This window comes from Antrihabitans cavernicola (genome assembly GCF_008297975.1).
Classification (GTDB): domain Bacteria; phylum Actinomycetota; class Actinomycetes; order Mycobacteriales; family Mycobacteriaceae; genus Antrihabitans; species Antrihabitans cavernicola.
Genome location: NZ_VLNY01000020.1, coordinates 1 through 57,671 on the forward strand (window position 1 = coordinate 1; position 57,671 = coordinate 57,671).

A 57,671-nucleotide genomic window follows, 5' to 3' on the forward strand; every position below is an offset into this window, starting at 1 on the left:
CAACTCCCGCGGATCACGACGCCCCGACGACGACAAACAATGCACACACGACAAATTGCACGCATACGTCAACTCCCACGTCAAACAAATCGGAGCATCGAGCCCCAACTCGAACTGATCGACCAACCGGCCGGGCATGGCGAGTGTCATTTCGCTCCTTCTGACTGCGCAGTGGCCGGGCCAGCGCGAACGATCGTCGTGGAGTCGGCAAGCGTGCCGAGCGCGCGGGCGTAGGCGGGCATGGCGTCGTCGTCGATGCCGGCGGCGCGGATTGCGGATCGTGCGTCGGCGTGGTCGGGCAGAGCCGCAACGATGTCGACGATCGTCTGGTTCTTCAGGAACGACAGCTTGCGAGTCCCGAAGTGGTAGAGCAAAGCCCCGAACGACTCGGGGCGCAGTGCTACCTGCGGATGTAGCCGCCAGGGTGAATCGAGGTCGATGGCGGGCATCGCGATCAGTACACGCCGCACATGCCGTCGATCGACACCTCTTCCACGAGGGTCTCTTCGACGAGATCCGTGTCGTTGACGACGTCGTTGCGATCAGACATGGTTTCCTCCAGAGATCGAATGTGTGATGAGGCTCACTACTGTAATGGCATTGAGTGCATAAACACAAGGAAGGTGTCGGGGATGGCACAACAAGAGGATTCGACTGTCGGGACCGGGCCACCGCCGCCCGCCCGGATCGGGAGGCGTCCGGCTACGACGAAGGACGACATTGCGGCCACCGCACTGAAGCTCTTCGCCACCAACGGATTCGACGGGACCAGCATCGATCAGATAGCCGACGCAGCCGGAATTGCTCGTCGCACCTTCTTTCGCTACTTCGCGTCGAAGAACGCCGTCCCGTGGGGCGACTTCGATGTGCATCTCGCGGAAATGCGCGAACACCTTGCAGACCTACCGTCCGGTATTACACTCGCCGACGGGCTGACTGCGGCGCTGTTGGAGTTCAACACTTTTCCCGACGAGCAAGCAGCGGTCCATCGCACGCGAATGGAGCTGATCCTGACTGTGCCTGCATTGCAGGGCTATTCGATGGTCATGTACGAGGGGTGGCGCACCGTGATCGCCGAGTACGTAGCGAAGCGCACCGGGTCCAAACCCGACGACCACGGTCCGCGCACTGCGGGGTGGCTGGTACTCGCGGTCGCGATTGCGGCATACGAGCAGTGGCTGCACGACAGTTCGCTCTCGCTCCAGGACCTCCTACGCTCCGGGGCGAGCGCGCTCCAGAACGGCCTGACCGGACAAGATCATGAGTAAGCCACCGAACACTTCCCGCTCGCTCTCCGAGCGCGAGATCGTCGAAGCCGCTCTGCGAGTCGTCCAGAAGGACGGCCTTGCCAACCTGTCGATGCGACGGCTCTCTCGCGAACTCGGCATGTCACCGATGGCTCCGTACTACTACGTCGCGGACAAGAAGGAGCTGCTCGACCTTGTGGTGTCGGCAGCACTCGCCGGCATCCGCCCGCCGACCCGCGATTCGGGAACCTGGCAACATCGCCTGCGGATCGTGATCGATCAGATCGAGGAGCGGCTGCGCAAACACCCCGGATTGGGTGACGTGCTACTCGAACAGATGATGCGCAAACAGCTCAGGCTCATCGCGGACGTGATGGAGATCCTGGTCGATGCGGGCTTCACGGATCGCAATGTGCTCGCCGGATATGCGACCATTCATATCTACCTCTTCGGGCGAAGCAAGGTCGCCAGGGACAACAGCCAGGCGAGCCCGGATCAGGTACTGCCGCCGACCATCGAGCGGGTGCGCCCGCACCTCACCGAGCTGGACAGCGAGTACTTCTACGACTTCGGCATCGAGACACTGATCGCCGGACTCGAGGTGCAGCTTGTTCACCAGCAGCGGCCCCAGTAACATGAACTAGAACCTGTTCTAGTTTTGCGCGAGAGGATTTCTACCCGATGACCACCGTCGACGTGCCGCACAGCTCACGATCCGTTGTGCTCACCGTGTCCGGAGTCATCGAAGAGACCGCGGATTCGCGTTCGATCGTCTTCGATGTGCCCGATGACCTGAAAGAGAAGTTCGCCTACAAGCCCGGCCAGTTCCTCACCCTGCGGATCCCGAGTGATCGAACGGGGTCGGTGGCTCGGTGCTACTCCCTTGCCAGCTCCCCTTTCACCGACGACCTGCCGAAGGTCACCGTCAAGCGCACGTCCGACGGCTACGGGTCCAACTGGGTCTGCGACAACATCAAGGTGGGCGACACCCTCGAGGTTCTGCCGCCGTCGGGCGTCTTCACCCCGAAGGACCTCGACGACGACCTCCTGTTGTTCGGTGCGGGCAGCGGCATCACGCCGGTGATGTCGATCCTCAAGTCGGCGTTGTCGCAGGGCACCGGTTCGGTCGTCCTTGTCTATGCGAACCGCGACGTGGCATCGGTGATCTTCGGGGAGGAGCTGCGTGAGCTCACCGCGAAGTACCCGGATCGCCTAGCGGTGGTGCACTGGGTGGAGACCCTGCAGGGCCTGCCGACGGCCCGCCAGCTGGCGACCCTGGTCGCGCCGTTCGTCGAGCATCATTCCTTCATGTGCGGGCCTGCCCCGTTCATGGACGCGGTGCACGATGCGCTGGCCATCCTGAACGTGCCACGAACCCGCGTCCACGCCGAGGTGTTCAACTCGTTGGCGGGCGACCCGTTCACCGACTCTGCGCCGGTCGAGCTGTCCGAAGAGGACTCGGCCGATGCCGCGACCGTCGAGGTCGAGCTGGACGGCGAGGTCCACAAGATGGACTGGCCGCGCAAGCAAACGCTGGTCGACATCATGCTCGCCAAGGGCATCGATGTGCCCTACTCCTGCCAGGAAGGCGAGTGCGGATCGTGCGCGTGCACGGTGCTCGAGGGCAAGGTCGAGATGGACAACAGCGAGATCCTCGACCCCGAAGACATCGAGAACGGCTATGTCCTCGGCTGCCAGTCACATCCGGTCAGCGATTTCGTGAAGATCGAGTTCTGATGCGCTCACAGTCGGCGTAGCCGAGCCCGCTCGTCGGGGTCCAGGTGTTCGGTGGCGTAACTGAGTGCGGTGCGACCCATGTGGCCCGCATGTTCATCGAGGAACGCCACCAACTGATCGCGATCTACTCGCTTGCCGATCTCGCGGAGCATCCAGCCGATCGCCTTCTGAATCAGATCGGCGCGATCGGGTAACAGGATCTCGCAGAGTTCGAACGTCGTACTGGGATCGCCACGCTTGATGAAATCGAATGTCGACAGCACCGCGACGCGGCGTTCCCATAGATCGTCGCTCACCACCAATTCGAAAAGCAGATCACGCGGACGCTCGAACAACCATGGGCCGATGATGTTTTCGGCCGACGAGTCGACGAGGTCCCAGTTGTTCACCCGACCTCGTCGAACGGCCGCGAGATAATGCTCGAAGATCGTCCGTTGGGTGCCCTCGTCGAGCGCCCGTGGTTTCGAGGCCGCCGCGAACTGCCCGTTGAGAATGATCAACGCCACCAGTCGATGCTCATGGACTTCGCTGTCGAGGAGGACATCGATTTCGCTCAGCGGGAGGGCGGAAAACTGCTTCGCCACTTTGCGCGTCGCGGGCACGCGGACACCGATGAAGACATCGCCTTCGCCGTACTCCCCCGGCCCTGTCTTGAAGAAGCGTTGTAGGTGCTTCGCGTCGGCTGCATCGGAGACAGCATCCAACTCCGCAATCACGTCCGAGGCTCTCACCGCGGAACCAAGTCCCCCGCAACACCGAAAACTGCTGCTGCCGCGGGCAATTCGCCAGGCCTACCACTCAACAACACCTGGATCGAACCATCTCCGGCAGGCCGACCGAGAGCGTCGACCCTTCGAACCGTCTGTGCCGCAACCGCGGGCGCGCTGTCGAACAGCCGAACGCCTGCCGGCAACGCGGCCGCGATCTGATTCTCGACCAGCGGGTAATGCGTGCAGCCGAGTACCACTGCCTCGACGCGATCCGGTGTTCGTTCGGCGGCAGCAGCGATGGCGGCTTTCACCGCGTCCATGTCGCCACGCTCGATCGCGTCGACAAGGCCATGGCATGCGATCCCGACTACGTCGGCTCCGTTGCCGAACTGCTCGATCAGCTGCGCCTGATACTTGCTTGCAGTAGTCATCGCGGTCGCCCAGATCGCCACCGACGAGCACACCGCGGCAGCCGGTTTGATTGCGGGCACGGTACCGATCACCGGGACTTCGGGAAATCGTCTGCGCACGTGGTCCAGCGCCGTCACGCTCGCTGTGTTGCACGGCAGCACGATCACCTCGGCTCCGCGTCGCACCGCATCTTCCGCGGTTGCGACCACCCGATCGATCACCCATTCCTCGGACTTCGGCCCCCACGGGGCACCGTCCGGGTCCAGAAGGAGAAGTAGGTCGAGATCGGGTCGCAGTTTGCGCAGCCACGCCGAGGTGGGCAACATGCCAAGCCCGGAGTCGATCAGCGCAACGATCACGCCCACAACTCTATTCGGTCGGCTCCAGCAATTCCGCGACGGGGGATCCCGCCGCGATCTTGCCGCGCAGCTTCATCACCCTGCCTGCCAGCCCGCCACCGACCACGCCCGTGAGGGCTCCGTCACGGGAGAAGTAGGCAAGAAACTTGCGGCCGTCGTCGAGTGCGATATGCACGTCGTCGCTCGCCGACGGCGTACCCAGAGCCTGGATCTTGATGTCGTACTGGTCGCTCCAGAAGTACGGCACCTGTGCCGCGCCTGCCGGTTCCTTGCCGACGAGGGCGCCTGCGAGCGCCTTCGCCTGATCGCCCGCGTTGGTCCAATGTTCGACGCGTTTCTGGTTACCGGTGTCGTGGCGCCACGCGGCCACATCGCCGACGGCCCAGACACCCGGAGTCTCGGTGCGACCGAATTCGTCCGCCAGCACGCCACCACCGTCGGCCCGCTCGGCAAGGGCAATTCCCGACTCCGCGAGCCAGCCGGTCACCGGCACCGACCCGACACCGATCACCACGAGGTCGACGGCGACTTCGGAACCGTCGCTCAGCACACCCGTCGTCACCCGTCCATCCACGCCGGCCAGCGAGGTCAACCCGATCCCGCACCGCAGATCGACGCCTTCGTCGCGATGCATGCGTGCGACCAGCCCGCCGATCTGCTCACCGAGCACCGACGCCAGCGGGGTCGCCTGGGGCTCGACGAGAACTACGTCCACACCGCGCGCCCGGAAGCTCGCGGCCAGTTCGCACCCGATGAACCCGGCACCGACGATCAGCGCCTTCTTGCCCTCGGCCAGTTCAGCTCTCAGTGCCAGCGAGTCGTCGATCGAGCGCAACACGAAGACGCCGTCCAAGTCGTGCTGACCCGGAATCCTGCGTGGCAGCAGCCCGGTGGCAATGATCAGGTCGTCGTACGCCAAGTCGGAACCGTCGCCCAGCTTCAGCTTCTTCGCCGTGGTGTCCACACCTTCGGCATCGACGCCCAGACGCAATTGGATCTGCTTCTCGTCGAAGAACTCGGCAGGCTTCAGCGTGGTCTCGTGCCGTTCGCCGCGGACCACTTCTTTCGACAGCGGTGGCCGATCGTAGGGCAGGTGAGACTCGTTGCCTACGAGGGTGATCGAGCCTTCGAATCCTGCTCGACGCAGTTCCTCGGCGGTGCGCAAGCCACCGAGCCCCGCACCGACGATGACCACTTCACTCATGAACCGACTCCGCTTTTCTCGACACCGCTCTTCTCGACACCGCTCTTCTCGACACCGGGTACCGGCACCTGAGCACCTGTGATGGCCGAGGATTCCGGCCCGAAAAGAAAGGCAATCACATTGGCGATATCTTGCGGGGACACCCAACCCTTGCGGCTCGAATCAGGTTGTCCCGCACGGTTACCCGGGGTATCGATCACCGACGGCAGGATCGCGTTGACGCGAATTCCAGCATCCTTGTATTCGACGGCGAGCGCGCTGACGAGTGCCCAGACAGCGGCCTTGGACGTGATGTAGCCCGCGGCTCCGGAGAACGGCGCGAACGCCGCCTTGGTCGACATCGCGACGATGGATCCGCCGCCGGCATCGATCAGATGGGGCAGCGCGGCATGGGTGGTCAGGTAGGTGGGGCGCAGGTTGAGGCGCAGCAAATGCTCGAAGTCGTCGATCGGTGTCTGATGCACCGGCGCACCCATCGCGAAGCCACCGACGAGGTTGGCCACCGCGCGCAGCGGCGCGTCCTCACGACCACCGGCAAGTGCCGCGACCTCGGCGACGCTGTCCACCTCGAACAGATCGGCTTTGATCAGCTCCAGATTCGGGTGCGGTTCGAGTCGCTCCAATTCGGCTTCGACGATCCACGGCACCACCACCCGCCAACCGTCGGCGAGCAACCGGGTTGTCACAGCAGTTCCAAGGCCACCGGTGCCGCCGGTGACAAGTGCTGACTTGTCGATGTTCACGCCATCTTGTGTAGCACGTCACAGGCGCTTCTAGAGTCGTGGGTCCACCGGCTCCGATTCCATCGCCAGCACACCGAACACCGCCTGGTGGATGCTGTGCAGCGGCTCGCCCCGGACCGATCGATCCAGCGCTTCGATACCGAGAGCGTATTCGCGCAGCGCCATCGACTCCTTGTGCCGGAGATTGCGCTCGCGCAAGGACTTCAATCGATCGGGCTCGGTGTAGTCCGGACCGTAGATCAGCCGAAGATACTCACGCCCACGAACTTTCATCCCGGGCTGCATCTTGCCGCGCGGGGCATTCTCCGCAGGCTTGACCACCATCCCTTCGCCGCCTGCGGCTGTCAGTTCCTCCCACCAGCGCTCTGCGGCGGTCACCGAGGCCGCATCCGACAGGTCGACCTCGAGTCGCCGCGTGGTCGCGAACAAGGTCGGTGCAGCACCGACAAGCCGGTCGGCCAACTCGAGATGCCAGGAGTGCGGTCGGTCGGCGTACGTTCCGTTGCTGCTCGCCAGCAACTGAAACGGTGCGATCCGCACGCCGACAAGTCCGTCGGTCGGCCACACGTACCGACGGTAGGCATCGGTGAACTCTCCGATATTGCTGCGTCGCCGCATGTTTCGGTCTCGCAGCTCATCGACGGGGAGAGCGCGGGCGGCAGCAAGCGACAGCACCGACTCCTCGGCCGACAGGTTGGCACGCGCAACCGCACCCGCCGTCGCGTACTCCGACTTGATCAGTCCCTCCGCCTTGGCGGACCAGGGCATGAGCTCGCAATCGAGGATGACCCAGTCGGCAGCGAGCTCGTCCCACAGCCCGGCCGACTCGAACGCCGCCGCCATGGACGCCACCAGGACCTCGGTGAGCTCCGCCTCGAACACCGGCCTGCCGGTGCGTGTGTAAGCAGTTCCGGTCGCGTTACCGATCGCACCGAACTTGGTCCGGGCGATCTCCGCATCACGACAGACGACGACAACCACACGCGAGCCCATGTGCTTCTCCTCGCAGATCACCGCAGTCGCACCGAGGCGCCGGTAATCGTCGAACGCCTCCGTCGGATATTCGAGGTAGCCGTCGCGCGTGGCTGTACGGCTCGGTGCCATCGTCGGCGGAAGGTAATGCAACCACTCCGGCGCGAGAGCGAACCTGCTCATCACTTCCAGTGCGCCCGCGGCATTCTCGGGACGAATCGACACACGACCTCGCAGCGAGGTCTCGACTCCGGTCGGGCCGATGACGTCGGTCAGGTCGAGAGACGAAGCCTCGCGAACGAATTCGCCGAGCGGCTTCGTCGGCTGATACCAGACCTGCTGCGCGGGAACGGATACGAGTTCGCCCTCCGGATACCGGAGAGCCGTCAGCTTGCCACCGAAGACGCACCCGGTATCGAGGCACATCGTGCGGTTCTCCCACTTTGCCTCCGGCACCGGCGTGTGACCGTAGAGCACCATCGCCGAGCCCCGGTACTCCTGCGCCCATGGGTATCTGACGGGAAGTCCGAATTCGTCGGTCTCACCCGTGGTGTCACCGTACAGCGCGAAACTACGCACACGCCCGGACGCGCGACCGTGATACTTCTCGATCAAGCCCGCGTGCGCCACGACGAGGTTGCCGCCGTCGAGGACAAGGTGCGCGACCAGCCCGTCGCAGAAATCGAGCACCTCTCGGCGGAATTCCGCACTCTCGGCGTCCAACTGTTCGAGCGTCTCGGCCAGTCCGTGCGATCGGGTGACTTGCCGCCCCCGCGTCTTTCGTCCACCCAGCGCCTTGACGAGCTTGTTCTCGTGGTTGCCCGGCACCGCCAGCGCCTCACCTGCACCGACCATTCCCATCACCAGGCGCAGTACGCCGACGGAGTCCGGTCCGCGGTCCACGTAGTCGCCGAGGAACACGGCCGTACGACCAGCCGGCGGAACCGCACCGACCGCTGCACCGGAGCCGTCACGGCGCAGCGTGTATCCCATTGTCGTCAAGAGGGTTTCGAGCTCGCCGAGGCACCCGTGCACATCACCGATGACATCGAATGGGCCGCGAAGGTCGTGGCGGTCGCTGCGTAGCGGTGTCCGCACGAACGTGGCGGCCTCGACGTCGTCGATGCCGTCGAGTACGTGGACAGTTCGAAACCCTTCCTTCGACAGGCCACGCAGCGACCGCCGCAACTGCTGGTCCTGACGACGCAACACCTCCCGCCCGAACGAGCGATCGGCGCGTTCCGCATTGCGTTGTGCACATACCGATTCCGGGACGTCGAGAACAACGGCTACCGGCAGCACATCGTATTCGCGCGCGAGCGCGATCAGCGACTTGCGCGCGGCCGGTTGAACATTGGTCGCGTCGACCACGGTCAGCCTGCCCGCCTTCAACCGGGTGGCGACGATGAACTCCAACAACGCGAAGGCATCTGCGGTGGCGGACTGCAGGTTCGGATCGTCGCTGACCATGCCGCGGCACATATCGCTCGACACCGTCTCGAACGGACCGAAGTTCTTCGCGGCGAACGACGACTTCCCCGACCCACTGATGCCGACGAGCACCACCAACGACAGGTCGGGAATCTCGAAGGCGGTCATGACGACACCTCGATTCGACTGAACACCGCGAGCTGCGTCGGGGCGCCCAATGCCTCGTCGACCGGTCCGATCGGATGGAACGCGACGGTATAGCCGTGATCCGAGGCAACCACCGCACCCCATCCCTCGAATTGGGTTCTGGTGAACTCGAATCGGTGATCTGGGTGCCGAAATTCGCCGTGCGCCAACGCGGGGTAGAGCGCGTTGTATTCGGCGTTCGGTGTGGTCACCAGAACGGTGCGCGCTCTGGCTTGCGCGAAGACCGACCGGATCAGCGCGGGAAGTCGCGGCGGGTCGACGTGTTCGATCACCTCCATCAGCACCATCGCGTCGAATCCGCTCAGCCGAGCGTCGCGATACGTCGCCGATGTCTGCAGTAGAGCGATCCGATCCCGTTCCCTGTCGGACAGATCGTCGAGGCGAAGTCGCTTGCGCGCCTTCGTCAACGCTCGGTCGCTGACGTCGGCACCGACGATCGTGCCGAACGAGTGGTCGGCGAACAGCGCACGCAGCAACCTGCCTTCACCGCAGCCGAGGTCGACCACCGACTTGGCTCCGAGGGTCCGCAGCTGATCGAGCACCGCACCGATGCGCTGTTCGCCGAGCGACGGGTCGCGCACCACGACAGGCTCGTCCGGTGCATCGGGCACCAGCCTGTCGAGCGCAGAGGCCACGAGTTCGCGCCGATGCGCCAGGTAGCGCGACGCAATCAGATCGGACTCTGGATGTGCACCGAGCCAATCCCCTGCTGCCCGAACAAGTTTGTCTGCTTCCTCGGCGCCAACCCAATAGTGCTTGGCATCATCGAGAACCGGGAGCAGCACGTACAGGTGGCGCAACGCGGCGGACAGAGCGAGCGTTCCGGTCAGTGTCAGACTCACGAATTCGGAGTTGCCCCAGTGCGGCAGTTGCGGATCCAGTGGAATCGGCTCGGCAACCACCTGCCAGCCGAGCGGCCCGAACAGCCGCTTCGACAGATCGGCGCCACCGCGTGATGGCACGGCGGGAAACTCGATCGTCAATTCGGCTGCGGCGTCCACCAGTTCGGGTCGAGTTGTGCACACGCCTGCGATCGTCTGCTTGAACAGCCTCGACAACGCGACAGCCATCGCCGACGCAGGCGCGTCGTCGACAACGACCGCGATGGTCGAACGCTGCTGCGACGACTCGGGATACAACACGGTCGCCGTACCGACGGACAGCTCGAACGTCTGCACGCGGTCGGGATGCTTGTGCAGCAGGAACCCGATTCCGGTGGTGTCGGGGAAATCGGTTGTCGCAGCGGCGGTGACGGTCACAAGCACCGCACCGACGTTACGGGACCGGCCTGGACCCGCCCACCGGTTTACTCAGCTACCGGGGCCGCAGCCGCCCCGCGAACGACAATGGCGCCGGTCCCCCGACGGGAAACCGGCGCCACTGTTGGCTCTGTGCAGCAGGTATTACTTAGATGATCGCCGTAGGCGGAGCCTACTTAATGATCTTCGTAACCCGACCGGCGCCGACGGTGCGGCCACCTTCACGGATTGCGAAACGCAGGCCCTCGTCCATGGCGATGGGCTGGATCAGCACGACGGACATCTCGGTGTTGTCACCGGGCATGACCATCTCGGTGCCCTCGGGCAGCGTCACAACGCCCGTCACGTCAGTCGTACGGAAGTAGAACTGCGGGCGGTAGTTGTTGAAGAACGGCGTGTGGCGGCCGCCCTCTTCCTTGTTCAGGATGTACGCCTGGCCCTCGAACTCGGTGTGCGGCGTGGTGGTGCCGGGCTTCACGACGACCTGGCCGCGCTCGACATCTTCACGCTTGATGCCACGAACCAGCAGACCGACGTTGTCGCCCGCCTGGCCGGAGTCGAGCAGCTTGCGGAACATCTCGATGCCGGTGACGGTGGTCTTGGTCGACTTCTCCTTGATGCCGACGATTTCCACATCCTCGTTCACGTTGATGTGGCCACGCTCGACACGACCGGTGACAACGGTGCCACGACCGGTGATGGTGAAAACGTCCTCGACGGGCATGAGGAACGGCTTCTCCGTCTCGCGGACCGGGTCCGGAACCGAGTCGTCGACAGCCTGCATGAGCTCGAGGATCGACTCGGCCCACTTCTCGTCACCCTCGAGTGCCTTCAGCGCGGAGACCTTGACGACGGGAGCGTTGTCGCCGTCGAACTCCTGCGCGGACAGCAGCTCACGGACCTCCATCTCGACGAGCTCGATGATCTCTTCGTCGTCGACCATGTCGGCCTTGTTCAGCGCAACCAGGATGTACGGCACACCGACCTGACGAGCGAGCAGCACGTGCTCGCGGGTCTGCGGCATCGGACCGTCGGTAGCTGCAACGACCAGGATCGCGCCGTCCATCTGAGCCGCGCCGGTGATCATGTTCTTGATGTAGTCGGCGTGACCGGGAGCATCGACGTGAGCGTAGTGACGCTTCTCCGTCTGGTACTCGACGTGCGAGATGTTGATCGTGATACCACGAGCCTTCTCTTCGGGAGCCTTGTCGATCTGATCGAAGGCAAAGCTCTCGTTGAGAGTCGGGTACTTGTCGTGCAGAACCTTGGTGATAGCCGCGGTCAGCGTCGTTTTGCCGTGGTCAACGTGACCGATGGTCCCGATGTTGACGTGCGGCTTCGTCCGCTCGAACTTCGCCTTCGCCACTGTGTGTCCTCCTGGACTGTCATTTGCCTGCGGGTGTGCAGCATTGCGGTTTCATTAACAGGTGGTGCGGTCGTGCCTGGTCCAGCTCCCGGGAGGTATTACTCCCCGGTGGCCTTCGCGATGATTTCCTTGGACACATTGGCCGGAACCTCTGCGTAGGAATCGAACACCATGGAGTAGTTCGCCCGGCCCTGAGTCTTCGACCGAAGGTCTCCGATGTAGCCGAACATCTCCGAGAGCGGAACCAGCGCCTTCACGACACGGGCACCACTGCGTTCCTCCATGGCCTGAATTTGACCACGGCGGGAGTTGAGGTCGCCGATCACGTCGCCCATGTAGTCCTCGGGCGTGATTACCTCGACAGCCATCAACGGCTCGAGGATAACCGGACCGGCCTTACGGGCCGCTTCCTTGAAGGCTGCGGAGCCCGCGATCTTGAAGGCCATTTCCGACGAGTCGACGTCGTGGTATGCACCGTCGATCAGTGTCACCTTCACGTCCACCAGCGGATAGCCGGCGAGCACGCCGTACTGCATGGCATCCTGCGCACCCGCGTCGACGGATCCGATGTACTCCTTCGGAACACGGCCACCGGTGACCTTGTTCTCGAATTCGTAGTGCGCACCGTCTTCGCCGTGGAACGGGTCGATGTTGATGATGACCTTGGCGAACTGGCCGGAACCACCCGTTTGCTTCTTGTGGGTGTAGGAGTGCTTCTCCACCGACTTGGTGATGGTCTCGCGGTACGCGACCTGCGGCTTGCCGACGTTGGCCTCGACCTTGAACTCGCGACGCATACGGTCGACGAGGATGTCGAGGTGGAGCTCGCCCATGCCGCCGATGACGGTCTGGCCGGTCTCGTCGTCGAGCTTCACCGAGAAGGTGGGATCCTCTTCGGCGAGCTTCTGGATCGCGGTGCCGAGCTTCTCCTGGTCCGACTTGGTCTTCGGCTCGATGGAGACGTTGATGACCGGGTCCGGGAACGTCATCGACTCGAGAACGATCTGCTGCTGCGGATCGCAGAGCGTATCGCCCGTCGTCGTGTCCTTCAGACCGATCACGGCGTAGATGTGACCGGCACTGGCGGTCGCCACCGGGTTCTCCTTGTTGGAGTGCATCTGGAAGAGCTTGCCCAGACGCTCCTTCTTCTCCTTGGTCGAGTTGATGACCTGGGAGCCGGAGTCGACCTTGCCCGAATACACGCGGACATAGGTCAGCTTGCCGAAGAACGGGTGCGTCGCGACCTTGAATGCCAGCGCGGCGAACGGCTCGGTGGCGTCGGGCTTCCGAGTGAGAAGCTCCTCTTCCTTACCGGGCACGTGGCCGGTGGTGGCCTCGACGTCCAGCGGGGACGGGAGGTAGTCGATGACGGCGTCGAGCATGGGCTGAACGCCCTTGTTCTTGAACGCCGAACCACACAGCACCGGGTACAGCTCCGAGCTGACCGTGAGCTTGCGGATGGCGGCCTTGATCTCGTCGATCGTCAGCTCTTCGCCGCCGAAGTGCTTCTCGAGAAGTGCCTCGTCGGACTCGGCAACGGTCTCGAGCAGCTCGGTGCGGTACTCGTCGGCCCGCTCCTTGAGCTCGGCCGGAATCTCGATGGTCTCGTAGGTCTCACCGAGCTTCGTCTCGCCACGCCACACCTTGGCGTTCATCTCGACCAGGTCGACGATGCCTTCGAAGTCGTTCTCGGCACCGATCGGCAGCTGAATGACGAGAGGACGAGCGCCCAACCTGTCTTTGATGGTCTGGACCGTGTAGTAGAAGTCCGCGCCGAGCTTGTCCATCTTGTTGACGAAACAGATGCGCGGGACGTCGTACTTGTCGGCCTGACGCCAGACCTGCTCGGACTGCGGCTCGACGCCTTCCTTGCCGTCGAACACGGCAACGGCACCGTCGAGAACACGCAGCGACCGCTCGACCTCGACCGTGAAGTCGACGTGGCCGGGCGTATCGATGATGTTGATCTGGTTGTCGTTCCAGAAGCAGGTGGTGGCAGCCGACGTGATCGTGATGCCACGTTCCTGTTCCTGCTCCATCCAGTCCATGGTGGCTGCGCCATCGTGGACTTCACCGATCTTGTAGCTGATACCGGTGTAGAAGAGGATGCGTTCGGTAGTGGTGGTTTTGCCGGCATCGATGTGCGCCATGATGCCGATATTGCGGACCTTGTTGAGGTCGGTCAGCACGTCCTGTGCCACAGGATTCTTCCCCGCTTCTAGCTAGTAGGTCTCGTTCTGATTTTCAACGTGCATAACGTCGAGACCGGACGAAAAGTGCCGGTCCCGACGTCGGACGTCACCAGCGGTAGTGGGCGAAAGCCTTGTTCGCGTCGGCCATCTTGTGAGTGTCTTCGCGACGCTTCACCGATGCTCCGAGGCCGTTGCTCGCGTCGAGCAGCTCGTTGGCGAGACGCTCGACCATCGTCTTCTCACGACGTGCGCGGGAGAACGTGACCAACCAGCGCAACGCGAGAGTGTTGGAGCGACCCGGACGAACCTCAACCGGCACCTGGTAGGTGGCGCCACCGACACGACGGCTCTTCACCTCGAGGGCGGGCTTGACGTTGTCGAGTGCACGCTTGAGGGTGACGACCGGGTCGGTGCCCGTCTTCTCGCGTGCCTGCTCGAGCGCGCCGTAGACGATGCGCTCGGCAGTCGACTTCTTGCCGTCGAGCAGGATCTTGTTGACAAGCTGCGTGACCAACGGCGATCCGTAGACAGGATCGTTGATCAGCGGACGCTTGGGTGCTGGGCCCTTGCGTGGCATATCAGCTCTTCTCCTTCTTGGCGCCGTAACGGCTGCGGGCCTGCTTGCGGTTCTTGACACCCTGGGTGTCGAGCGAGCCGCGGATGATCTTGTAGCGAACGCCGGGGAGGTCCTTAACTCGACCGCCACGCACGAGCACCATCGAGTGCTCCTGCAGGTTGTGGCCTTCACCGGGGATGTATGCCGTGACCTCGACCGAGCTGGTGAGGCGAACACGCGCGACCTTACGCAGCGCCGAGTTCGGCTTCTTCGGGGTGGTCGTGTACACGCGAGTGCACACGCCGCGGCGCTGGGGGCTGCCCTTCAGGGCGGCGGTCTTCAGCTTCGCGACCTTGTCGGTGCGACCCTTGCGGACCAGCTGGTTGATGGTTGGCATGTACCGGCTTTCCTCTGTTTCGACGCTTCGTATCTGGGATATTGCGTGTTCGTGCTTGTCAGCTTGTTCGTACTTGTCATGGGCCCTGCCTCGCATCCCGAGGTCGGGCGTGTCGCACGCGGGTAGTGGCCCAATTCAAGGCACAGCTGAATTGTCAGCCGCTCTCGCTGGCCTCTACCTTGCATACAATCCTGCCCGCGTACTCCGGGCACAGCGATCCACAGTACCTGTCTGCGCGCCTTCGGGTCAAAGCGCGCGGCGGATCGCGAAGGCACCCGGCCCCGCGAACGCGATGAGGAAGAAGCTCCAGCAGAACAGTATCGGCAGGTCGCCGCCGTTCTCTATCGGCCACAGGCCGGTCTTCTGATGGACGACCAGGTACGCGTAGGCCATGGCCCCGGAGCACAGCAGCGCCGCGACGCGGGTACCGAAGCCCACCGTCACCAGGATGCCGGCAATCAGCTCGATGACACCCGCCCACCAATGCGGCCAACTGAGGAACGCCGCCGTCTGACCGCCGTACGGCGCGACGGGGATTCCGAAGAGTTCGGAAAGACCGTGGAACACGAAGAGCAGGCCGGTGATGATTCGGAAGAAGCCGAGAACGAACCAGAGCGGGGTGCCCCGCGCAACACCTGAGGCGCGTAATCCGGACACGGTTTCGGCGTTCGAAAAGGGCAAGCGCAGCACTGACATGACGGACCTCTGATCGTCGTAGTGGATGTCGGAGAAATCGGAAGCGCTTCCGACCTATCCACGTACGACGCGGGAGATTCGTTCAGATTTCCACTACCTGCTGAGGTTCAACGTCAGTTCGGCGAGCTTCACGGCGGCCTGGCAGGGGTCCGGATGGGCGGCGCCGGGCCGGTATTGCACCCACCAGCCGATGATTCCGGAGCTCGGCGAGCCTGCCGTGACGCCGCACGAGTCGGGATCGTTGGGCGGCTGCGACTGAAACGCCTTGCGGCCTTGAATAGCGATGTCCTTGATCGCGTACTGCAGCTTCTCGGTGGCCGCGCGTTCCACCTGCAGCGAACCGGACTCGAACCAGTTGAACGTCACCTTGGTGTTGCCTGCCGGACCGGCGACGTCCCAGCGGCAGATCGCGCCGAAGAACCCGCGTTCGATCGAGTCACCGCCGACTGTCTTGGCGATCAGGTCGTCGGCAACGGCGTCGCATTCCTGCAGGACGTCCTTGTATTTGCCGTAGTCCTTGATGGCCGTCGACGAACCCTCGGGTAACGCCGTGCCTTGAATCGTGGAACCGCAACCCGCCGCCATCGTCGCAACGGCAACAGCGGCCAAGGCGAGTGGCAGCCTGCGCAGTCGTGTTGTCATTTCGCCCTCGACACTGTCAGCTCGGCCAGATCGTTGGCGACCTTGCAAGGATCGGCCGTCGCCGGCACATCGGCGTAGGTGACCGACCAGTGGATGAAGTCGTCGCCGAATTGCACGCCGATCTCGCATAGTTGGTTTCCTGCCGAACCCTTGAATCCTGGGTGGCCCTTCACGTCGATGGTCTCGGGCGGCCTGCCGATCAGGCCGGAGCCCGCGGCTTCACGTCCGATCGGGCTGCCGCGGTACCAGGAGAAACTGACGCTCGGCCCCTGCGGTCCGCTGGCCTCCCACACGCAGCCGACCGAGTTGCGCCAGACCACGGGTAAGGCAGGCATCGCGAACGCGGCGAGCACTTCCTGATCGGTGACCGAGCCGCATTCTCCGAAGAACGGGCCGGGCGCAGCGGGCTTCGCGGGAGCGCTCGTTGCCGCCGCGTCCGAGTTGTCGGCCGAGTCGTCGCTGCCGCCGCAACCCGACATCAGCAACGCGAGAGATATCGCCGCGACTGCCGTGAGCTTTGTCCGCACACTCGCAGACTCTACCGACGCCACGGTGGTGGGAGGCGTCAGTCGGTTGCCGAGCGAGTCGAACGAAACGGCGTGATGGGCGGTTTGACCCACATGATCTTTTCGTCGGAGTGGGCGGGGACCGCACCCCGACTTTCCGGGTGCTGTCGCGCCCACGCTGATTTGCGATCGACCAATTCGGCTGCGGTGGTCCAGGTTTCCATCGAACTCGGCGGATGAGCGCCTGCAGCGCGCGCAAGTTTGCGCAGGGTCGCGTCGGGCAGTGCCAGCAGTTCCGCACTGGTGATCGCGCGATCCCACACGAACCTGGCCAACACCGTCGCCTTCTCGCGACGTTTGGTAGCCGCCTGGTCCGTGTGGGCGAAATCGACGTCCGGCGTCGTCTCGTGCGGTTCGCTCATCGGACGGCTAGCACAACCTTGCCCTTGGCGGAACGGTTCTCCAACGACGCGATCGCCTGACCGGCGTCCGCCAACGGATGGATCACCGGGTCGGGTGCCGACAGCTGCCCCGACGCCAGCAGCGGCTCGACGTCCGTCCACTGCTCGGCCAGAAACTCCTTGTGCGTCATCCACCAGGCTCCCCAGCCCACGCCGACTACCTCGACGTTGCCCAGCAGCAACCGGTTCACCTTCACCGTCGGAATCTCGCCGCCCGTGAAACCCAGAACCAGCAGTCGTCCGCCGGGTGCCAAGGAGCGGACGCTGTCGGTGAACCGGTCACCGCCGACCGGATCCACGACGATGTCGACGCCCTTGCCGTCCGTCAGCTCTTTGACCGCCTTCAGCCAGCCGTCGGCGAGGACCACGTCGGTGGCACCGGCAGCACGGGCGACAGCGATCTTGTCTTCGGTGCTCACGACTGCGATCGTCCGGCCCGCTCCGAGCACCGGGGCAAGTCGCAGCGTCGATGTGCCGATACCGCCTGCCGCACCGTGCACCAGCACCGTCTCGCCGTCATGTAGTCGGCCGCGGTCGCGGAGCGCGAAGTGGACGGTCAGGTCGTTGAAAAGCAGACCGGCGCCGGCCTCCAGAGATACGTTGTCGGGCAACGGAAATACGAGATCGGGTTGCAGCGCGGCAACGTCGGCCATTCCCCCACCCAGCATCGTCAGACCGACAACGCGGTCCCCCGCCGACACGCGGGCACCAGCGGGCGCCGATCGCACGATGCCCGCAACCTCGCCGCCGGGAACGAACGGCAGGTCCGGCTTGTACTGGTAGAGCCCGCGACTCATCAGCGCGTCGGGAAACGCGACGCCTGCCGCGTGCACCTCGACGACGACAAGATCGTCGCCACTCGGCTCGTCGATATCGACGAGCTCCACCGCCTCTGGACCGTCGAGTCGGGTGACCTGAATTGCACGCATGGCGTCCTCTCGGTGGCGTACGTCGAATACGAATCCGAACTTAGCCGATCCGATGTGCCGACCTTCGGGGCCGTCAGCGGACGTTGTTGCCTCGCCACGCGACATAGTCGGCAACGGCCGATGCGACGTCGAACTTCGGCGTGAACCCGGTGTCTGCTGTCAGCCGAGATATGTCGAGGTACGGGTCCGCGCCTGCACCGCCGCTGCGACCCGGCGGCTGCTCGATGCGCAGGTCGGGAGCGAACGCGCGCAACGCATCCCCGAAGTCGCGATTGGTGAACGGTTTTCCGCTGGAGACGTTGTAGGTGTCGTGCCGCAATTCGTCCGCGTCGATCAGCAGAGCGATCGCGCGACCCGCATCCGGCGCGTAACAGCAGTCACCGCCGTCGTCGGCGTGCAGCTGCTGCGGCTCCTCACCGCGAAGCACGGCGCTGATGTAGGACGGGATGTGGAAGAACGGCGATTCCGGGTCGACCAGCGGACCCCAGATCGTCCCGATCCGAAGCACAACCGGCGCTACGCCGCTACCTGCAAGGCCGTGCGTGGTCAGCGGTTCGACGGCCTTCTTGAACGCGATGATCAGGTGTGGCAGCGCCGCCGTCGGTAGCGAAAGGTCTTCGTGCCACGGCGTTTCGGCCCGACCGATATACACGCCGAGACTGCTCGCGACCGCGAACCGGCGCACTCCCCAGGCGCGGGCGGCATCGAGTGCGTTGAGCAGGCCGATCGTGTCGGTTCGGAAATAGTCGATCGGATCCGCGCCGGGAAGGCTGCCCGCGAGGTGGACGATATCGCTGATGTCGTGACGATCCCCGAGTGCAAGAAAGGCGTTGCGATCCGTGACGTCGAGAGATTCGACGGTGACACGTCCCTCGAGGAACGACGGGACGTCGGTTCGCCTGTGCGCCGTGACCACAACCTCATGTCCGAGATCGAGAAGCGCGCGGGCGGTGTGCGCGCCGATCATGCCCAGCCCGCCGGTCACCAGAATCATCGGACCACCTCGTAGTGGAGGTGGGTGACACCGGGCGCGGCGACCGCTTCGAGCAAGCGCAGTTCGATATGTGCGGGGAGACTGTCGAAATAGGGGCGCCCCTCGCCGAGCAGGATGGGCACCTGATGCAGGACCACCTCGTCGACCAGGCCTTCCTTCAGCGCTTCGGTCAACAGGACCCCACCCATCAGGGCAACATCCTTGCCATTCGCAGCGGCGCGAGCCGCCGCAACGGCGTCCGCCAGCCCGGTCGTGATCAGCGTTTGGTTACCGCCCATCTGCGGTGCGGGTCGGTGGCTGAGAACGAACAAGGGCACTCCCGGTTGCGGGCTGCCGTCGTCGCCGAACCGGTCGGAGTCGTCGTAGGTGTTGCGGCCTGCGATGCAGGCACCGACGCGGCCTGCCAGTGCATCGAAGACCCGAGCGCTGGCCTCGCTGAGCCTGAAGCTGTCGAAGACCCGGCTGGGAACGTCGCCGTCGAAATACCAGTCGAAGAGCATCCCCGCGTCGCCGAGTCCCCGGCCCGGGCCGGGCTCGCGACCGGTGATGTATCCGTCGACCGAGACCGCCAAAGCGCTGAACACCTTGCTCATTTCTCTCCTTCGCTGCTGTCCGACGACTCACCGTACGAACTTCCGGGCACCGAGTCTTGAACAAATCGAGCACGATCAGCCTCGCAGTAGCGGACCCCTACGAGTGGCGAGAAACGGTGCGTACGAGGCCGAATGGTCGTGCCCGCACTCGCATCGGTCGATGTCACCGCCGAGAAGTTGACGCGGCGTGCACCCGGTGAGGCGGAGGCACTCTCGACTCAGATGCGCCTGATCGGCGTATCCCGCGTCGATCGCAACCCCTGCCATCCCGTCGGCGCCGCGTCGACCGGTGGCTACCGCACCGGCTTGCGCCAGTGCGAGAAATCCCTGAAATCGCAAGGTCCGCTGCAGCACCTTGGGACTTGTCCCGACGGCCTGCAGGCAGCGGCGACGCAACTGGCTCGGAGAGAGCGAGAATGCAGTGGCGACGGTATCGATGCCGACCGGATGCCACGGCATCAACGCGGTCACCGCCTCGCGCATCAGAGCATCGGTGCGGATCGCTCGCCGAAACCGCTCCGCGAGATGCGCTTGCATGATCGCCAGCGCACGCTCGGGCGTCCCCGCCTCGGCCATCGTGTCGACTAGTCGGTGCGCGGCACTCCCCCACAGCTGCGTCAGGTCCACTCGTCGGTCGACCACGTCGTCGAGCATCTCGGGCAGCGGCGGCGCACATCCCGGTTTGAACCGCGCACCCACGATGGTGGTGCGGGCGGGAATGACATCGATCATCGGTCCGGTGAGCGGACCGATCAGTTGCGGTTCGCCGCCGATCGGAAAGTGGATCTCGATACCGCCGGTCGGCAAGTGCCGTTGCACGTAGGACGTGTTGCCGGTCCGCTGAATCCAGACCGTTCGAACCACGCCGGCGAGCTCCGGCAGCGGCGGACGCTCGATGTAGGACGCGGCCATCACATCAGAACCCACCTGGACATCTTCGCACCGACAATCAAGGTAGGGTTGCCTTACCTTGCTGTTTGGACGAAGGACGTCATGACCTCGCACACCGCTGCCTCGCATCGCGAGGGGTTCGTTCCGTTTCGCGACGACATCGCCGCCTCGTACCGCGCAGCCGACCTGTGGCGCGGCACCACGCTCGGCGCGATTCTGAGCGACGCCGCGACGCGGTGGCCGACTCGAACCGCGGTGCTCACCGACGGCGATCCGATCAGCTACGCCGACCTCGACGTTGCAGCCGACCGACTGGCTGCCGGACTGATCGCACTCGGTATCGAACCCGGCGACCGAGTGGTGATGCAACTGCCCAACCGACCCGAGTTCGTGACGACCCTGTTCGGGCTGTTGCGCGCCGGCGCGATTCCGGTGATGTGTCTGCCTGCCCATCGCAGCGCCGAAATCGGGCATCTGGCAGAGCTTTCCGGTGCGGTCGGCTACGTCATCGCCGACACCGCGGCCGGCTTCGACTATCGCGAACTCGCGCGCACCGTGCAGCACAGGGTTCCGTCCATGCGCCATGTTCTGGTTGCAGGCGATCCGGGGCCGTACCTGAGCCTGAGCGACGTTGCGCGAGATCGCGTCGCGCTCCCGGACATCGATCCAACCGACATCGCGTTGCTCCTGGTGTCCGGCGGCACGACGGGCGTGCCCAAGCTCATCCCTCGGACCCACGACGACTACGCCTACAACGCTCGCGCCAGTGCCGAGCTCTGTCGGCTCGACAGCGCCGACGTCTACCTCGCCACACTCCCTGCCGCGCACAACTTTCCGCTTGCCTGCCCGGGCATCCTCGGAACGCTGGGTATGGGCGGCGCTGTCTGCCTGATCGAAGATCCCAGTCCCGAGAGTTCGTTCGCCACCATCGAGCGCAACAAGGTCACGATCACAGCGGTGGTCCCGCCGCTGGCCCAACTGTGGTGCGCGGCAGTCGAATGGGAAGACGCGAACATCGAGTCGCTCCGCCTACTGCAAGTGGGTGGAGCCAAACTCGCCGAATCCAACGCTCGCGCTGTGACACCAGCCTTGAATGCGCAGTTGCAGCAGGTCTTCGGCATGGCCGAGGGGTTGCTCAACTACACGCGTTTGAACGACTCGGACGAGCTGATCTGCACCACTCAGGGCAGGCCGCTCTCCGACGCCGACGAAGTGCGGGTGGTCGACGGCGAGGGCAACGACGTTCCCGACGGCGTCGAAGGCGAGTTGCTCACCCGCGGGCCGTACACGATCCGCGGCTACTACCGCGCCGAAGAACACAACGCACGAGCCATCACAGCAGACGGCTTCTACCGCAGCGGCGACCTGGTTCGACGCCTGGCGTCCGGCCATCTGATGGTGACCGGTCGCATCAAGGACGTGATCAACCGCGGCGGCGAAAACGTGTCGTGCGACGAACTCGAAGAACATCTGCTCGCGCACCCCGCCATCCGACACGCGGCAGCTGTCGGACTACCCGACGACTCGCTCGGCGAAAAAGTTTGCGCCGCAGTCGTTCTGGATGCGCTGGTCGACTCACCCACGCTGGCCGAGATCAAAGCCTTCCTGACCGACCGAGGACTCGCCGCGTTCAAGCTGCCGGACTCCCTGCACCGGGCAACGCAGTTGCCGGTCACCGCGGTCGGAAAGATCGACAAGCGAGCGTTGGCGGAGCAGATCGCGCACTGAGCGCGAATCGGTGCAATTCTGGAGCCATGCCACAACCGGTCGATATCGTCCAGAAACTGTCGCTCGTCACCGAACAGTGGTCACCGAAGGTGGTGGCACGCCTCAACGACTACGAGATCAAGGTCGTCAAGGTCCAAGGCGAATTCGTGTGGCACAGCCACGACGACACGGACGAGTTGTTCCTGGTGGTCGACGGCGTACTCACGATCCAGCTACACGACGGCGATGTGGTACTCCACCCCGGTCAGCTGTACGTGGTGCCGAAGGGCGTCGAACATTGCCCGATCGCCGACGGCGAGGTACACGCCGTGCTGATCGAGCCGTCCGGTGTCGCCAACACCGGTAGTGCCGGCGGCGACCGCACAGCGGCCTACGACGACTCGCTCAGTTCCAGTGCTCGGTGATGACGAGTGATACGTCCTGGTTTGCCGGATTGTTCGGATCTGTGAGGTATGCGTTGATGTATCCGCCTGGGTGCGAGGCTGTTTCGCGAAACAGATCCTCCAGGCTGGTGTCGATACGGCCGTTGCTGTCGCTGTAGCTCGAACCGGGAGCGAGCCGAACACCCGTTGTCCGACCGGCAAAAGCCCGCTCGACCAGGGCAGGAACCGGACCTTCGGACACTGCCGTGGTTTCTCCCGGCGTGAGGCTGACACCCAGTCGGCCATTGCCCGGGTCGACGAGCGGGGTGGCCGCAGCAGCGGTTCCCGACGCGATTCCCATGACGATCGCAGTGCCCGCAAGCACCGTGAGGATAGTGGTGGATCGCATATTTCCCCTTCCGCGGTCAAACAGTCTTTCGCACTGTAATCGCTTCGGGAGCAATCCGTATCGGTCGTTCGTATCAGAGTCTGCGCACGACGTAGGGCGAGACGCTGGCGAGCTTCTCGCAGGTCTCCTCGAACTCACGCTCGGGCCGCGACTGCTCGATCACACCGGCACCGGCACGCAGCCAGGCTTTGCCGTTCTGCTGATAGACCGCACGCAGGACCAACGTGGCTTCGAGCACGCCTTCGGACGAAACCGTCACCACCGCACCCGAATACAGTCCACGCGCAGCGCCGTCGAGCCGGAATATGGTGTCGACGCTCTCACGCTTCGGAATACCGGACGCCGTCACGGAGGGAAACAGCACCTCGAGCGCTTCCCAGTGCGAGTGGTGCTCGGACAGCTGACCGCGCACCGTAGACGCCAGATGCTGGACGCTGCCACGCTCGCGCACGGTCATGAAGTCCGATACGGACGACGTACCCGGGATGGCAACCGATTCGATCTCAGCCACCGACGTGCGCACCGAAACAGCATGCTCCACAATCTCTTTGGGATCGGACTCGAGGTCGATACGAGCCGCCGAGTCCGCCGCGACACCGCGTCCGAACGCGCGCGTGCCCGCCAGTGGCTCGGTTGTCACCACCCCGTCCTCGTCGACGGCGGCCACCAACTCGGGGCTGAATCCGGCCGCCTCCAGCCCACCCATCCGCAGCAGGAACGAACGCGCGGGAGTGTTGTGCGCGCGACCGAGTCGGTAGGTGGCCGGCATGTCGACGGCGAAGGGCAGATCGACCTTCCGCGACAGAATTACCTTTTGATAGCCGCCTGCCGCGATCTCCGCGACCGCAGTGGCGACGCGACCTCGGTAGTCGGTTGCATCGGCGCGAATGTCGACGGGCTCGGCGAGTGGATCCGGACCGTCGGCAGCATTCACGATGGCGCGAATCTCGTCGCGCTCGGCGTCGTCGCACCCGACGATCGTCATGCCGGAACCGTCGATGCGCACCTCGATTCGCGGCACCATCAGACGAGCGAGTTCGTGCACGCCTTCCAGGTGCTGCTCCGCGTCCAACGTGTATGCGCAGAACTCGAACCCGATCCAGCCGTACGCCTGGCGATCGCCTATCGGCAGCGACGCGAGCGCTTCGTCGAGCGCGATTGCAGGACGCCCGACCCACGTCGTTGCGCGGACCTGACCGTCCCAGCTGACCCGCAGTTCATCGGTGTCGAGTTCTACGCCACCGAGCGTGTCTCCGGCGAATACCCACTCACCTGGTCGTTCGTACACCACGTACTCGGCGAACCGACCCGACGCGGCCAGGCGCGCCACCGTGTCGAGGGCATCCACCGGAGCCTCGATCCGCAATTCCTCGTGCGTGGTCGACATAGTTCCTCCAGTTTGGAAAGGCTCGCCTAACTAAGCTGGAAGTGAGGTTAGCATTACCTCTTGATGATCAGGAATCTACGGCAGCACGTTCGACAGTCAGCAGGCTTTCGGCACTGTGTTCGGCGTGGTACGCGGCGCCGCCCCCGCGCACACCGAACAGTCGTTTGCTCCAGATCAACCACACGACGGCGGCAACGTTGACCACAAACGCCCCGACGCGCAGAACCGTCACCTTCTCGGTGAGTTCGTAGATCTCCAGCGGGAGGAAGATGCTGGTCGCGACGACGGCGAAATACTCGCCCCAGCGCTTCACCAGCCAGAGTCCTACCGCTTCTATCAACTGCAGCACCGCGTACGCGATGAAGCCGATGCCGATCAGCAGCAGCGTGTTGGTCGACAACGAGAACGCGGAATCGATGGCGCGGACGATCTTCGAGTCGTCGATGTTCCAGCCGAGCTGATCGGCGATCGGGCGTAAGAGCGGCAGTTCGCTGTCGAACGCATCGCGGACACTGCCCTTGGAACCTCGAAACTTGAAGACGGCAAACGCAATACCGATCAAGATCAGGGCACGGACCAATCGTTCCACCGCCAGCACACGCATGATCCACCGATCGCGCAGCAGTTTGCCGTGCGGCACTTCGGGTGCCTCGTCGGCGGGCCCGGATCGTCGTGGCGGCGCGGGCACGAAATTGCCGCAACGCAGGCACCGCCACGCATCGCCCGCCGCGGTCTCGACGTGGAGTCGGTCCCGCAATGCGGGCTCATCCGGGGCGTACGTTTCATGCCCTCGCCAACTGCACGACCTCAGCGCGAAATCCACGGGAGAAGCCTAGCGGCGGAATTGCCAAAACGGCTCACATGCACGGCTCGGGAATCGGACAATGAACATCCAGCGGGGCACGGGTGAAGGGACAAGATGACCGAGACGGAACCCATCGTCGTACTCGCACAGGCGTCGACGCCGGTGGAGCGCGAGATCATCACGCGCTGGCTGCGGGAAGAGGGCCTGGGAAGCGAGCATCGCGGAACGCCGACGCAGATCGACCTCGACGTCGAAACCGTTGCGGGAAAGCTCGTCAGCCGCACCGACGACCCGCTCGTGGTCCCTGTCCGAGTGCTGTGGCTGCCCCCGGAGCGTGACGGCACCCGACGCGCCCACGTGTCCGACCTTGCGACACTGAGCAATCCGCGCAATCCGAACCGATTGATGCAGCGCTGGATCGTGCGCAACGCCCCCGATCGTCATCGCGTTCTCACCGGCGAGCCCGCCTTGCTCAGCGAACTGCGGAAGCGGCACGTCGCTGCCGCAGGCGATCCCGGTGCTCGTACCTTCGCCCGCTACATCCATCGCACCGCCGTGGTCGCGCTGGAACGCTCGGAACGCTCGGTCATCGGCGACCGGTACAAGGTTCCGCGGTTGGTCGCCGAGGAGATTCTCGACGCACCGGCGTTCCGACGCGAGCTCGACGAGATCGCCGCACAAACCGGAATCACCTCCGACGAGGCCTACGACCGCGCCGAAGCCGCACTCCGCGAACTGGTCGCGGTGCAGAGTCGGCTGGTGACCGACCTGTTCACCCAGGCGATGTCGCCGTTCCACAAGCGTGCGTGGACCGTGCACGCCGACGAGACCGGGCTCGCCGAGTTGCGCGGCTACAACCGGCGCTACCCGCTGATCTTCCTGCCCTCGCATCGCTCCTACGTCGACCCGTTCGTACTGGGCGATGTGTTGGCACGCAACGACTTTCCACCGAACCATCTGATCGGCGGCGCGAACCTGAGCTTCTGGCCGATCGGCCCGATCGCGCGGCGTTCCGGTGCGGTGTTCATCCGGCGCAGTTTCGGCGACGACGAGATCTACAAGGCCGTCGTCGAGGAGTATTTCGCTTATCTGCTCACCAAACGCTTCAACATGGAGTGGTACTTCGAGGGCGGCCGGTCGCGAACCGGCAAGCTGCGCCCACCCCGATACGGGCTGCTGAACTACGTTGCCGAAGCGGTGCGTTCGCGTCGTGTCGACGACGCCCTGCTGGTCCCGGTGTCCATCACCTACGAGCGACTGCACGAACTCGGCGCCATCGCCAGCGAACAGTTGGGCGGCAAGAAGAAACCGGAGGGCCTCGCCTGGATGGCGCGCTACGTGCGCAACCAGCAGAATTCGGCCGGCCAGGTGTACGTGCGTTTCGGTGAACCGCTGTCGGCTCGGGATCGGCTCCAGGCGCACGGGGACGTATTCGGCGCCGAGCCGAACGAGGAGCGCGAACGGCGCGCTGTGCAGCGGGTTGCCTTCGAGGTGGCCGTGGGGATAAACAAGATCACGCCGATCTCGGCCAACGCGTTGGTGACGTTGGCACTGCTCGGCGTCAGCGAGCGCGCGTTGACGCTCCCTGAACTTCAAGCGGTGATCGCGCCGGTCGTGAAATACATGGACGAGCGCAAGATTCCGAAGGGCGACATCGACGTTCTCGGCGATCGCACGCGCCTGATGAGCGTCCTCGACGACCTCGCGATCGCCAAGGTGGTCACGGCGTACACCGGCGGTGACGAACCCGTCTACTCCATCGAGCCCGGGCAGCACCTGGTCGCAGCCTTCTACCGCAACAGCGCAATTCACTGGTTCGTCAACCGCGCACTGCTGGAACTCGCGATACTCGGAGCGGCCGAGAGCGGCTTCACCGATCCGCTTCGCGCGGGTTGGGACGAGGCGAAGCGGTTGCGCGACCTGCTGAAGTTCGAGTTCTTCTTCCCCGAGCGGGAGAAGTTCGAAGAAGAGATGACCGAAGAGATGCTGCTGGTGGATCCCCAATGGCGCTCACGGACACCGAGTGTCGACGAAGTACTCGAGAAGCTGACCGAGACCGGGTTCTTCATGGCGCATCGCGCTCTCCGCTCGTTCTTCGACGCACAACTGGTGGTCGCGGAGCGGTTGGCGCTGCGCGATCCGAGTGTCGAGGTGGACAAGAATGCCCTGCTCGACGAGTGTGTTGCGGTGGGCAAGCAGATGTTGATGCAGGCGCGGTTGCACAGCCCGGAATCGGTGTCGTCCGAACTCTTCACCACCGCACTGAAACTCGCGAACAATCGCAATCTGATGGGGCCTGGCGACGAGCTCCTCGGTCAGCGCCGAGCGGAGTTCGCCGAAGAGCTCCGCGAAGTCGGTGAGCGAATCTCCAAGGCAGAGTTGCTCGATGCCTCGAACCGAAGGAACGCTCCCGGTGGATATCGCTGAGGCTGTCGAGGGCGTCCGCAGCGGCCCGACCGGACCCACGGTCGGGGTGTTCTTCGACTTCGACGACACCATCGTCCACGGATCGTCCACCCTGTCGATCGAGGACGGGCAGTCCGATACGGAGATCGCGGAGAGCGCTCGCAGACACTTCGCGAAGAAGCTCGCCGGGTTTCTCTATCCCGAAGTGTGGCAATTGATTCGGGCGCACGAGGCCGCGGGGCACACCATTGTCATCGCATCACCGGTGCCGCAGTTTCGGATCGCACCCGTCGCGGACGCACTGGGTATCGAGCACGTACTCTCGACTCGACCGGATACCACGGCCACAGTTCGCGAGTTCGCCGCCGAGCGAAATCTGGATCTGCCGTCGAGCTACGGCTACTCCCATTCGGACAGGGAGCTGCTGGCTGTCGTCGGGACCGGTGTCGCCGTGAATCCCGTCGACGCCCGCAATCGCTTCGTGGTGTTCCGAGAGCGAGGCCGCGCCAAGCCACGAGAGGTCTTCCGCACGGCCGCCGGCCTTGCCGGTTTCTTCGGTGGTGTCGCGGCAGGCGGTGTCGAGGGTCTGCGGGTACGGGATCGCAGGCGCTCCGTCGACGGAATGATCTCGCATGCAGGCGATTTCGCACTGAAGTTCGCAAAGATCGACGTCGCCGTCACGGGTGCGCACAATGCCGAATCGCCACGGCCAGCCGTCTTCATCTTCAATCATCAAAGTGAGCTGGATCTGATCGTGCTGGCGAAGGTATTGCGCCACGGGTTCACCGGTATCACCAAGAAGGAGTTGGCAACGAGCCCGCTGTTCGGCCCGTTGCTGCGCTTCGCAGGTGCGACGTTTGTCGATCGATCCAATACGACCAAGGCCAAGGAAGCGCTCGCACCGGTCGTGTCGACCTTGCGCGGCGGACTCTCCGTCGTCATAGCGCCGGAGGGCACCCGCTCGCTGACGCCCACGCTCGGCCCTTTCAAGAAGGGCGCTTTCCACATCGCGATCCAAGCCGAGGTGCCGATCATTCCGGTGGTGATCCGCAATGCGGGCGAACTGTACTGGAAGAATGCGAAAACGGCTCGCGCGGGCCGTGTCGACGTGGCTGTCCTCGACCCCATCTACGTCAGCAACTGGACCCTCGACGAGCTCGACGAGCGTGTCGAACAGGTTCGCGAGTTGTTCGCGCAAACGCTGAGCCATTGGCCCGAGAGCTGACGGGTGCTCCCTATTCGCGACGGCATCAACCCCACTCGCCTACGACTACCCGGCGACACCAGCTGGCCGACCGTGCTCGACTACTTGCTCGCCCGCTTTCCGCACGACAGCGTCCGGCTCCGAGAGAAGGTCGCGGGCCACGAGGTGGTGGACGATCGCGGCGAACCCATCTCCGCCGAAACCCCCTACCGTGCACACCGTTTCGTATATCTATATCGAGATCTTCCAGTGGAGCAGCCGGTGCCGTTCCAGATCGAGATCCTGCACCGCGACGACGATCTGCTGGTCGTCGACAAGCCGCACTTCCTCGCCAGCACCCCGCGCGGCGCGTACGTGGTGGAGACCGCCCTTGTTCGACTACGCCGCGAACTCGATCTGCCTGAGCTCAGCCCAGCGCACCGCCTCGACAGATTGACCGCAGGCGTGCTGATCTTCACAGTTCGCGCCGGTGCTCGACGGCCGTATCAGATGATGTTCGCCGATCGATCGGTGCGCAAGGAATACCAGGCGATCGCGAAATACGATCCGGCACTTGCCCTCCCCCGCACTGTTCGCAGCCGCATCGTGAAGGAGCGCGGCGTGTTGCAGGCGCGTGAAGTCGACGGCGAACCGAACAGCGAGACGCGCATCGAACTGATCGAGCAACTCGGTGATCGCGCCCGCTACCGACTGCTCCCGCATACCGGAAAGACGCATCAGTTGCGGCTGCACATGAGCTCGTTGGGCGTTCCGATCGTCGGCGACAATTTCTACCCGACGTTCTACGACGTCGCGGGTGACGACTACTCCGATCCGCTGCAACTGCTCGCGGCCGCCATCGAGTTCGACGACCCCCTCACGGGTGCGCACCGGAGTTTCGTCAGCAATCGCCGACTGGTCGTCTAATTGACAGCAATTATTGTCTTGACAAATATTTTGTTCGGTGTGACGCTTGACCCGTGCACGACATCGCAGTGATCAACGACCCCGCCGCGGCGGAGGTCTCGCTCGACCCCGTACGCGCCGATCTGCTTGCGGCACTGACTCACCCGGGCTCGGCAACCAGCCTTGCCAACCAGGTGGGTCTGCCGAGGCAGAAGGTGAACTATCACCTGCGGGCGCTGGAGCGGCACGGGCTGGTGGAGCTGGTGGAGGAACGGAAGAAGGGCAACATGGTCGAACGCGTGCTGCAGGCCACTGCGGCGTCGTATGTGATCTCCCCGACCGCCCTGTCCGCCGTTGCCCCCGACCCGCGCCGGGCGCCCGACCAACTGTCCGCGCGGTGGATGCTCGCCGTCGCCGCCCGGCTGGTCAAGGACATCGGCGATCTCATCACCGGCGCCGGCGCTGCGGGCAAACCGCTTGCCACTTACGCCATCGACACCGAACTTCGTTTTGCCTCCGCCGCCGACCGCGCGGCGTTCGCAACCGAGCTCGGCGATGCCGTCAAGAACCTGGTCGGCAAGTACCACAACGAAACCGCGGCGCGCGGCCGCAAGCACCGACTGGTCGTCGCGCTGCATCCGAGCTTGAAGGGTTGAACTTATGTCGCAGGAATTCAAGATCGAGCACGAGCTGGTCCTGCCCGCCAGTGCCGAGGACGTCTTCGCAGCCATCACCACCGGCACCGCGGGATGGAACTTTCCGACGCCGCCGGTGAGGGAAGGTAAGGCGCCCGAGGGTTACACGATCACCGCATGGGAGCCGCCACACCACGTTGCGGTCCGCGGCACCGGCCCGGACGGCGGTCTGAACGCGCTCGAGCACATCATCGAATCGCGCGACGGCGGAACCGCCGTGCTGCACTACGTGCACAGCGGAATCTTCGTCGACGACTGGGAAAATCAATACGATGGCGCAGCCAAGCACACGGACTTCTACCTGCACAGTCTCGGTCAGTACCTGCAGTACTTCTCGGGTCGACCGGTCACCTACGTCTCAGTGGGAGGCCCCGCGGCGTCATCGGTCCCGAACGCCATGGTCACGCTGAAGGCCGCGCTGGGGTTGGCTGCGGACGCACCGGACGGAACAGCAGTCCGGATCGAGCTTCCCGACGAGTCGGTAAATGCCGTCGTCGACTACAACAATCGATATTTCCTGGGCCTTCGCAGCGAGGGAACGCTGTTCCGGTTCTACGGCCGCAACTATTTCGGCGGCACGGTAGACGCCGCACACCACTACTTCACCCCGGGAATCGACGAGCAGAAAGCCGCGCTGAACTGGCAGAACTGGCTCGATTCGGTCTACGCATAGCCAGGTTTCGGCGGCACCGGAAGGCGACCGTAAACAAGCCGTAAGGCCATCCCTGCAGAGTCATCACCAGCAACCACGCAAGCCACAGACACAGTAAGGACCGACAAATGCGCAAGATCGTGAACGCCACCTACCTCACCCTCGACGGTGACATGTCCAACATGGCCGACTGGCACTTCGACTACTTCGGCGAAGAGGCCATGAAGGCCGCCACCGACCAGCTCGCCGCCACCGACGCCCTGATCATGGGCCGCAAGACCTACGACGGCTTCTCCGAAGCATGGTCCAGCCGGGCAGGCGCGGACGATTTCGCGGATCGCATGAACAGCATCAAGAAGTACGTCGTCTCGTCCACCCTGACCGACCCCACCTGGAACAACACCACCGTCATCAACGGTGACGTCGCAGCAAAGGTCCGCGAGCTCAAGGAGCAGGAGGGCGCGAACATCCTGCAGTACGGATACGGCTCGGTATCTCGACTGCTGGTGGAGAACGGCTTGCTCGACGAACTTCGCGTCTGGCTCCATCCCGTCATCTCCGGCAAGGCGACCCAGGAGGAGCTGTTCTACCGCGATTCGCCGCAGACCAAATTCGAACTCGCCGGCACCGATGTCCACAGCACCGGCCTGATCATCCTCAGCTACACCCCCAAGAACTGACCTCCCCCCAAACAAACAACTCAGGAGAATCGTCATGACCACTGCCGCCGCCGCAACCAGCCGTTTCAACAACATCGAGGTCACCAGGGTCCGCGCCGTGATCGGCACCGCACTTGTTGCGGTCGTCGTCAACCTGGCGATCTGGCTGATCGGGCTCGCCGCAGGTGGCGACTTCATGGTCACCGACGACGTCAAGGGGCCCATCTCCGCCGCACCGGTCGGCGTCATCGTGATGACGGTCATTCCGATTGTCGTCGGCATGACGGCAGCCGCTTTGCTCTCCCTGCGGTGGGGCTCGATCATCCGGGTGGCGCAGGTGATCGGTGCGATCCTGCCGATCGCAACGATCGCGATGACCATTGGTTCCGACTTCGACGGCGTGAGCACCGTATCTCTCAGCCTCATGCACATCGTGGTCGCGGCAACTGTGGTGCTCGGCCTCCAGGCCATCCGCAACAAGACTGCCTGACGAATCTCACAGAGTCACAAGCTAATTGGTTGCATTTTCTCCCGGATACCGGGAGGAAATGCAACCTTTCGTCATGTGTGCTCGAACCTCACCGCCACGACCCCGCAACCTCGACCAGCGCTGTCTCCGGCGGGTAGCCGTTGAGTCGGTAGCAGTGTTCGATCGCGTCGTCCCAGTCGCACTTGCACCACGAGTGGACGACGTAGCTGCCGCCATAGGCATCGCGATTGCGCATTTCCCAGCGAACGCCGCCTGCGAGCCGAATGGTGAAACCGTCGATCGGTGGGCGCCTGGCATCACGCGGAACCAGGTAGTGAATTGTTGCGCCCATTCGGATCGGCCCTTTCTGTTCGCCTCTGTCGACCCGGACACTGCCACGGGGCACCGACACGAACGGAAAACACGTTGCCCAGAGCAACGAACGTCCGTACCGTCGTGATCCTTATGGAACCCATCAACGAGCGCGATATTCGGTCGTCGTTCATCAACTGCTCCAAAGGCGACGCCAAACGCCTACCCGTACCCAAGGACCTCGACGATCAGCCGTGGGACGACCTCGACTTCCTCGGCTGGAGCGACCCGTCGTTTCGCGGTCGCTGCTACATCGTCACGCCGCAGGACGATCGCCTGGTCGGCATCGCGCTGAAATATGAGCTCGGTGGATCGCGCAAGTCGCAGATGTGCACGATCTGTCTGACCACACACGCAGGAGGGGCCGTCGAACTCATGACGGCCCGCAAGACCGGCGATTCCGGTCGGCGGGGAAATACGGTCGGTACCTACATCTGCACCGATCTCGCGTGCTCCCTTTACGCCCGCCGGAAGAAGACCCCCGCGTTGGGCAACCAGTACCGCGAGGATTCGAGCCCCGAGGACCGAATCGAGCGCGTACGCACCAACTTGGATGCGTTCATCGGGCGGGTTTACAGCTGATCGACCTCGTCGGGGTCGATAGATCACACGAAGAAGCACGACCCGCGATACTCCCATCGGCCACCGACTAAGATCAGCCAATGCGCCTCCCGCGGGTACCACGACTACCCCTGGTGCCCGATCCACTTCGACGGGCACGTATCCCGTCCGACGTGGAATCCGTGATCTCTCGTGCTGCCGAGGTGGACCCGAGATCGGTCGGGATGACGGTCGACAAGATCGAACACATCTGGAACGGCGTCGTCGACCTCTATCGCGGCGGAGCGCACCGCGCGATCCAGGTCTGCGTTCGTCGCAGGGGTCAGGTGGTACTCGATCGAAGCATCGGTCACGCCCATGGCAACGGCCCGCGGGACAAACCCGATGACGAAAAGGTCTTGGCCACAACGGAAACACCGTTCCTCGCTTACTCGGCATCGAAGGCCGTCACAGCGTCGGTCGTCCATCTGCTCGACCAGCGCGGCCAAATCCACATCGGCGATCGCGTGGCCGAATACATTCCGGAATTCGCCAAGAACGGCAAGGAATTCATCACGATCGGGCAGGTGCTCGCCCATCGCGCGGGCATGCCGATCCATCCGCCCGAACTGATGACCCTCGACGCGCTACACGATCGCGAACGGATCCTCCAAGCCTTGTGCGACGCCAAGCCCATCAGCCGAGCGGGCAAACTGCAGGCCTATCACGCGCTGAGCGGCGGGTCGATCCTCGGTGAGATCGTGCACCGGGTGACAGACAAGAACATTCGGGACTATCTGGGCTCGGAAATCCTGTCGCCACTGGGATTCCGCTGGACCAACTACGGCGTTTCGCTCGACGATGTCGGCAAGGTCGCCACCAATTACGTCACCGGTCCACCGGCGCTTCCTCCGGTCTCGACGATGGTGAACCGCCTGCTGGGCGTTTCGACCAGCCAGGCGGTGGAGATGAGCAACGATCCCCGCTTCCTCACCAGCATTCTTCCCGCGGGCAGCGTCGTCACCACGGCAAACGAATTGTCGCGTTTCTTCGAATTACTGCGTGCAGGCGGCGAATTGGACGGCGTCCGGATATTCGAACCGCGCACCATCCGACGTGCGATTTCCGAGCAGTCGTTCCTCGAAGTGGACTTCACGCTCGCATTCCCGGTGCGCTACAGCTACGGATTCATGCTGGGCGGCAAACACTTCAGCCTGTTCGGTCCCGACACCATGAGCACCTTCGGACATTTGGGATATACGAACATCCTGGGGTGGGCCGACCCGGACCGGGAACTGTCCGTCGGTTTGATCACCAGCGGCAAGCCCGTAATCTATCCCGAGGTATTCAGCTGGCTTGGAGTGCCGGCACGCATCGGGGCTTCGGCACCGAAGACCGGATCACCGCGCTAGATTCTCGTCGACACGAGTGATCGGCTGCGATGTCAAGCCCGCGGAAGTGGGGAATCGACCGCCGTGGTGCCACCAGGCACCATCGGAGGGATGGGGATGGTGTTCATGCGTTGGTCGAAAACGGCGTTGGTTTGTGCTGCAATGGCAACGATTCTTCTCGGTGGCCAGGCAACCGCGACGGCCGATGACGGGATTGCCCATATCGTCTCCCGCGCAACGGCATCCACGGACGGCTCGCATCTCGATCACATCGAGCGAGTCGACGACCGACGGATCGACCTCTATGTCTACTCCGCGGCGATGAACAAGGTGTTCCAGCAGGTGGTCCTTCTGCCGAAGGACACCAGCGCGCCTCGACCGACGCTGTATCTGCTCGACGGCGGCAACGGCGGCGAATCGACCGTGACGTGGCGGACCCAGACCGATATCGTGCCGTTCTTCGCCGACAAGAACGTCAACGTCGTTCTGCCCATCGGCGGCGAGTTCAGCTATTACACCGACTGGCAGCACGACGATCCGGTTCTCGGCAGGAACAAGTGGAAGACGTATCTCACCGAAGAGCTTCCCGCCATTGTCGATTCGGCGCTGGGTACGACGGGCAAGAATGCAATCGCCGGACTGTCCATGTCCGGAACGTCCGTCCTTGCGCTCGCCGAAGCAGCCCCGAACCTGTATCAGAGTGTCGGCGCGTTCAGTGGTTGCGCGGATACCAGCTCACCCATCGGGGCTGCGTACGTTTCGACGACGGTCATACCGTCGGGCGGCAATCCCACCAACATGTGGGGCCCGTACGGCAGCCCGGGCTGGGTAGCGAACGATCCGTACGTGCACGCCGACAAACTTCGCGGCAAGGCGCTGTTCATCTCCAGCGGGAACGGCCTGCCCGGACCACACGACACGCTGAACGATCCATCGGTCGACGGACAATTGCGACAGCTGGGTGTGCAGATCGGAGTGGGCGGCGTCATCGAAGCCGCGACGAACGAGTGCACCCACCGCCTCGCCGGACGACTGGATTCGTTGGGCATACCGGCGACCTTCAGCTTCCCACCCGGAACCCACTCATGGGGCTATTGGCAAGACGCGCTGCACAACTCGTGGCCGGTACTCGGTTCGGCCATCGGTTCCTGACGCTCGAACCGATCAGAGCGATTGCATCGCCGAGGCCAGCTCGGCCGGATCGTCGCCGAGTTCGGGGACCAGCGACAGCAGCGCCATCGTCAAGGCAGCCGCACCGGTCACGCCCGTTGCCGCCAACGATGCGGCGAGAGCCTCGGTCCGCTCGTTCAGCTCCGCATAGGTGATGCGGTGGCCGTGCAGATCGATCGCGATCGCATCGGGCTGCTGCACGGCCAGTGCTGCGATGTCCGTCGGCGAGCCTGGGTCCGGAGCAGTGTCGAACCCCATCTCGGCACGCTCGGCGCTGCTCAGAATGTCGATGTCACCGACCGGCACGTCGACGTCGTCGACCACCGACTCGAGCACGCGGACGAACCTGCCCGCAAAGTTTTCGACCGTAGAGCGATCGAACAGTGCAGTCGCATAGACGAACTCGGCATCGATCTGCCCAGGCACATCGTGATCATCGAACTGTTCGTTCAAGGTCAGCTGTAGATCGACCTGCGCGGCTACGGCTGCCACGTCCATCTGCGAGACGGTGAGACCGGGCAGCTGCAGCTCCGGCCGCTGCGTGTTCTGCAGGGCGAGAATGACCTGAAAAAACGGTGAGTACGCAGGCGACCGCGGCGGATTCAGCTGCTGCACCAGCATTTCGAACGGCACGTCCGCGTTCGCGAACGCCGCCAGGTCGGCCGCGCGCGCGGCGGCAACGACATCGCGGAACGACGCTCCGCCGTCCACTCGCGTTCGAAGCACCAACGTGTTCACGAACATGCCAACCGCGTCGTCCAGATCGGCATGACCCCGCCCTGCAACGGGTGCACCGACGACGATGTCGGCACTACCGCTCAACCTGGCCAGCAGCACCGAGAACGCGGCGTGAAACACCATGAACAACGTAGAGTTCTGGCTTCGTGCCAGCGCATTCAGCGATCGTTGCAGGTCGGTGGAGATGGTGAAGCGGACCGTGTCGCCGTCGGACGACCTGGCGTGCAGTCGCGGTCGGTCCGTCGGCAGCTCCAGCACGCCGGGCGCGCCGGCGAGAGCCTCTCGCCAATATCCGACCTGACGATCGAGAGCGGAGCCAGGACCGCCGTGTCCGAGTGCATCCTTTTGCCACAGTGCGTAATCCACGTACTGAACAGGTAGCGGCTGCCACTGCGGCGCATAACCTGCCAGCCGTGCGGCGTATGCGACGAACAGGGAGCGCGAGAGGGGTGCCATCGAATATCCGTCGGCCGAAATATGCTGCAGCACAACCGACAAGACGTGGTCATCCGCAGTGAGTCGATACAACTCGGCGCGGATCGGCGAGTCGATGGTGACGTCGAAACCCCGGGCGCCGCAGGTCGCGATCCGCTGGTCGAGTGCGGCCGAATCGACTGCGATCGGATCGAGCGTGACGCCGGACAACGCGTCGCCTGCGCTCAGCACCACCTGATGCGGCCCGGAATCGCCAAGCGGGTAGACCGTGCGCAACGCCTCGTGCCGTTGCACCACATCGGCCAGCGCATCGCGAAGCACGGACACATCGAGTTCGCCGGTCAATCGAAGTGCGAAGGAGATGTTGTACGACGACGATTCCGGGTCGGCCTGATTGATCGTCCACATTCCCGCCTGCGCGAACGACAGTGGGATCTCCAACGGCCGGTCCGCGACGTGAACGAGGGGCGCCACGTCGGATACCGGGGTGTCGGCGATTCGCTCGGCCAGTGCCGCAACCGTGCCCGCCGCGAACAGTTCGCGTACTTCGACTCGTCGACCGAACGCGACGCCCAGACGGGCGACCACCTGAGTCGCCGAAAGCGAGTTGCCGCCAAGTTCGAAGAAGCCGTCGAGCACGCTCACCCGCTCGACCCCGAGCACATCGGCGAACACTCCGGCGATGATGTGCTCGTCCGAGCTGCGCGGAACGACGAACGCGAGATCGGATCCGAATCCCGGGTCCGGCAGCGCCGTCCGATCGAGCTTCCCTACCGGATTGAGCGGAATCTCTTCCAGTTCAACCACTTTCGTCGGAACCATGTACGCGGGCAGCAGGCTCCGGAGATGATCGGTGACCGCTGCGGAATCGAGAGTGCTCGACGCCGAGGCGGACACGTACGACACGAGGGCCGAATCGCCCGCGGGAGTATCACGGGCAACGGTGACCGCAAATGCCACGTCGCTGTGGGTGCGCAATGCGGCGTCGATCTCACCGAGTTCGATCCGGAAGCCGCGTACCTTCACCTGGAAGTCGGACCGGCCGACGTATTCGAGTGTCAGATCCTTGGTCCATCGCACCAAGTCGCCGGTCCGATACAGCTGACCACCGGCTCCTCCGAACGGGTCCGCCACGAACCGCGACGCGGTCAGCGCCGCCTTCCCCAGATAGCCTCGCGCACAACCGAGACCGGCGATGTACAACTCGCCGATCGCACCGGTCGGGACGGGCCGCAACCTGGAATCGAGTACCACCGCGGACGTACCGCGGATCGGGCCTCCGATCGTCACCCGCTCGGCGGAATCGATCGGATCGCTGATGCACACCATGATGGTGGTCTCGGTCGGTCCGTAGCCGTTGTGGAGCCGGCGACCGATAGCCCACTCCCCCGCCAGATCGGTCGGCAGTTCCTCGCCTCCGGCGACCAGCGTGTGCGGGAAGTCGAGGGCGGCCGGTTGCAGTGACGACAGCACGGTCGGCGTCAGGAAGGCATGCGTGATGCGCTCGGACGTGAGCAGATCGGCGAGGTCGTCGCCGCCGAGCAATCCGGGCGGTGTGACGACCATCGTGGCTCCCGCACCGACGGCGAGCAGGAACTCGAGTACCCAAGCGTCGAAGCTCGGCGACGCGAACTGCAAGACCCGCGAATCAGGCTGCACGCCATAGCGTTCACGCTGCTCGGCGGCAAAGTTCGCAAGACCGCGATGGGTGACCGTGACACCCTTCGGCTTGCCCGTCGACCCAGACGTGTAGATCACGTACGCGGCGTTGTCGGGGGTTGTCGTCGCCTGCAGTTCGCCGGCTCCGATCGGCTCGTCGGAGCGGAAGGCGAGCTCGGCGATGGTGGCGCCGTCGTCGAGCTCCACCCAGTTCGCCGAACCACCGAGCACGCCGCGATGTTCCGACAAGGTGACGCCGAGAGTGGCAGCGGAATCGGTCAGCAGGTGGGCTATGCGTTCGACCGGATGAGTTGCGTCGATCGGCAGCCACGCCGCACCCGTCTTCGCGACCGCCCAGACTGCGATCACCAGGTCGATGCTGCGCGGAAGGCACAGCGCGACAAGCTGTTCCGGCCGCGCACCACGCTCGACCAATATCCGCGCCAGGCTGTTGGAGCGTCGGTCCAACTCGCCGTACGTCAGGCTGGTCCCGCCGAGCACCACGGCGGCCGCAGCCGGGTCGGCCGTTGCGTCGGCAAGCAGTCGCGACAACACCACGGGTTCTGCGCCCGCGCGACCACGCACCGGCGTGAGCGCGGCGAGCTCTGCGGGACAGAGCAGTTCGACATCACCGACCATCACCGTCGCGTCAGCGGTCACAGCATCCAGGACGCGAAGAAACCTGTGCGCGAACAGCTCTACCGTGTCCGCGTCGAACAGGTCTGTGGCATAACCGAGCTCGGCACGAAGGCCGGTAGCGGTCGATGCGGGAGCACCCAGCTCGGTCAGGGTGACCAGAAGATCGAATTTGGTTGCCGACGACGGCGGATCGAGCAGTTCGAACTCCACACCGCTCGCCGCGGCCTTGCGTTCGGTGTAGCCCTCGTAGGCGAGAGCGACCTGGACGATCGGCGAATACGACGACGTACGAGCGGGATTGCACACCTCCACCACGTGCTCGAACGGGACGTCGGCATTGTCGAACGCCTCGAGATCGGCCTCGCGTACTCGCACCAGCAGGTCGGCGAATGCCTCGCCGAGCTCGATACCGGTACGCAACGCGACGGTGTTGACGAACATCCCGACCATGTCGTCCAACTCGGCGGCACCGCGCCCGGCGACCGGAGTTCCGACCGCGACGTCGGAGGTACCGCTCACCCGGGCGAGAAGGGCCGCGAGCGCGGCGTGGACCACCATGAACACCGTGACGTTGTGTGCCTGTGCCGTCTGCTTCAGCCGCTCGTTGAGGTCGGCAGAGATCGTGAACGGCACAGTCGCGCCACGACCTGACGCTTCGGACGGTCGCGGTCGGTCGGTCGCGAGTGGCAGCAGTTCGGGGACGCCGTGCAATGCGGTTCGCCAGTAGTCGATCTGGTGGGCGAAAACAGATTCCGGATCGTCGGGGTCGCCGAGCACCTCGTGCTGCCACAGGGTGTAGTCCGCGTATTGCATCGCGAGCCGACTGCCGCCGGGTTCCACACCGCGCACCCGAGTGTCGTAGGCGCCGATCACATCGCGCAGCAACGGCCCGGTCGATTCGCCGTCGGAACAGATGTGATGCAGCACGACCACCAGCACATGGGTGTGCGGATCGACCTGCAGGAGCCGTACCCTGAGCGGAATCGCGGCGGCCACGTCGAAGCCTTTGCCGGCGAATACGCCTATGCGACTGTCGATCTCGCCTGCATCGACCGCCTGCGGGGACAGGTCCACGTCGACGAGCGCGTCCGCGACCGATCCGATCACCTGATGCGGCAGTCCACCGTCCGCCGGAAACACGGTACGTAGCGACTCGTGCCTGCCGAGGACATCCGCGAACGCCGTGGCAAGTGCGGCGAGGTCGAGTGGCCCGGTGAGCCGCACGATGCCTGGCACGTTGTATGCCGCGGACGCCGGGTCGAACTGGTTGACCAGCCACATTCGCTGCTGCGCGGAGGACAGCGGGATCCGAGCCGGTCGTTCGCGGGCGACAAGTGCGGGCGGGGCGCCGGTTCCCGCGTGGGTACCCGCTCGTGCTGCGATCGCCGACACTGTCGGCGCGTCGAACAGTTCACGCACGCTGATGCGCGTGTCGAGAGCCGCGCCCAGTCTCGACACCACGTGAGTCGCCGACAGCGAATCGCCGCCCAGCTCGAAGAAGTGGTCGTCGCGGCCAACCCGATCATGCTGCAGGACATCGGCATACACGCCTGCCACGATCTCTTCCAAGGGCGTCGCAGGTGCGCGGTACGTGCGTGCTTGCCGTTCCGGTTCGGGCAACGCCGAGCGATCGATTTTCCCGACCGGCGTCAAAGGCAGCTGCGCCAGCACCATGATGGTTGTCGGAACCATGTGCGCGGGAAGAGTTTTCGCAAGCGCGTCGGCCAGGCGGTCCACATCGATTGCTGCACCGACGATGTAGGACACCAGCGTCACAGCACCTGCGGTATTCGCATTGCCGACGGTGACGGCCGACTCCACCTGCGGGTGTTCGACGAGTGCGGCATCGATCTCGCCCAGTTCGACACGGAACCCGCGGATCTTGAGTTGGAAATCGTTGCGCCCGGAGTATTCGAGTTCGCCCGTTTGCCGAAGGCGCACAACATCTCCGGTCCGGTACATCCGCTGTCCGGCTACGAACGGACTGGCGACGAAGCGATCGGCGGTCGTCGCCGATCGTGCGTGATAGCCGCGCGCCAGTTGCGGGCCGGCGAGGTAGAGCTCCCCCGCGACCCCGACGGGCACCGGCTTCAGCCGACGATCGAGAACGACGGCGCCGACACCGGGCACCGCGTCACCGATGGTGACCGGCGTTCCAGGCGTCAATGCGGTTGTGGTCGCGAGAATGGTTGCCTCGGTAGGCCCGTAGCCGTTGAAGAAGCGTCTTCCGGTCCCCCACTGCTGCACGAGTACGGGACTGATCGCCTCACCGGCGCCGACCACCACCTCGAGCTCGTGCAAGCCGGCGGGGTCGACTGTCGACAGGGCGCCCGGCGTGATGATCAGGTGCGAAACATGCTCGCGCCGCAGCAGATCGGACAGTTCGGCGCCACCGAAGACGGGGGGCGGGACGACGACCAGCGTCGCACCGGCCGTGAACGTCACCAGCATCTCGAGAATCGAGACATCGAAGCTGGGCGAGCACACATGCGCGACACGGGAATCGGGGACGACACCGAATTCGACGCGCTCCGCATCTGCCAGACCGGCAAGGCCTCGATGGGTGACGACGACACCCTTCGGCAGGCCCGTCGAACCGGAGGTGTAGATCAGATACGCGGCATGCTCGGGCCGCACGCGACGAACCCGATCGGCATCGGACACCGGCGCCGAGCTGTGCTGCGAGACATCGGTGCGGTCGATCGGCAGCCAGTGGATGTCCGTCGGCAACGCGTCCATCGACGCACCGACCGTCAGGCCCGTCCTCGCACCCGAATCGGAGACCATGTGCGCGATCCGCTCGGCCGGGTAGTTCGGGTCGATCGGGGCAAACGCGGCACCGGTTTTCGCCACCGCCCAGACCGCGAGCACCGATTCGATCGAGCGCGGTATCGCCACCGCGACCACGTCCTCGGCGCCGACCCCTCGATCGATCAGCGTGCGAGCCAGCTGTGACGATCGCTCGTCGAGTTCGCCGTACGTCATGGTCCGATCAGCCGCCGTGACGGCGAGCGCAGCCGCGTCGGTGAACGTCGTCAGCAGGTCCGGAAGCAACTCGACCGGCGTATCGGCGACGTCGACGCGTGCGACAAGCTCGGCGCGCTCGCACTCTGTGAGTACATCGAGCGATGCCACCTCGGTTGTGGTCGCGACGGTGAGAAAGCGCTCGAGCAGCAGCAGGAAGCGCGACCGGTATCCGGTGAGCTCCGCCTCGTCGTAGTTGTTGGGATTGCCGTGGAAGTCGACGGAAATAGGCGCGTCGGGGCCGCTTTGATACAGGTTGATCCGCAGGTCGTCGAGAGCGCCCGAGGTGAGGATGTTGTAGCGCCCGATGGAGTCGCCGAACTTGATCTCGGTATCGAAGAACATCATGTTGACCGACGGTCCGAACGAACCGGTGTGCGGATCCGCGAGACCGGCGTCGCGACGAATGTCTTCGTACCGGTATCGCTGGTGGCGCAGCGCTCCGGTGATGTCGAGGGAGGTACGGGCGATCAGATCGCTGACGCTCACGCCGGGACCACACCGCAGCACGATCGGCACGGTGTTCGCGACCATGCCACCCGAGCGCTTCAACGCCATGGTCGTTCGGCCGGTGACCGGCAGCGTGACCATGGTGGAATCGGTGCCGGTCATCTTGGTCAGGAACACCCCGATAGCCGCAAGGAGCACCTGAGCAGGACTGACTTCGAGTTGCTTGGCCACCAACGCCAGGTCGGCTGCCACGGTGTCCGGCAGTTCGCCCTCGGCAAGCCTGTTATACGGGGCGGGACCCCCGCTGCGACCCGAGAGGTTGACCACTACCGGCAGGTCAGCGGTCTGCTCGGCCCAATATCGAGCATCCGTCTCGAACCGGCTCGACGCCCGATACTTCTGTTCGGCCTCGTTGAGATCACGCAGGGGCAGGCCTCGAAACACATCGGGTTCGCGGCCGGCCAGCGCCGCTTCGTAGCGATGCGCGGTGCGGGTGGTCAGCGTCAACCCGGCATAACCGTCGATGGCGATGTGGTGCATCCGCCCGTACCAGTAGTAGTGATCGACGCCGATTTTCAGGATCGCCATCACGGCGAGCCCATCTCGGGTGAGGTCGAGCGGCTTCAGGTAGTCGGCGCGCATCCACTCGAGTGCAGCGATAGCTGGGTCGTTGTCGGAGGTGGTGAAATCCAGCCGCTCGACGACTTGCACCATCTCGTCGTCGACCCACTGATACGGCGTGCCGTCGATCTCGGTAAGCCGCAGGTATCCCGTTCCCATCTCGCGGGCGGCCGCAAGACAGGCATCGGTGAACGTGTCGAGATCGAGTTCGCCACGGATTTCCACGTACTGCGCGACGTTGATCGGGAATTCGTCCGTCAGGTGCTCGGCGTACCAGACTCCCTGTTGCGCCGCGGACAACGGAAAAATGTTGCCAGGAACGCCCTTTGCTGCCGATAGATCCGGCCCCATCGAGTGCCCCCTCACATAATCGACATATTCGCGAAAGGTGTGTCCGTTTCGTGGCAAATGCATCGCGCCCCCAGCGATGCATCCACCTTCGACTATACCGACGACCGGTTGGACGACCGTCCACAACCGCATGGCCATTTCGGCTTGTTACCAAGCTAATTGGGACTTCGAGTCGGATACAGCCCCAAAAAACGTGGGCAGCACAAGGGAGATCGGACATTTAGCGAAATGGTCGTGCGAATTCCAGTGATCTCCAACCGAATACGGATCAACTTCGCAGGTTGTCGCGCAGCATCGGGCCGATCACGTCGAGCGCCGCCGGGTTCGCCATGCCGAGATGTCGCTCGTCCACGCGGGTGTCTTCGATGTCGCCCGAAACGTAGCGTCGCCACGTGTGCGATGGCACGTCGTCACCGGTGTGATCGCGAGCGGCCGTGAAGAACATCAGATCGCCGACGAACACGCCCGGCCGATAGGTGCGCTGATCCGCTTCCGTGAAGCTCTCGATCATGGCGTCCACCTGCTCCGCCGTCAGCATTCCGGCGGCCGAAATGCGGTCCCTGATCAACTCGGCGAGTTCCTCCGGTCCGCTGACCTGCGCGTCGTCGGCCAAGTCGAGAAGTTCCCGCCAGCCGCCGAGGGTATCGCCGACCGCGTCGGAGACGGACGTTGCCTGGCCGGTAGCGGGTGGCTCGTCAGGGAGCGTCAGCTCGGCCGCAGCGTCCATCATCGCCAGCAACGCGACGCGGTCACCTTCGGCTTGCAGTTGCACGGCCATCGCGTGGGCGATCCGTCCGCCCAGCGACCAGCCGAGTAAGTGATAGGGCCCGTGAGGCTGTACTCGCCGAATCTCGTCGACGTAGCGCGCGGCGTAGTCCTCGATCGCCAGGTATGCCTGCTCACCCTTGACCACGCGCGGATCCTGCAGGCCGAACAACGGCCTGTCGTCGTCGAGGTGGCTGATCAATCCGGCGTAGAACCAGGCGAGGCCGCCTGCGGGATGAATGCAGAAGAGCGGCTCGCGGTCGCCCGACGATCGCAGCGGCGTCAGTACATCGAACGCCGACGCGCCGGCCCGTGCGCCGCCGCCGCTCAGCAGTAGCCCGAGCTCCTCCGGGGTCGATGCCGCGAACAGCCAGTTGTACTGCACCTCGATGCCGGACGCTGCTCGTAGCCGCGACACCACCGTCATGCCGATCAGCGAGTTGCCACCGAGCTCGAAGAACGAGTCCTTCGAACCCACCTGGTCGAGATCCAGCACATCGGCGAAGACATCCGCGACCAATCGTGCGTTCTCGGAGGTCGGCGCGACAGCGGTCGGGACGACTCGCTCGGGTCGCGGTAAGGCGTTGCGATCGAGCTTGCCGTTGGCATTGAGCGGGAACGCGTCGAGTTCGACGAGCGAACCGGGAACCATGTACGACGGGACGCGACGGGCGATCGCCGCACGAAGGTCGCCGACATCGATTGACGTTCCGGCACTCGGTACGAAGTACCCCACCAGTTCCTGCTGACCGTTCGTGTCGACCTGCACGGTCGCGACAGCGTTGTCGACGGTCGGCTGGTCGAGCAACGCCGACTCGATCTCGCCGAGTTCGATCCGGAGCCCGCGAACGTGAACCTGGAAGTCGGTCCTGCCCAGGTACTCCAGTTCAGGCTTGTCGTCGGCGCGGTTCCAGCGGACTCTGTCGCCGGTTCGGTACATACGCAAGCCGGGCCGCAACGGGTCGGCGACAAACCGCTCCGACGTCAGATCGGGTCGGCCGAAATAGCCGCGCGCCAGTTGCGTGCCGCCGAGGTAGAGCTCGCCGGCGACGCCGTCGGGTACCGGCCGCAGCCGGTCGTCGAGGGCGTAGACGACCACGTTCTGGACGGGAACACCGATCGGCATCACGTCGATGTCCGCGGCGGTGACCGGGTGATTGGTCGCCGTCACGGCGGCTTCGGTGGGCCCGTACTCGTTGGTGAGCAGCGCGTTGCTGACGGCGAGGAACTTCGCAGCGGTCGTGGTCGGGAGCGGCTCGCCCCCCACGAATACCGTGCGAAGGGATCGTAGTTTCGCCGCGTCGGCGCCGGCGATCAGCAGGGCGAGCATCGACGCGACGAAATGCGTTGCGGTGACACCGTGCTGCTCGATGGTGTCGGCGAGGTAGTCGACGTCGCGCTCGCCGCCGGGCGCAGCGATCACGATGCGGGCACCGACTTGGAGCGGCAGCCACAGCTCACGCATCGATGCGTCGAAGGTTGCCGGGGTCTTGAGCAAAAACACGTCGTCGGCGTCGAGACCGTATTCGGAATGCTTCCACGCCAACTGATTCACGATCGCGCGGTGGCTGACGACGACGCCCTTCGGCAGGCCGGTCGATCCCGAGGTGAAGAGCACGTATGCCGGGTTGTCAGGATTCAGCGAGCGACGACGATCGGAATCCGTTACGGGAGCGGTTGATTCGTTGGACAGGTCGAGCGTGTCCACCGCAACCGTCGGCAGGGTCGTGTGCAGCTGCGACGCGTCCATCGATGTGGTGAGGATGCACATCGGACGCGCACTGTCGAGAAGGTGTTGCGTCCGTTCGGCGGGATGATCGATGTCGACGGGCACGTATGCGGCACCGCTCGTGGTGACGGCGTACATAGCGACAAGCAGGTCGATGGAGCGTCGCATCGCGATCGCGACAGTAGATTCGGCACCGACGCCATCGGCGATCAACCTGCGCGCCAACGCATTCACGCGGGCAGCCAGCTCTGAGTAGGTGAGCTGCTGCTCGCCGAAGACCAGGGCGATCCCGGAAGGAGTTGCCGCGACCTGCCTTTCGAACTCGGACACCAGGGTGGCACCGTCGTTGCCCGCGCGCTCGGTACGGTTTCGGTAGGCGAGTCGGTGGCGTTCGTCGTCGTCCATCAGGTCGACATCGCCGACGCTGGTGTCCAGCGCCGTCACCATGGCTTCCAGGACGAGGAGGTAGCGCTGCGACAGTTGCCGCATCGAGTCGTGGTCGAACAGATCCGTGGCGTAGGTGAGCTCGACCCTGATGCCTGCATCGAGTTCGGCCATTGTGACTGTGAGGTCGAATCGCGCATGCGCGGCAGCGGATTCGATCGGCTCGACTGTCAGACCGGGCAGCACGAATTCGGTCCGCTCGAAGTTCTGGAACGTCAACATCACCTGGAACAGCGTCGAGTACGCCGTGGACCGAACGGGATCGAGTACCTCGACCAGACGCTCGAAGGGCATGTCGCTGTTGGAGAATGCCGAAAGGTCGTTCTCGCGCACCTGGTCGAGCACGGCAGCGAACGACTGGCCACCGTCGACTCGCGTTCGCAACACGAGCGTGTTGACGAACATGCCGATCAGCCGATCCAGTGCGACGTCACCGCGACCCGCGACGGGAGTACCGATTGCGATGTCGCCGGTGCCGGACAGCCGTGACAGCAACACGGCAAGCGCGGTGTGCACCACCATGAACATCGACGCGTCGTTGGCATCAGCCAGCGCTGCAAGGCGCCGCTGCAACGCCGCGTCGATTGTGAAGTCGTATCGACCGCCGCGCATCGATGCGACGGCCGGACGGGTGCGATCGGTCGGCAGTCGAAGCAGATCGGGTAGCTCGGCAAGCTGCGCCGACCAGTAGGCGATCTGCTGCGCCATCAGCGAGTCGGGATCGTCGGCGGATCCCAGGGTCTCGCGCTGCCAGATCGCGAAGTCCGCGTACTGCACCGGAAGCGGTGCCCAGGTGGGCGCGCTGCCCGCTGACCGAGATGTGTACGCGGCCATGACTTCCTGCCCAAGCGGGCCGAGCGAGAAGCCGTCGGCCGCGATGTGGTGCACAACCACAGCGAGGACGTATTCCGTGGCTCCTGTGCGGAACAGGCGAATCCGAACTGGGACTTCGGTGGTCGCGTCGAATCCCGCGCCGGTGACATCCGCAATGTCCGCCATCGCTGCCGGTGTTGCGGTGAGGCGCCCCACGACACGGTCGACGGGTTCGATCACCTGCGCGGGAACCCCGTCGAATTCTGGGTAGCGCGTGCGCAGGGCCTCGTGGCGTTCCACCACGTCTCGGATCGCGCTGTCGAGCGCATCGACGTCCAGGTCGCCGGTCAGTCGCATGGCGAGCGCGACGTTGTAGGCGGCAGACGACGGGTCCAGCTGATTGAGGATCCACATTCGCTGCTGCGCCATCGACAGCGGAATGCGCGCCGGACGCGTTTGCGGCACCAGCGGAAGACGCGCGCTGCACTCGAAAGTAGCTGTGCGAACAGCCAGTTCGGCGACCGTCGGTGCCTCGAACAGATCTCGGACGGCCACGCTGACGCCGAGCGCGGCAGTAACCCTGGAGGTGGCACGGGTCGCCGACAGCGAGTTGCCGCCGAGGTCGAAGAACGAGTCGTGTGCACCGACCGTCGCGACACCGAGAACATCGCCGAAGACCGCGGCGATGGCGATCTCGTTCGGCGTCTCGGGTGCCCGGAACTCGGTGCTGGACTGGAATACCGGCGCAGGCAGGGCCCGGCGATCGACCTTGCCCGCCGGGGTCAACGGCAGCGCATCCAAAACGGTGATCGAGGCCGGCACCATGTGCGACGGCAGTGTGTCCGCAACGAATGCGGTCAAGTCGTCGGGCACCAGCGCCTGATCACGCATGGGACTGACATAGGAGGCGAGTGACATCGCACCGTCCCTGGTGTGCGCAATCGTGATGGCGAACTCGACACCGGGGTGAGCGGTCAACGCCGAGTCGATTTCGCCGAGCTCGATACGGAAGCCGCGCATCTTCACCTGGAAGTCGGCTCGGCCGATGTACTCGATGCGGCCGGCGTCGGTCCACCGCACGACGTCTCCGGTCCGATACATCCGATCACTCACTGCCCCATACGGATCCGCTACGAACCGCTCGGCGGTCAAGGTCGGTCGTCGGTGATAGCCGCGGGCCAACGCAATACCCGCGAGGTAGTGCTCGCCCGCTACCCCTACCGGCACAGGGCGCAGCTGCCGATCGAGAATCAGCGAGCGCATACCTCTGATCGGACCGCCGAGCGTCACCCGCTCGCCCGCCCGCAGCGGAGCGCCGAGGTTGCTGACGATCGTCGTTTCGGTGGGACCGTAGCCGTTGTAGAAATCGCGGCCATCGGCGATCCATCGGGCAGCCACCTCCGCCGGTAGGGCTTCACCACCGGTGACGAGCACGCGTAGTTCCGGCAGGTCCGCCGATCCGATCGAGGCCAGAGCGGCGGTTGTGACGAAGGCATGCGTCACCCGTTCACGCTCGAGCAGCGCTGCCAGCTCGTCGCCGCCGTAGATGTCGGCAGGCGCAATCACCAGTGTTGCCCCCGCGCAGAGGCCCATCAGGTATTCCATGAAGGACGCGTCGAAGCTGGGCGAAGCGAAATGCAGCACCCGCGAGTGCGCCGTCACCGAGTACCGATCACGTTGTTCCGCAGCAAAGTTCGCCAAACCGGCGTGCGTCACCGACACACCCTTCGGCGTACCCGTCGATCCTGACGTGTAGATCAGGTAGGCGGTGTCGGCAGCGCCCAGCGTGGCGACCCGATCGGCATCGGTCACCACGTCGGCCGACTTGCTCGCCAGTTCGATATCGAGTTCATCGCCGATCGCGAGCACGGCAATGTCGTAGTCGATTGCGTCCGACTGGTTTGTCAGCAGCAGTACAGCGCCCGAGTCGGCGAGCATGTGCGCAATACGCTCCCGTGGGAACTTCAGGTCGACAGGAACGGCAACGCCGCCTGCCTTGGTCACAGCCCACAGTGCGACGACGGATTCGACGGATCGTGAAATGCCGATGGCTACAGCGGTTTCGGGCCCAACGCCTCGGTCGATCAGCACCCGCGCGAGCTGCGACGAGGTGGAGTCGAGTTCGCCGTAAGACACCTCGGAGCCGCGATAGGTCAACGCGGTCGCATCGGGGTCGAGCGCTGTCGCCGCCGCGATCAGCTCCGGCAGCGTCTGTGCCGGTTCCGCGGCACCACCGGTGCGTCCGAGCAGGTCGGCGCGCTCGGCTGCATCGAGCAGATCGATGTCGCCGGCTGGGCGGGTGGTGTCTGCCGTGATCTGCTCGAGCACCCGCACCAGCTGTCGGCCGAACCGCTCGACCGTCGTGCGCTCGAAGAGATCGCTGGCGTAGGTGATCGACGCGGCGAGTCCGCCCGCGGTTCGCGTAAAGCCGAACTGCAGGTCGAATTTCGCTATCTGCGTATCGATCTCGAGCGCGCCGGCCTGCAGGTCACCGAGTTCGAGAGAGATGCCGTCAGCATCCTGGAACACGAGTGCAACTTGGAACAGCGGATGCCGCGATGCCGATCGCTCCGGGCTGATGATGTCGACCAGTCGCTCGAACGGCAGATCGGCGTGGCCGAACGCGTCGATGTCGGTGGCACTGACCTGATCGATCAAGGCGGCGATCGAGCTGCGGGGATCCATGACGGTGCGCAGGACCAGGGTATTGACGAACATCCCCACGAGATGGTCGAGCGCGGCGTCGCCACGGCCTGCGATCGGCGTGCCGATTGCGACGTCGTCGGATCCGGCTACCTGCGCGAGCAGTACCGCGAGAGCCGTGTGCAGCATCATGAACGGCGTTGCCCCGTGCACACGAGCGGTCGCGTCCACGGCCCTGGCGACAGCGTCGGGAATCGCGAAGTCCACCCGTCCGCCGCGGTACGACTGGGCGGCGGGACGCGGCGCATCGGTGGGCAGATTCGTTTCGGCAGGCAGTGCCGCCAGCGCAGTGGTCCAGTAGTCGACCTGTTGCGACACAACCGAAGTGGGGTCGCTCTCCGAGCCGAGTACCTCGTGCTGCCATTGACTGTAGTCGGCGTACTGCACAGCCAACGGCGCCCACGCAGGAGCGTCACCCTGCGATCGTGCCGCGTAGGCGACCATGATGTCGCGCGACAGCGGCCCCATCGAGAACGCATCGCCGCTGATGTGGTGGATCACGACGACCAGAACGTGTTCGGTACCACTCAGCTCGAGCAGACCGATGCTCAACGGCACCTGCGCGGCAACATCGAACGGTGTTGCCGCGATGGCATTCACACGGTCGCTCAGCCGACCTCGGTCGATCGGCTGCGGAGCCAGCGCCAACGTCGCGACGACGTCGGCTGCCGGAACGACGAATTGAACTGCGACACCGTCGCGTTCGGGGTACACCGTCCGCAGCGCCTCGTGGCGATCGACCACATCGGCGATCGCGTGTCGCAGAGCAGCAACGTCCAACGCGCCGGTCAGGCGGATTGCGATCGGAATGTTGTATGCCGACGAGCCGGGCTCGTAACGGTTGAGGAACCACATCCGCTGTTGTGCGAGCGAGAGCGGAATCTGCTCCGGCCGCGCCCGTTTGCGCAGTACGACTCGATTGCCCTGGCCCGCATGTAATTCGACCCGTGCTGCTAGGGCATACACAGTGGGCGCCTCGAACAGCGTTCGTACGGCGACGGTGGTGTCGAGCGCCGCTGCGAGACGCGAAACCATCTGTGTCGCAATCAGGCTGTTGCCGCCGAGGGCGAAGAAGTCGTCGTCCGCACCGACCCGCTCGATCCCGAGGACTTCGGCGAAGATGCCCGCAACGATTTCTTCGATCGGCGTCGACGGCGTGCGGAACGTCTTCGCCTCGAACACCGGATCCGGCAACGCTTTGCGATCCAACTTACCCGACGAGTTCAGCGGTAGCTCGTCCAGCACAACGATTGCCGACGGCAGCATATAGCTGGGGAGACGGTCGCCAACAGTGGACTTCAGACTCACGATGTCGACCGTCTTCGCTGCAGCAGGAACGACATACGCAACCAACTGTTGACCCGTAACGGTCTCGGTGACCAGCGCCACGGCCTGGCTGACCGTGTCATCGGCCAACAGTGCTGTCTCGATCTCACCCAGTTCGATGCGCTGGCCGCGGAACTTCACCTGGAAGTCGGTACGGCCGATGTAATCCAGTACTCCTTGGTTCGTCCAGCGCACCAGATCACCCGTGCGATACAGACGTCCGCTACCGAACGGGTTGGCCACGAAGCGATCGGCCGTCAGATCTGGCCGCGATACATAACCGCGGGCCAATTGCCTTCCTGCCAAGTACAGCTCACCCGCGACTCCCACCGGCACCGGGCGCAATCTGGCGTCGAGGACATACGCCGCAACGTTCCACTCCGGCACGCCGATCGGCACACTGCCTGTATCCGATTCGCTGGATTGCCACGATGTGACACTGACAGCGGCTTCCGTCGGTCCGTACAGGTTGTGCAGGCCGGCCGTCGCAAGCGCCCGGAACGCCCGCGCAGTCTCGATCGGCAGCGCTTCGCCGATCACGAACACGTGCCGCAGAGTGTCGCACTGCTGCGCGGTCGCAGGACTGGTGAAGACCGTAAGCATCGACGGCACGAAATCGGTGATGGTGACGTGATGTTCGGCAATTGCGGCAGAGACGTACGCCGCATCGCGGTGACCGTCGGGTGTCGCAACGACCAGACGCGCGCCGGTGATCAGCGGTAGGAAATAGCCCCACAGCGAAACGTCGAAGGTGGTGGCGGTCTTCTGGAAGTACACATCCGTACTGTCGACGCCGTAGCGGTCGACCATCCACAGCATCTGATTGACGATCGCGGCATGCGTGACCGCCACACCCTTCGGCCGACCGGTCGAACCCGATGTGAAGATCACGTAGGCGGTGTTTCCGGCGGCTAGGTGCGCCGAACGTTCTTCGGGGGCAATCGGATCCGCAGCCAGATCATCGAGATCGATGATGTCGACGGCCAGTGTCGGCGTCGTGCCGGTTGTTACGAATCCGTCCGCCGAGCTGGTGAGCACGCATACCGGGGCCGCGGTCTCGAGAATATAGCCGATCCGCTCGATCGGGTGATCGGGGTCGACGGGGACGAACGCGCCACCGGCCGCGACCACGGCATGCAAGCTGACCACCAAATCCAGTGAGCGTCGCATGGCCACCGTAACCAACGATTCGGGACCGACACCGTCCGCGATCAACCGTCGCGCAAGGCGATTCACTCGACCGTCGAACTCGGCGAAGGTCAGCTCGGCACCGTCGAAGCTGACTGCGACAGCGCCCGGGTCTCGTTGCATTCCCACGGCCGTCAATTCGGCAAGGGTCATATTGGGAACGCTGTGATCGGTTGCGTTCCACTCGCTGACGATTCGCTCGCGCTCCGCAGCGGCCAGCAGGTCGATATCGCCGACCGCGGTTGACGGATCTGTGACGATTCCGCTGAGTAGTGCAGTGAGTCGATTACCGAATTCGACCACTGTGGTTTCGTCGAACAAATCGGTGGCATAGGTGAATTGCGCATCGATGCCAGCCGAACTGCCACGCTCGTCACGCCGTTCCGCGATGGCAAGCTGCACATCGAACTGCGCGATATGTGTGTCGGCGTTCAGTCCGGTGACGACGAGGCCGGGCAACGCGAAGTCGGCTCGCTCCATGTTCTGGAGGGTGAGGCTCACCTGGAACAAGGGATGGCGGGCAGTCGAGCGAGTCGGATTCAATACCTCGACCAGCCGCTCGAACGGCACGTCTGCGTTCGCGAACGCTTCGAGATCACCCTCGCGAACGGTTGCCAACAAATCGGTGAAAGGTGTTGCGTTGTCGATGCGAGTCCGCAGCACCAGCGTGTTGACGAACATCCCCACGAGGCCGTCAAGCGCCTCTTCGCCACGGCCCGCGACAGGGGTACCGATTGCGATGTCCTCGGCGCTGGACAGTCGAGCAAGCAGAACCGCCAGTGCTGCATGCAGGATCATGAACAGCGTCGAATGCTGTTCGTTGGCAAGCTGGTTCAATCGATTGTGCATATCGGCGTCGATCGTGAAGGACGTGGTCGCGCCGGCAAACGACTGCACGGCAGGCCGTGGCCGGTCCGTAGGTAGGTCGATCTGATCCGGCAAGCCAGCCAGCGTGGTGCGCCAGTACGCCAACTGACGGGATGTCACCGAGTTGGGATCGTCTTCGGAACCCAGTACTGCACGCTGCCACAGGGCAAAGTCCGCGTATTGCACCGGCAACGGCGACCACGACGGCGACTCGTCTGTTGCGCGAGCTCGATATGCCGTCATCAAATCCTGCGCCAGCGGTCCCATCGAGTAACCGTCGGCGACGATGTGGTGCACGACCACCGCCAGCACATGGTCGGCCGGCGAGATCCGGAGCAGGTTCATCCGAACCGGAACGTCAGCGGTCACATCGAACGGGGCGGCAACAAGTTCGAAGATTCTGGCCGAAAGATCCTCCTCTGCAACCTGTTCCGGAGTCAGGTCCGGACGTGATGCCACCTCGATCACCTGAACCGGACCGTCTACGGTCTCCGGATACACGGTCCGCAGCGATTCGTGTCGTGCGAGCACGTCGGCTGCTGCGGCCGCGAACACGTCCGCATCGAACACGCCGACCATGCGGATTGCCATCGGAACGTTGTAGGCGGCGGAATCTGGTTCGAATCGGTTGAGGAACCACATGCGTTGCTGCGCAAGCGAGAGCGGCACCCGGTCCGGACGCGGCTGCGGCACCAATGGTGTGCGCGCGCCGCCACCTGCGAGCGATTGTGCGCGCGTTGCAAGCGCAGCAACGGTCGATGCTTCGAAGACGACCCGAACACCGATCTCGGTATCGAGCGCGGCCCCGAGTCGCGCAACCACCTGGGTCGCAAGCAGGGAGTTGCCGCCCAATTCGAAGAAGTCGTCGGTGGTGCCCACGCGGTCGACACCGAGGACACCGGAAAAGACAGCGGCAACCGCTCGCTCCGCATCGGTAGTCGGCGGTCGATGCTTGCGTGGTCCGAAAGACGGTTCCGGCAACGCTTTCCGATCGAGCTTGCCCGAGGCATTCAGCGGCAATGCGTCGAGAACAACAAAGGCGGTGGGCACCATGTATGAGGGCAATCGTTTGCCGAGCCCCTCACGAACACGCGCCACCACAATCGACTTATCCACCTCCGCAACCAGATACGCGACGAGCTGGTCGCCACGTCGTGTATCTTGTCGAACGACAGCGACGGCCTCGTTGATCGAATCTTGCTGTACGAGTGCGGTTTCGATTTCACCGAGTTCGATCCGCAGGCCACGCAACTTCACCTGGAAATCGGTGCGGCCGATGTAATTCAACTCGCCCCGCGAGTTCCACGACACCAGATCACCCGTGCGATACATCCGCGCACCAGGCTCTCCGTACGGGTTCGCCACGAACCGATCCGACGTCAGGTCCGGGCGCCCGACATAGCCGCGCGCCAACTGGACACCCGCAAGGTAGAGCTCACCCGCGACACCGACCGGGACCGGACGCAACCGACCGTCGAGGACGAACAGCTCGGTGTTGAACACCGGCGCACCGATCGACACCGACGCGATATCGGCATCGACCACCTCGTGGAACGTCACGTCGACCGCAGCCTCGGTCGGGCCGTACAAATTGTGCAGTCGAGCACCCGTCGCGGCACGCAACTGCTGCGCCGTCTTCCCCGGCAACGCCTCACCCGACGCAAACACCTGCCGCAACGACGTGCACTCCCTCACACCGGCGGTGACATCCCCCGTCGCTCCGCTCGCCCCGGCAGCAACGAACACCGCCAACATCGACGGCACGAAATGCGCCGTCGTCACGTTCTCGCTACGAATGATGTCGACCAGATACGCCGGATCACGATGACCATCCGGGCGCGCCACCACCAACCGGGCACCGGTCTGCAACGGCCAGAAGAACTCCCACACCGACACATCGAACGTCGCCGGCGTCTTCTGCAACACCACATCGGATTCGGTGAGTGGGTATGCGGACTGCATCCACACCAAACGGTTCACGATCGCACCATGGGAGACCGCAACACCCTTCGGGCGCCCCGTCGAGCCCGACGTGAAAATCACATACGCCGTGTTGCTCGAATCCAGTGTCGAGGTCCGCTCACCGTCGGCAATTGGCGCATCCGAGAAAGCCTCGAGATTCAGTGTGTCGATCGCGACCGTGCGGGCCGACGACTCGAATTCGTAACCACTCGTCGTCAGCACCGCCACCGGTTGCGCCGTCTCCAGGATGTAGTCGATGCGTTCCGCCGGGTGATCCGGGTCCAGCGGCACATACCCGCCACCGGCCACCGATACCGCATACATGCCTACGACCAAATCCAGCGAGCGGCGCATACCCAGAGCCACCAGCGATTCCGGACCCACACCCTCGGCAATCAACCACCGAGCAAGGCGATGCACCCGCGACGCGAACTCGCCATACGTCAGCTGCTCACCCTCGAACGACACCGCCACCGCACCCGGCGTCGCGGACGCTTGCGCCTCGAACAACGACACCAACGTCGCCGACGAATCCACCACCTGTGCGGTGTCGTTGAAACCGGACAACACCAACGACCGCTCGGCAACATCGAGCAACTCGATATCACCCACCGCCGCATCCGGTGCCGCGATCATCGCCGACAACACCCGAATCAGGCGGTCCGCGATCAACCGCACCGACTCTTCATCCAACAAATCCCGCAAGAACCCAGCCCGCACCGACAGGGTGGCCGCCAACGACACGATCAAACTCAACGGATAATGCGTCGCATCCGCCGCATCGATACCCGTGATCGACATCCCATCGATCGACGCCGCCTGCGACGCAATACCCGCAGCATCGACCGGGTACGACTCGAACACCACCAACGTGTCGAACAACCCGGACACCCCGGCCGCGGCCTGAATATCGGCCAACCCCACATAGTGGTGATCCAACAGATCCGCCTGCTCACCCTGAACCCGGGTCAGCAACTCCTCGACCGACTCCGCCGGATCGACCCGCACCCGTACCGGCACCGTGTTGATGAACAACCCGACCATCGACTCCACACCGGAAAGGCCCGCGGGCCGACCCGACACCGTCGTACCGAACACCACATCATCCACACCCACCAAGCGCGACAACAACACACCCCACCCGGCCTGCAACACGGTGTTCACCGTGACCCCGACCCGCGCCGCCAACACCGACAACCGAGCAGTCCGCGCCTCGTCCAACTCGAAAATCAACTCACCCGCCAACGCCGTCACGACCCGGCCCGGCTCAGCCGGCGCCAGCAGAGTCGGTTCTACGACACCGTCGAGGGCAGCGCGCCACTCTGCTAGGGAAGCATCTGTGTCCTGCAACGCAATCCACTCGAGATAGCTGCGATAGGACAGTGCTGCCGGAATCGCGGTCCGATCGTTGCGGACGACGTACAAGGTCAACAGTTCTTGCAGAACCAGCGGCATCGACCAGCCGTCGAGAATGATGTGATGGTTCGTCACCACCAGCTTCCACGCATCGGAATCGATGCGCACCAACGTGAACCGGATCAAAGGCGGATCGGTGAGATCGAATCGAGCTGCGCGGTCGTCGGCAACGATCGCGGCGCATTCGTCGGCGCGATCGGCGTCCGGGTTGCTCGTCAGATCGACGTCTCGCCAGGGTGCGCGCGTTGCGTCGAGCACGACTTGTACTGCGCTGCCCGATTCGCCCCGCACAAACGCTGTGCGCAGGGCGGCGTGGCGGGCAATCATGCCGTCGGCGGCGGCGCGCAGACGTTCGGAGTCCACCGAACCGTTGAGCGACAACACGATCTGCGAGGTGTAGACGTCGACCGACTCTGCAGCAAGGTTCGCGTGGAACAGCAGCCCGCTTTGCAGCGGTGACAACGGCCAGGCGTCGACAAGCGCTGGGTAGTGAGCCTCCCAGGTATCGATGTCTGACTGTGGGACACCCGCAGCGAACAGGTCCGACGGCGTCCGACCACCCGCCCCAGCCGTCTTCGCATGCGCGACTACCGCGGCCAAGGCATCGGTCCACCGCGTGGCGAACTGGTCGACGTCACCCCGTTCGAGCAGAGTCTCCGGGTAGCCGAGATTGGCAACCAGCTTGCCCTGCAACACGATCGCGTTGATATCGATGACCGCCATGGCAGGCATGTCGGCGTCGGGGATGACCTCGAGCTCACCGAGATCATCCGCCGGCATCCAACCGAATCCCGCGAGTTCCTCGGGGATGTCGGTAGTCGAGACCTGCCCGAGGTAGTTGAAACTGACCTGGCCGGGCATCTCTGTCGGAAGACTGCTGGCCGGATCGAGGTATCGCAGCATG

General features: G+C 64.2%; 41 protein-coding genes and 1 pseudogene (1 of these 42 running past the window's edge). 15 read left to right on the top strand and 27 right to left on the bottom strand.

Annotated features, from left to right (window positions below; genetic code table 11):
* From FOY51_RS24500 to mftA, 3 genes and pseudogenes are all read right to left on the bottom strand, one after another.
* A pseudogene (locus FOY51_RS24500) lies at positions 1 to 150 on the bottom strand (mycofactocin radical SAM maturase); the annotation flags it as partial.
* Complete coding sequence (mftB, locus tag FOY51_RS24505; protein ID WP_149432904.1) at positions 147 to 449, bottom strand: mycofactocin biosynthesis chaperone MftB; 303 nt, start codon at positions 447 to 449, stop codon at positions 147 to 149. The gene mftB and the pseudogene FOY51_RS24500, both read right to left, overlap by 4 nt.
* Before the next feature lie 5 nt (positions 450 to 454).
* Positions 455 to 550: a mycofactocin precursor MftA gene (gene mftA / locus FOY51_RS24510; protein WP_149432905.1), complete on the bottom strand. Its 96-nt coding sequence runs from the start codon at positions 548 to 550 to the stop codon at positions 455 to 457.
* 82 nt (positions 551 to 632) lie between these two features.
* Here mftA and mftR point away from each other — a divergent pair, with 82 nt between their 5' ends.
* From mftR to FOY51_RS24525, 3 genes are read left to right on the top strand one after another with little or no spacing between them, the layout of a single operon-like run.
* Positions 633 to 1,268: a mycofactocin system transcriptional regulator MftR gene (mftR, locus tag FOY51_RS24515; protein WP_149432906.1), complete on the top strand. Its 636-nt coding sequence runs from the start codon at positions 633 to 635 to the stop codon at positions 1,266 to 1,268.
* Positions 1,261 to 1,881: a mycofactocin system transcriptional regulator MftR2 gene (mftR2, locus tag FOY51_RS24520; protein ID WP_149432907.1), complete on the top strand. Its 621-nt coding sequence runs from the start codon at positions 1,261 to 1,263 to the stop codon at positions 1,879 to 1,881. Before mftR ends, mftR2 begins: the two co-directional genes overlap by 8 nt.
* A gap of 47 nt (positions 1,882 to 1,928) precedes the next feature.
* The gene (locus tag FOY51_RS24525; protein ID WP_149432908.1) at positions 1,929 to 2,984 is read left to right on the top strand and encodes a ferredoxin--NADP reductase; all 1,056 of its coding nucleotides are present in this window, start codon (positions 1,929 to 1,931) and stop codon (positions 2,982 to 2,984) included.
* Between the two features lie 5 nt (positions 2,985 to 2,989).
* On the opposite strand, the gene FOY51_RS24530 is transcribed toward FOY51_RS24525, so the two are convergent.
* The 18 genes from FOY51_RS24530 to FOY51_RS24615 all read right to left on the bottom strand — a co-directional run bounded on the left by FOY51_RS24530 (position 2,990) and on the right by FOY51_RS24615 (position 20,539).
* Positions 2,990 to 3,715, bottom strand: a complete 726-nt coding sequence (locus tag FOY51_RS24530; RefSeq protein WP_235916717.1) for a DNA alkylation repair protein — start codon at positions 3,713 to 3,715, stop codon at positions 2,990 to 2,992.
* Entirely contained in the window at positions 3,712 to 4,464 is a 753-nt protein-coding gene (locus FOY51_RS24535) for a glutamate racemase (protein ID WP_149432909.1), read from the bottom strand. Before FOY51_RS24535 ends, FOY51_RS24530 begins: the two co-directional genes overlap by 4 nt.
* Positions 4,465 to 4,474: 10 nt before the next feature.
* Positions 4,475 to 5,668: an NAD(P)/FAD-dependent oxidoreductase gene (locus FOY51_RS24540; RefSeq protein WP_149432910.1), complete on the bottom strand. Its 1,194-nt coding sequence runs from the start codon at positions 5,666 to 5,668 to the stop codon at positions 4,475 to 4,477.
* Positions 5,665 to 6,405: an SDR family NAD(P)-dependent oxidoreductase gene (locus FOY51_RS24545; RefSeq protein WP_149432937.1), complete on the bottom strand. Its 741-nt coding sequence runs from the start codon at positions 6,403 to 6,405 to the stop codon at positions 5,665 to 5,667. Before FOY51_RS24545 ends, FOY51_RS24540 begins: the two co-directional genes overlap by 4 nt.
* 36 nt (positions 6,406 to 6,441) lie before the next feature.
* A complete protein-coding gene (locus tag FOY51_RS24550; protein WP_149432911.1) occupies positions 6,442 to 8,982 on the bottom strand; it encodes a polynucleotide kinase-phosphatase in 2,541 nt (846 codons plus the stop codon).
* Positions 8,979 to 10,286 carry a 3' terminal RNA ribose 2'-O-methyltransferase Hen1 gene (locus tag FOY51_RS24555; protein WP_149432912.1) on the bottom strand — a complete coding sequence of 436 codons (1,308 nt, stop codon included), beginning with the start codon at positions 10,284 to 10,286 and terminating at the stop codon, positions 8,979 to 8,981. Before FOY51_RS24555 ends, FOY51_RS24550 begins: the two co-directional genes overlap by 4 nt.
* A 166-nt stretch (positions 10,287 to 10,452) precedes the next feature.
* The gene (gene tuf / locus FOY51_RS24560) at positions 10,453 to 11,646 is read right to left on the bottom strand and encodes an elongation factor Tu (protein WP_149432913.1); all 1,194 of its coding nucleotides are present in this window, start codon (positions 11,644 to 11,646) and stop codon (positions 10,453 to 10,455) included.
* Positions 11,647 to 11,744: 98 nt separating this feature from the next.
* Entirely contained in the window at positions 11,745 to 13,847 is a 2,103-nt protein-coding gene (gene fusA / locus FOY51_RS24565; RefSeq protein WP_149432914.1) for an elongation factor G, read from the bottom strand.
* A 97-nt stretch (positions 13,848 to 13,944) separates the two neighbouring features.
* Positions 13,945 to 14,415: a 30S ribosomal protein S7 gene (gene rpsG / locus FOY51_RS24570; RefSeq protein WP_149432915.1), complete on the bottom strand. Its 471-nt coding sequence runs from the start codon at positions 14,413 to 14,415 to the stop codon at positions 13,945 to 13,947.
* A 1-nt stretch (position 14,416) separates the two neighbouring features.
* Positions 14,417 to 14,791, bottom strand: coding sequence for a 30S ribosomal protein S12 (gene rpsL, locus FOY51_RS24575; RefSeq protein ID WP_008714048.1), 375 nt, complete (start codon positions 14,789 to 14,791; stop codon positions 14,417 to 14,419).
* A gap of 246 nt (positions 14,792 to 15,037) precedes the next feature.
* A complete protein-coding gene (locus tag FOY51_RS24580) occupies positions 15,038 to 15,487 on the bottom strand; it encodes a DoxX family protein (protein ID WP_149432916.1) in 450 nt (149 codons plus the stop codon).
* Positions 15,488 to 15,580: 93 nt separating this feature from the next.
* Positions 15,581 to 16,129, bottom strand: a complete 549-nt coding sequence (locus FOY51_RS24585; RefSeq protein ID WP_187776455.1) for a DUF3558 domain-containing protein — start codon at positions 16,127 to 16,129, stop codon at positions 15,581 to 15,583.
* Positions 16,126 to 16,656, bottom strand: coding sequence for a DUF3558 domain-containing protein (locus FOY51_RS24590; RefSeq protein WP_371830487.1), 531 nt, complete (start codon positions 16,654 to 16,656; stop codon positions 16,126 to 16,128). The genes FOY51_RS24585 and FOY51_RS24590 overlap by 4 nt, the downstream gene beginning before the upstream one ends.
* Positions 16,657 to 16,694: 38 nt before the next feature.
* Entirely contained in the window at positions 16,695 to 17,057 is a 363-nt protein-coding gene (locus tag FOY51_RS24595; RefSeq protein WP_149432917.1) for a hypothetical protein, read from the bottom strand.
* Positions 17,054 to 18,025, bottom strand: a complete 972-nt coding sequence (locus FOY51_RS24600; RefSeq protein WP_149432918.1) for an NADPH:quinone oxidoreductase family protein — start codon at positions 18,023 to 18,025, stop codon at positions 17,054 to 17,056. The genes FOY51_RS24595 and FOY51_RS24600 overlap by 4 nt, the downstream gene beginning before the upstream one ends.
* A 73-nt stretch (positions 18,026 to 18,098) precedes the next feature.
* A complete protein-coding gene (locus FOY51_RS24605) occupies positions 18,099 to 19,019 on the bottom strand; it encodes an NAD-dependent epimerase/dehydratase family protein (RefSeq protein WP_149432919.1) in 921 nt (306 codons plus the stop codon).
* On the bottom strand, positions 19,016 to 19,612 hold the full coding sequence (locus tag FOY51_RS24610; protein WP_149432920.1) for a dihydrofolate reductase family protein: 597 nt from the start codon (positions 19,610 to 19,612) through the stop codon (positions 19,016 to 19,018). Before FOY51_RS24610 ends, FOY51_RS24605 begins: the two co-directional genes overlap by 4 nt.
* A 75-nt stretch (positions 19,613 to 19,687) precedes the next feature.
* On the bottom strand, positions 19,688 to 20,539 hold the full coding sequence (locus FOY51_RS24615; RefSeq protein WP_214633147.1) for a helix-turn-helix domain-containing protein: 852 nt from the start codon (positions 20,537 to 20,539) through the stop codon (positions 19,688 to 19,690).
* 66 nt (positions 20,540 to 20,605) lie between these two features.
* Between FOY51_RS24615 and FOY51_RS24620 the strand changes: the two genes are divergently transcribed.
* Positions 20,606 to 22,231 (top strand): (2,3-dihydroxybenzoyl)adenylate synthase, encoded by a 1,626-nt coding sequence (locus tag FOY51_RS24620; RefSeq protein WP_149432921.1) that lies wholly within the window; start codon positions 20,606 to 20,608, stop codon positions 22,229 to 22,231.
* A gap of 26 nt (positions 22,232 to 22,257) precedes the next feature.
* Complete coding sequence (locus FOY51_RS24625) at positions 22,258 to 22,635, top strand: cupin domain-containing protein (protein ID WP_149432922.1); 378 nt, start codon at positions 22,258 to 22,260, stop codon at positions 22,633 to 22,635.
* Here the strand turns inward: FOY51_RS24625 and FOY51_RS24630 are convergent.
* The 3 genes from FOY51_RS24630 to FOY51_RS24640 all read right to left on the bottom strand — a co-directional run bounded on the left by FOY51_RS24630 (position 22,616) and on the right by FOY51_RS24640 (position 25,212).
* Positions 22,616 to 23,002: a hypothetical protein gene (locus FOY51_RS24630; RefSeq protein WP_149432923.1), complete on the bottom strand. Its 387-nt coding sequence runs from the start codon at positions 23,000 to 23,002 to the stop codon at positions 22,616 to 22,618. The two genes, FOY51_RS24625 and FOY51_RS24630, sit on opposite strands and share 20 nt — an antisense overlap.
* 73 nt (positions 23,003 to 23,075) lie before the next feature.
* Complete coding sequence (locus tag FOY51_RS24635) at positions 23,076 to 24,389, bottom strand: salicylate synthase (protein WP_149432924.1); 1,314 nt, start codon at positions 24,387 to 24,389, stop codon at positions 23,076 to 23,078.
* A 67-nt stretch (positions 24,390 to 24,456) separates the two neighbouring features.
* The gene (locus FOY51_RS24640) at positions 24,457 to 25,212 is read right to left on the bottom strand and encodes a DUF2127 domain-containing protein (RefSeq protein WP_149432925.1); all 756 of its coding nucleotides are present in this window, start codon (positions 25,210 to 25,212) and stop codon (positions 24,457 to 24,459) included.
* A 96-nt stretch (positions 25,213 to 25,308) separates the two neighbouring features.
* On the opposite strand from FOY51_RS24640, the gene FOY51_RS24645 reads away from it, so the two are divergent.
* The 7 genes from FOY51_RS24645 to FOY51_RS24675 all read left to right on the top strand — a co-directional run bounded on the left by FOY51_RS24645 (position 25,309) and on the right by FOY51_RS24675 (position 32,185).
* Entirely contained in the window at positions 25,309 to 27,621 is a 2,313-nt protein-coding gene (locus tag FOY51_RS24645) for a glycerol-3-phosphate 1-O-acyltransferase (RefSeq protein ID WP_149432926.1), read from the top strand.
* Complete coding sequence (locus FOY51_RS24650) at positions 27,581 to 28,825, top strand: 1-acylglycerol-3-phosphate O-acyltransferase (protein ID WP_235916719.1); 1,245 nt, start codon at positions 27,581 to 27,583, stop codon at positions 28,823 to 28,825. The genes FOY51_RS24645 and FOY51_RS24650 overlap by 41 nt, the downstream gene beginning before the upstream one ends.
* Before the next feature lie 3 nt (positions 28,826 to 28,828).
* The gene (locus tag FOY51_RS24655; RefSeq protein ID WP_235916720.1) at positions 28,829 to 29,710 is read left to right on the top strand and encodes an RluA family pseudouridine synthase; all 882 of its coding nucleotides are present in this window, start codon (positions 28,829 to 28,831) and stop codon (positions 29,708 to 29,710) included.
* A gap of 53 nt (positions 29,711 to 29,763) precedes the next feature.
* Positions 29,764 to 30,345 carry an ArsR/SmtB family transcription factor gene (locus tag FOY51_RS24660; protein WP_187776456.1) on the top strand — a complete coding sequence of 194 codons (582 nt, stop codon included), beginning with the start codon at positions 29,764 to 29,766 and terminating at the stop codon, positions 30,343 to 30,345.
* Positions 30,346 to 30,349: 4 nt separating this feature from the next.
* The gene (locus tag FOY51_RS24665; RefSeq protein ID WP_149432927.1) at positions 30,350 to 31,057 is read left to right on the top strand and encodes an SRPBCC family protein; all 708 of its coding nucleotides are present in this window, start codon (positions 30,350 to 30,352) and stop codon (positions 31,055 to 31,057) included.
* 107 nt (positions 31,058 to 31,164) lie between these two features.
* A complete protein-coding gene (locus FOY51_RS24670) occupies positions 31,165 to 31,716 on the top strand; it encodes a dihydrofolate reductase family protein (protein WP_149432928.1) in 552 nt (183 codons plus the stop codon).
* Between the two features lie 34 nt (positions 31,717 to 31,750).
* On the top strand, positions 31,751 to 32,185 hold the full coding sequence (locus FOY51_RS24675; protein WP_149432929.1) for a DUF6069 family protein: 435 nt from the start codon (positions 31,751 to 31,753) through the stop codon (positions 32,183 to 32,185).
* A gap of 88 nt (positions 32,186 to 32,273) precedes the next feature.
* Here the strand turns inward: FOY51_RS24675 and FOY51_RS24680 are convergent, their stop codons facing one another.
* Positions 32,274 to 32,516, bottom strand: coding sequence for a hypothetical protein (locus FOY51_RS24680; protein WP_149432930.1), 243 nt, complete (start codon positions 32,514 to 32,516; stop codon positions 32,274 to 32,276).
* Positions 32,517 to 32,629: 113 nt separating this feature from the next.
* On the opposite strand from FOY51_RS24680, the gene FOY51_RS24685 reads away from it, so the two are divergent.
* The 3 genes from FOY51_RS24685 to FOY51_RS24695 all read left to right on the top strand — a co-directional run bounded on the left by FOY51_RS24685 (position 32,630) and on the right by FOY51_RS24695 (position 35,619).
* Complete coding sequence (locus tag FOY51_RS24685; protein ID WP_149432931.1) at positions 32,630 to 33,118, top strand: FBP domain-containing protein; 489 nt, start codon at positions 32,630 to 32,632, stop codon at positions 33,116 to 33,118.
* 80 nt (positions 33,119 to 33,198) lie between these two features.
* Positions 33,199 to 34,488, top strand: coding sequence for a serine hydrolase domain-containing protein (locus FOY51_RS24690; protein ID WP_149432932.1), 1,290 nt, complete (start codon positions 33,199 to 33,201; stop codon positions 34,486 to 34,488).
* 96 nt (positions 34,489 to 34,584) lie between these two features.
* The gene (locus FOY51_RS24695; RefSeq protein ID WP_187776458.1) at positions 34,585 to 35,619 is read left to right on the top strand and encodes an alpha/beta hydrolase; all 1,035 of its coding nucleotides are present in this window, start codon (positions 34,585 to 34,587) and stop codon (positions 35,617 to 35,619) included.
* A 12-nt stretch (positions 35,620 to 35,631) separates the two neighbouring features.
* Here FOY51_RS24695 and FOY51_RS24700 read toward each other — a convergent pair whose 3' ends face one another.
* Together FOY51_RS24700 and FOY51_RS24705 are read right to left on the bottom strand one after the other, a co-directional pair.
* Complete coding sequence (locus tag FOY51_RS24700) at positions 35,632 to 43,554, bottom strand: non-ribosomal peptide synthetase (protein ID WP_187776457.1); 7,923 nt, start codon at positions 43,552 to 43,554, stop codon at positions 35,632 to 35,634.
* A 268-nt stretch (positions 43,555 to 43,822) separates the two neighbouring features.
* Positions 43,823 to 57,671: part of a non-ribosomal peptide synthase/polyketide synthase coding region (locus FOY51_RS24705; RefSeq protein WP_149432935.1), annotated on the bottom strand (this coding region is incomplete at its 5' end). Its footprint extends 4,431 nt past the window's final position; the window shows 13,849 of its 18,280 annotated nt.

Bases quoted from the DNA above. Each gene is read 5' to 3' on its own strand.
- FOY51_RS24700 (WP_187776457.1), bottom strand. From the start codon at position 43,554: ATGGGGCCGGATCTATCGGCAGCAAAGGGCGTTCCTGGCAACATTTTT.
- FOY51_RS24665 (WP_149432927.1), top strand. From the start codon at position 30,350: ATGTCGCAGGAATTCAAGATCGAGCACGAGCTGGTCCTGCCCGCCAGT.
- FOY51_RS24645 (WP_149432926.1), top strand. From the start codon at position 25,309: ATGACCGAGACGGAACCCATCGTCGTACTCGCACAGGCGTCGACGCCG.
- FOY51_RS24595 (WP_149432917.1), bottom strand. From the start codon at position 17,057: ATGAGCGAACCGCACGAGACGACGCCGGACGTCGATTTCGCCCACACG.
- FOY51_RS24600 (WP_149432918.1), bottom strand. From the start codon at position 18,025: ATGCGTGCAATTCAGGTCACCCGACTCGACGGTCCAGAGGCGGTGGAG.
- FOY51_RS24580 (WP_149432916.1), bottom strand. From the start codon at position 15,487: ATGTCAGTGCTGCGCTTGCCCTTTTCGAACGCCGAAACCGTGTCCGGA.
- FOY51_RS24695 (WP_187776458.1), top strand. From the start codon at position 34,585: ATGGTGTTCATGCGTTGGTCGAAAACGGCGTTGGTTTGTGCTGCAATG.
- mftA (WP_149432905.1), bottom strand. From the start codon at position 550: ATGTCTGATCGCAACGACGTCGTCAACGACACGGATCTCGTCGAAGAG.
- FOY51_RS24620 (WP_149432921.1), top strand. From the start codon at position 20,606: ATGACCTCGCACACCGCTGCCTCGCATCGCGAGGGGTTCGTTCCGTTT.
- FOY51_RS24525 (WP_149432908.1), top strand. From the start codon at position 1,929: ATGACCACCGTCGACGTGCCGCACAGCTCACGATCCGTTGTGCTCACC.
- FOY51_RS24550 (WP_149432911.1), bottom strand. From the start codon at position 8,982: ATGACCGCCTTCGAGATTCCCGACCTGTCGTTGGTGGTGCTCGTCGGC.
- FOY51_RS24625 (WP_149432922.1), top strand. From the start codon at position 22,258: ATGCCACAACCGGTCGATATCGTCCAGAAACTGTCGCTCGTCACCGAA.
- FOY51_RS24680 (WP_149432930.1), bottom strand. From the start codon at position 32,516: ATGGGCGCAACAATTCACTACCTGGTTCCGCGTGATGCCAGGCGCCCA.
- rpsG (WP_149432915.1), bottom strand. From the start codon at position 14,415: ATGCCACGCAAGGGCCCAGCACCCAAGCGTCCGCTGATCAACGATCCT.
- FOY51_RS24670 (WP_149432928.1), top strand. From the start codon at position 31,165: ATGCGCAAGATCGTGAACGCCACCTACCTCACCCTCGACGGTGACATG.
- FOY51_RS24605 (WP_149432919.1), bottom strand. From the start codon at position 19,019: ATGATTCTGGTGACCGGCGGGCTGGGCATGATCGGCGCGCACACCGCC.
- FOY51_RS24585 (WP_187776455.1), bottom strand. From the start codon at position 16,129: ATGACAACACGACTGCGCAGGCTGCCACTCGCCTTGGCCGCTGTTGCC.
- FOY51_RS24650 (WP_235916719.1), top strand. From the start codon at position 27,581: ATGCCTCGAACCGAAGGAACGCTCCCGGTGGATATCGCTGAGGCTGTC.
- FOY51_RS24635 (WP_149432924.1), bottom strand. From the start codon at position 24,389: ATGTCGACCACGCACGAGGAATTGCGGATCGAGGCTCCGGTGGATGCC.
- FOY51_RS24610 (WP_149432920.1), bottom strand. From the start codon at position 19,612: ATGAGCAAGGTGTTCAGCGCTTTGGCGGTCTCGGTCGACGGATACATC.
- mftR2 (WP_149432907.1), top strand. From the start codon at position 1,261: ATGAGTAAGCCACCGAACACTTCCCGCTCGCTCTCCGAGCGCGAGATC.
- FOY51_RS24690 (WP_149432932.1), top strand. From the start codon at position 33,199: ATGCGCCTCCCGCGGGTACCACGACTACCCCTGGTGCCCGATCCACTT.
- FOY51_RS24630 (WP_149432923.1), bottom strand. From the start codon at position 23,002: ATGCGATCCACCACTATCCTCACGGTGCTTGCGGGCACTGCGATCGTC.
- mftR (WP_149432906.1), top strand. From the start codon at position 633: ATGGCACAACAAGAGGATTCGACTGTCGGGACCGGGCCACCGCCGCCC.
- rpsL (WP_008714048.1), bottom strand. From the start codon at position 14,791: ATGCCAACCATCAACCAGCTGGTCCGCAAGGGTCGCACCGACAAGGTC.
- FOY51_RS24675 (WP_149432929.1), top strand. From the start codon at position 31,751: ATGACCACTGCCGCCGCCGCAACCAGCCGTTTCAACAACATCGAGGTC.
- FOY51_RS24685 (WP_149432931.1), top strand. From the start codon at position 32,630: ATGGAACCCATCAACGAGCGCGATATTCGGTCGTCGTTCATCAACTGC.
- FOY51_RS24540 (WP_149432910.1), bottom strand. From the start codon at position 5,668: ATGAGTGAAGTGGTCATCGTCGGTGCGGGGCTCGGTGGCTTGCGCACC.
- mftB (WP_149432904.1), bottom strand. From the start codon at position 449: ATGCCCGCCATCGACCTCGATTCACCCTGGCGGCTACATCCGCAGGTA.